This window comes from Pseudomonas sp. GW821-FHT10B02, assembly GCF_059415665.1.
The window spans coordinates 1-43,730 of record NZ_JBWKNR010000022.1; the positions used below are offsets into that span (position 1 = coordinate 1).

The following is a 43,730-nucleotide window of genomic DNA, read 5'->3' on the forward strand; positions in this document are numbered from 1 at the left end:
GGGAATAGCTCAGTTGGTAGAGCACGACCTTGCCAAGGTCGGGGTCGCGAGTTCGAGTCTCGTTTCCCGCTCCAAATAAAGAAACGCCGTTCAATCGAACGGCGTTTTTTTTCGTCCTGATTTTATTGGGGCTTCTTTGCGGCAGGGCATCTTTCAGCCCTGCACACCTTTACAACTCAGTGCTTGCTGTCGTCGTCCGACATGCTCAGCAGTTGTTTTTCCTGGTTCCAGTCAAACGGTTCGTCGTTCTGCTCCGCTTCGTAGCGGCGCTCTTCCAGGGTCTGGTACATCTGCTGCTCTTCGTCGGGCATGTAATGCAGGCAGTCGCCGCCGAAGAACCACAGCAGGTCACGTGGCACCAGGTGGGCGATTTGCGGGTAGCGCTGGATGACCTGGCACATCAGGTCTTGGCCGAGGTAGACGCTCTCGGGATCGACGGGCATCTGCAGCATCAGGTCGTCGAAGCGCTCCAGGAACAGTGCGTGGCTTTCTTCTGGCACCTGCTCGGCCTCACCCAGGGCAACCAGAATGGTGCGCAGGTGGGTAAGCAGGGCGAGATGGTATTCCAGGCGATCGGTAGCCATGCTGGCAGTCCTCATGAGCAAAAACGGGCGCGGGAGTATACGGCTCCCGGCGCCCGATGTCCCGGTCGTTAACGAATTTTGCCGGGGCTGGGCAGCAGTTCTTCTTTGCTGAAAGCATCGACATCAATGACGCGGCGCCGGGCTGATTCGGCAGCTTCCAGGCTTTGTGCTTCTGTGGCCTGAAGGACGCCAGCGCGCAGGGCGGCGTCGATTGTCGATTCACCGGGCATCGGGCTGATCTGCCCAGCCTTGAGGGCCTGACGCAGCTTCTCCTGCAGCGGTGCGCACTGGTCGAGCAAGGTGCAGGCCTGCTGCAGGGCGCCCACCGGGTCGTCGGCATCCTGCGGGCGATAGCAGCCGGTAAGCAATTCTTCCAGTGCCGGGTCGCCTTTGGCGCGGCCGATCAACGCGGCCACTTCGGCATCCAGTGCGTCGCTCGGGCCGGTGTGTCGACGGCCGAACGGGAACACCACCAGGCGCAGGGCGCAGCCAAGGAAGCGATTGGGGAAGTTGTCGAGCAGCCGGTCCAGTGCTTTCTCGGCCTGCCCGAGGCTTTCTTCCAGGGCCCAGCTCAACAGCGGTTGCAAGTGTTCCGGTGAGCCAAGGTCGTGATAACGCTTGAGCGCCGCCGAACTCAGGTAGAGGTGGCTCAATACATCGCCCAGGCGTGCGGACAGGCGTTCGCGCCGTTTGAGTTCGCCGCCGAGCAGCATCATGCATAAGTCGGCGAGCAGGGCGAAGGCCGCGGCCTGGCGGTTGAGCGCGCGGAAGTAGCCTTGGCTCAAGGCATCACCCGGGACCCTCTCGAAGTGACCCAGGCCCAGGCCGAGGATCAAGGTGCTGGCGGCGTTGCCGACGGCGAAGCCGATGTGCTGCATCAGTAGTTGGTCGAACTCGTTCAACGCCTGGTCGTGGTCTTCGCGCCCGGCCAGGGCCATTTCCCTGAGCACGAACGGATGGCAGCGGATGGCGCCCTGGCCGAAGATCATCAGGTTGCGCGAGAGGATGTTGGCACCCTCGACGGTGATGAAGATCGGTGCGCCCTGCCAGTTGCGTCCCAGGTAGTTGTTCGGGCCCATGATGATGGCCTTGCCGCCGTGCACATCCATGGCGTGCTGGATGCACTCGCGGCCACGCTCGGTCAGGTGGTACTTGAGAATCGCCGAGAGCACCGAGGGCTTTTCTCCCAGGTCCACCGCCTTGGCGGTGAGCAGGCGGGCGCTGTCCATCAGGAAGGCATTGCCGCCGATCCGTGCCAGGGATTCCTGGATGCCCTCGAAAGCGGCCAATGGCACGTTGAACTGTTCGCGTATCCGCGCATATTGGCCGGTGACCAGGCTGGTGTACTTGGCCGCGCCGGTGCCCACCGCCGGCAGCGAGATCGAGCGGCCGACCGACAGGCAGTTCATCAGCATCATCCAGCCTTTGCCGAGCATGTCCTGGCCGCCGATGAGGAAGTCCAGCGGCACGAACACATCCTTGCCGCTGTTGGGTCCGTTCATGAATGCGGCGCCCAGCGGCAAGTGGCGTTTGCCGATTTCGACACCGGGAGTGTCAGTCGGAACCAGCGCCAGACTGATGCCCAGCTCTTCTTCCTCGCCCAGCAGGTGCTCCGGGTCGTAGGCCTTGAATGCCAGGCCCAGCAAGGTCGCTACCGGGCCGAGGGTGATGTAGCGTTTTTCCCAGTTCAGGCGCAGGCCGATGACTTCTTCGCCCTGCCACTGGCCTTTACAGATGATCCCGGTGTCGGGCATGGCGCCGGCATCGGAACCTGCCAGCGGGCCGGTGAGGGCGAAGCAGGGGATTTCCTCGCCGCGTGCCAGGCGCGGCAGGTAATGCTGGCGTTGCTCGTCGGTGCCGTAATGCAGCAACAGTTCAGCCGGGCCGAGGGAGTTGGGGACCATGACCGTCGAGGCCAGGTCGCCACTGCGGGTCGCCAGCTTCATCGCCACCTGCGAGTGGGCATAGGCCGAGAAGCCTTTGCCGCCATATTCCTTGGGGATGATCAAGGCAAAGAAGCCGTGCGACTTGATGTGTTCCCAGGCTGCGGGTGGCAGGTCCAGGTCCTGGCCGATCTGCCAGTCACTGACCATGGCGCAGAGGGCTTCGGTGGGGCCGTCGATGAAGGCTTGTTCTTCTTCGCTCAGCTCGGCTTTGGAATAGCCGAGCAGGGTGTTCCAGTCCGGGCGGCCGCTGAACAGTTCGCCATCCCACCACACGGTACCGGCATCGATGGCCTCGCGTTCGGTTTGCGACATCGCTGGCAGGGTGCGCTTGAACCAGGCGAACAGCGGGCCGCTGAAGACTTTGCGGCGCAGCTCCGGCAGCAGTACCAGTGCAGCCTTGGCCGCCAGCACCAGCCAGAGGAGCGCCAGCAGCCAGCCGGGTGCGTGGCCGAAGATGCCCATCAGCACCACATACCCCGCCAGCACGGCCAGCGCCGGCACGGCGGCAATGCGCCGGTGGGCAAGATAGGCCGCACCGATCACCAGAACCACTAACCACAACAGCAACATAGTCTTTCCTCCGTGAAACCTAAGGGCCTTCTGCGATCCATCAGAGCTTAGACGGCATCCGGCAATCGTCTTGTCAGAACAGTGACAGGCTGTGGCCGCAGGAGTTCGCCTTGCGGCGTGGGCGATTGTCAGGGTGACCGCCTGGGGTAGACTGAGAGACCGCACATCCATCAGGACGACGTTATGCTCAAGATCTGGGGCCGGAAGAATTCGACCAATGTCAGGAAGGCGCTGTGGTGCGCGCAGGAGTTGGGGCTGGAGTATGAATCGATCGATGCCGGTGGTGCCTTTGGCCTGGTCAACGAGCCTCAGTACCGTGCGCTGAATCCCAACGGCCTGGTGCCGATGATCGAAGATGACGGCCTGGTGCTCTGGGAGTCCAATGCCATCGTGCGTTACCTGTCGGCGCAGTATGGCAGTGAATCGGGCTGGTACGAGCCTGATGCGCGCAAGCGTGCCGAGGCGGACAAGTGGATGGACTGGGTGACATCTTCCCTGGCCACGCCGTTTCGCCCGTTGTTTTGGGGCATCCTGCGTACGCCTGCAGATCAGCAGGACTGGGTCGCGATCAATGCCGCACACAAGACCTGCGCGCAGCTGCTGTCGATCGCTGACCAGGCCTTGGCGCACAAGCCTTACCTGTCTGGCGACGAACTGGGCATGGGCGATATTCCGCTGGGCTGCTTTGCCTATGCCTGGTTCGAGATGCCCATCGAACGTCCCGAAATGCGCCACCTGCGCGCCTGGTATGAGCGTTTGCAGGAGCGCCCGGCCTATCAGGCAGCGGTCATGACCGCGCTGACCTGATCACTACGGTTAACCTGATAGTTATTATCGATACACATGACTGTACTTGTATGGCCTGGGCAAGCACCATGGTCATATTCACTGCGGCCGGCCTGTCCGGTCGCGTCTTGAACCTTTCAAACTGGTACGCGACCCGCTATGAGTTCTGCTCTGTCCATAAGGCAGCTAACCAAAACCTACGGCAACGGTTTCCAGGCCCTCAAGGGCATCGACCTGGATGTCGCCGAAGGTGATTTCTTTGCCTTGCTCGGTCCTAATGGTGCTGGCAAGTCCACCACCATTGGCATTCTCTCGACCCTGGTCAACAAGACCAGCGGCACGGTGAGTATTTTTGGCAACGACCTCGATCGCCAGCCTGCTGCGCTCAAGCGCTGCATCGGCGTGGTGCCGCAGGAGTTCAACTTCAATCAGTTCGAAAAGACTTTCGATATCGTTGTGACCCAGGCCGGTTACTACGGCATTCCGGCCAAGGTGGCCAAGGAACGTGCCGAGAAGTACCTGACCCAGCTCGGCCTGTGGGACAAGCGCGATGTGCCGTCACGTTCGCTGTCGGGCGGCATGAAGCGTCGCCTGATGATCGCCCGGGCGCTGATCCATGAGCCGCGCTTGCTGATTCTCGATGAGCCGACCGCGGGTGTGGATATCGAACTGCGCCGCTCGATGTGGAGTTTTCTCACCGAGCTGAACCAGCAGGGCATTACCATCATCCTGACCACCCATTACCTGGAAGAGGCCGAGCAGCTGTGCCGGCACATCGGCATCATCGACCACGGCACGATTGTCGAGAACACCAGCATGCGTGAGCTGCTGGGCAAGCTGCATGTGGAGACCTTCCTGCTCGATCTCAAGGATGATCTGCTTCAGGCGCCGCAACTGATCGGCTACCCGTGCCGGTTGCTCACCCCGAACACCCTGGAAGTCCAGGTGGACAAGGGCGTGGACAACGAAGCGGGGATCACCGGTTTGTTCAGCCAGCTGGCGCTGCAGAACATCGAAGTACAGAGCTTGCGCAACAAGACCAACCGCCTTGAGGAGCTGTTCGTGTCACTGGTCGAGAAAAACCTGGCGAAGGTGGCGGTATGAGTTCGGAGCTGAGCGCCAATCTGGTCGCCCTCAACACCATCGTCTACCGCGAAGTACGTCGTTTCACCCGGATCTGGCCACAGACCCTGCTCCCCCCGGCAATCACCATGGTCCTGTACTTCGTGATCTTCGGTAACCTGATTGGCCGGCAGATTGGCGACATGGGTGGCTTCACCTACATGGAGTACATCGTGCCGGGGTTGATCATGATGTCGGTGATCACCAACTCCTACGGCAACGTGGTCTCGAGCTTTTTCGGCAGCAAATTCCAGCGCTCGATCGAAGAGCTGATGGTGTCGCCGGTTTCGCCGCACACCATCCTGATCGGCTACACCCTTGGCGGGGTATTGCGCGGTCTGGCGGTGGGGGTGATTGTCACAATGCTGTCGCTGTTTTTCACTGACCTGCAGGTGCATCACCTGGGCGTGACCATCCTGGTGGTGTTGCTGACCGCGACGATCTTTTCGTTGCTCGGCTTTATCAACGCGGTGTTTGCACGCAACTTCGACGATATCTCGATCATTCCGACCTTCGTCCTGACGCCATTGACCTACCTGGGCGGGGTGTTCTACTCGATCAACCTGCTGCCGCCATTCTGGCAGACGGTGTCGTTGGCCAACCCGGTGCTGCACATGGTCAACTCGTTCCGTTACGGCATTCTCGGTGTCTCGGACATTCGCATAGGCGTGGCCATCAGCTTCATGCTGATTGCCACGGCTGTGCTGTATTTCGGTTGCGTGCGCCTACTGGTCAGTGGGCGAGGAATGCGCAGCTGAGATTTTTTGCTTGCGCCGGTGCCACTGCCGGCCTACCCACCAGCGCCAATAGAGCATGGTCAGGCAGTAGGCCAGGGCACCGAGCAGCAGGCCGCAGACTACCGAACCGAGCAGAAACGGCTGCCACAGGGTCGACAGTTCGCCGGTGATCCATTCGAAGGTCAGTTCCTCCGGCAAGGTTCTGGCCGGGACCTGCATCAGCCAGGCGCCCATCTGGTAGGTGCAGTAGAACACCGGCGGCATGGTGAACGGGTTGGTCAGCCAGACCAGGCTCACGGCAATCGGCATGTTGCCGCGCACCAGGATCGCCAGGCTGGCGGCCAGGAGCATTTGCATCGGCACCGGAATGAAGGCTGCGAACAGGCCGACAGCCATTGCCCGCGCCACCGAATGACGATTCAGGTGCCAGAGGTTCGGGTCATGCAACAGCCGGCCGAGAAAGCGTAAGGATTTGTGTTCCCTGATGCTGGTCGGGTCGGGCATGTAGCGTTTGAAGAGACGACGCGGCATGTAGGCTCTCGACTGGGTGAAGGGGGCAAGTATGCACCGATTCTAAAAAGCCCCCATTACAGACTTTGTGACAATTATTGAGTGAGCTGTCGGCCTCACTGAACTAAGCCTCACAGGGTGGATTTGTTCTGGAGCTGTAAACCATGCGCACAGGGATGTTAGCGCTGGCACTGGGCCTGCTGAGCCTGCGTGTCTTACCGGTTTTGCCATCGGTCGGGATCATCGTTTTGATGGCCTTGGTTGGACTGGGCTGCCTGGCTTGGCGAGTTCGTCCGGTCGGTCTGTTCCTGCTCGGCCTGTGCTGGGCCTGTCTGTCGGCACAGCAGGCGCTGGAGGATCGTCTGGCGCCGGAGCTCGATGGTCGTACGTTGTGGCTGGAGGGCAGGGTGGTCGGTTTGCCCGCGCACAATGGCCGATCAGTTCGATTCGAACTCGATGCCGCTCAATCTCGCCGTGCGCAGTTGCCGCAGCGCATGCAACTGAGCTGGTTTGACGGACCGCAGGTGAACAGTGGCGAGCGCTGGCGGCTGGCGGTCACCCTCAAGCGTCCGCATGGCTTGCTCAATCCTCATGGCCCGGATCGCGAGGCTGCCTTGCTGGCCCGGCGTATCGGCGCCACCGGTAACGTCAAGGCCGGGGAACGGCTGACGCCTGCCGAGGGTGCCTGGCGCGACGGGTTGCGCCAGCGCTTGTCGGGTGTGGATGCCCAGGGTCGTGAGGCAGAGCTGGTTGCCCTGGTACTGGGCGATGGCGCGGGCCTGGCCCGGAACAGCTGGGAAACGCTGCAGGCGACCGGCACCGTGCACTTGCTGGTGATTTCCGGGCAGCATATCGGCCTGCTGGCCGGACTGGTCTATGGCCTGATTGCCGGTTTGGCGCGGCTTGGGCTTTGGCCGCAGGCCTTGCCTTGGCTGCCTTGGGCCTGCGGTGCAGCCTTTGCCGCCGCGCTGGGTTATGGCTTGCTGGCCGGTTTTCAGGTGCCAGTTCAACGCGCCTGCGTGATGCTGGCGGTGGTGCTGCTCTGGCGTTTGCGCTATCGCCACCTGGGGGTGGGCTTACCGTTGTTGCTGGCACTCAATGCCGTGTTGCTGTGGGAGCCATTGGCCAGTCTGCTGCCAGGGTTCTGGCTATCATTCGCCGCGGTTGCGGTGCTGCTCTTCACGTTCAGTGGCCGGCTCGGCGCCTGGAGCCCCTGGCGCGCGTGGGGTCGGGCGCAGTGGTTGATCGCCCTGGGATTGTTGCCAGTGTTGATCGCATTGGGGTTGCCGGTCAGTCTCAGTGCGCCGTTGGCCAACCTGTTCGCCGTGCCCTGGATCAGCCTGGCGGTGCTGCCACTGGCATTGCCGGGAACCCTGCTGCTGCCCGTGCCGTTTGTGGGGCAGGGGTTGCTCTGGCTGGCGGGTGGGCTGCTTGACGTGTTGTTCAGTCTGCTTGGGCAACTGGCCCAATGGCAGCCGGCCTGGACACCGGAGTCTTTGTCATGGCCACTCTGGGCCTTGCTCTGGTTGGGGACAGTGTTGCTGTTACTGCCCCGTGGCTTGCCAATGCGTGTGCTCGGCTGGCCATTGCTCCTGCTGGCTGCCTTTGCGCCGCGAGAGCGGGTACCGCACGGCCAGGTGGAGGTCTGGCAGCTGGATGTCGGCCAGGGCCTGGCGTTCGTGCTGCGCACCCGGCAGCACACGATGCTGTACGACGCCGGGCCTGCACTGGGTGAGCATGACCTGGGCGAGCGGATCGTGTTGCCGAGCTTGCGCAAGTTGGGGGTGCAAGCGCTGGACCTGATGTTGCTCAGTCATGCCGATGCCGATCATGCGGGCGGCGCCCTGGCGATCAAGCGCGGCTTGCCGGTGCATCAGGTGCGCGGAGGTGAAACCGCGCGGCTAGCCCCCGCCTTGCAGGCACAGCCCTGTGTCAGCGGCGAGCGCTGGCAGTGGGACGGCGTGAACTTTTCGGTGTGGCAATGGCAGGGCGGTCGCGACAGCAACCAGGAATCCTGCGTACTGCTGGTCGAGGCCGGTGGCGAGCGGTTGTTGCTTGCCGGCGATCTCGATGCCGCTGGCGAGCGGGCCTGGCTCGGTGACTGGCAAGCCACCCGGCTCGACTGGTTGCAGGCGCCGCACCATGGCAGTCGTACCTCGTCCAGCCAGGCGTTGCTGGCAGCCACGGCGCCGCGTGGCGTATTGATTTCCAGGGGGCGTTACAACGCATTCGGCCATCCCCATGCCGAGGTCATGGAACGCTACCGGATAAATGGCATCGAAGCCTTCGACAGTGCCGTGCACGGTGCGTTGCGCCTGCGTCTTGGGACTTTCGGCGAGCCTCTGGGGCTGCGCGGCCAGCGGCGCTTCTGGCGAGACCCGAGTTGACGACCTTCGGCAGATGAGCGTCCAAGGGTCCTATGGTAGAGTGGCGGACTTTTTCAAGGGGATGCTAACTGTGTGGGAATTGGTCAAGTCCGGTGGTTGGATGATGCTGCCGATCATTCTGAGTTCCATCGCCGCCATGGCTATCGTCGCCGAGCGTCTCTGGACCCTGCGCGCCAGCCGGGTCACTCCGCCGCACCTGCTGGGTCAGGTATGGCTGTGGATCAAAGACAAGCAGCTGACCAGTGACAAGCTCAAGGCCCTGCGCGCCGATTCGCCGTTGGGCGAGATCCTCGCCGCGGGCCTGGCTAACTCCCGGCATGGTCGCGAGATCATGAAGGAGTGCATCGAAGAAGCCGCAGCCCGGGTAATCCACGAGCTGGAGCGCTATATCAATGCCTTGGGCACCATTGCCGCGATGGCACCGTTGCTTGGTCTGCTCGGCACCGTACTGGGCATGATCGATATCTTCAGTGCATTCATGGGCACCGGCATGACCACCAATGCCGCGGTGTTGGCCGGCGGTATCTCGAAAGCATTGATCACCACTGCAGCCGGTCTGATGGTCGGTATTCCGTCGGTGTTCTTCCACCGCTTCCTGCAGCGCCGTATCGACGAACTGGTGGTCGGCATGGAGCAAGAGGCGATCAAGCTGGTCGAAGTGGTGCAGGGCGACCGTGATGTCGACCTGGCCGAGGGCAAGGCGTGAAATTCCGGCGCAAGGCACGGGAAACCGTGGACATCAACCTGGCGTCATTGATCGACGTCGTGTTCATCCTGCTGCTGTTTTTCGTGGTGACCACCACCTTTACCCGCGAAACCCAGCTGCGGGTCGAACTGCCGGAGTCGGTCAGCGGTGCGCCGGCACCCGACAGCGAGCTCAAGCAACTGGAAATCACCATCAGCGCCGATGGCGTCTATTCGCTGAACAACAACCTGTTGCCCAAGAGCGATCTGGCGACGCTGACCGAAGCCCTGCAGAAAGAATCTGCCGGTGACACCAAACTGCCGTTGTCGATCAGCGCCGACGGCAAGACCCCGCACCAGGCGGTGGTCACTGCCATGGATGCGGCCGGCAAGCTCGGTTTCAGCCAGTTGCGCATGACCACGGTCGAGGCTGCCCAAGGAACACCTTGATGGCCTTTGCTGATCGCCTGCTCAATGCCTGGTACGCCGGGCATCCGGCTCTGGGACTGCTGCGCCCGCTTGAAGCGCTCTATCGCCGGGTGGTGCTGCGCAAGCGCGCGCGCTTTCTCAGTGGCGAAAGTCAAAGTTACCGCGCTCCGGTGCCGGTAATCGTGGTGGGTAATATCACCGTTGGCGGCACCGGCAAGACTCCGATGATCCTCTGGCTGATCGAGCATTGCCGGCAGCAAGGTTTGCGCGTCGGTGTGGTCAGTCGTGGCTATGGCGCCAAACCGCCGCAGTTGCCCTGGCGGGTACGCGCTGAACAAAGCGCGGCCGAGGCTGGGGATGAGCCACTGCTGATCGTCCAGCGCAGCGGCGTACCGCTGATGATCGATCCGGACCGTTCGCGCGCCGTGCAGGCGTTGCTGGCCAGCGAACCACTGGACCTGATCCTGTGTGACGACGGCATGCAGCATTACCGCCTGGCCCGTGACCTGGAGCTGGTGCTGATCGATGCCGCCCGGGGCTTGGGTAACCGCCGCTGTTTGCCCGCAGGACCTCTGCGCGAGCCGGTGGAGCGTCTGCAGGAGGTGGATGCACTGCTCTACAACGGCGCCACAGCGGATCGTGACGATGGCTATGCGTTTGCCCTCAAGCCAATCGCGCTGGTCAACCTGCGCAGCGGCGAGCGCGTAAGTGTCGAACACTTCCCGGCGGGGCAGGCGGTCCATGCGGTTGCCGGCATTGGCAATCCGCAACGTTTCTTCAATACCCTGCAGGGGCTAAACTGGCGGCCTGTGCCGCACCCGTTTGCCGATCATGCCGAGTACAGCGCCCAGGCCCTGAGCTTCAGCCCAGCGCTGCCACTGGTCATGACCGAGAAAGACGCAGTCAAATGCCGTGCCTTTGCAGCGGACGACTGGTGGTACCTGGCGGTCGATGCTGTGCCTTCACCGGTCTTTGTGGCCTGGTTCGACGGCCAGCTTGAGCGATTGTTGCAGGCGCCATCGCAGCCCTGATTCTTTTCTTTTTCCGGCCACTGGCCTGAGGAATATCCATGGACACCAAATTGCTCGACATCCTGGCCTGCCCGATCACCAAAGGCCCGCTCAAACTCAGCGCCGACAAGACCGAGCTGATCAGCAAGGGCGCTGGCCTAGCCTATCCGATCCGCGACGGTATTCCGGTGATGCTTGAAAGTGAAGCCCGTACCCTGACCGATGACGAGCGTCTGGATAAATGAGCCTGACTTTCACTGTGGTGATTCCGGCACGCCTGGCTTCCACCCGCCTGCCGGGCAAGCCGTTGCTGCCGATTGCCGGCAAGCCGATGATCCAGCATGTCTGGGAGCAGGCACGCAAGAGCAGCGCCAGTCGCGTGGTGATTGCCACTGATGATGCCGGTATCTACCAGGTCTGCGAGTCCTTTGGCGCTGAAGTGCTGATGACCCGTGAAGATCATGATTCGGGCACTGACCGTCTGGCCGAAGTGGCCACCAAGCTCGGGCTGGCTGCGGACGCCATTGTCGTCAATGTCCAGGGCGACGAGCCGCTGATTCCACCGATCATCATTGATCAGGTGGCGGCCAACCTCGCGGCGCATCCTGAAGCAGGCATTGCGACCCTGGCCGAACCGATCAGCGACGTCACCGCCGTGTTCAATCCCAATGCCGTCAAAGTGGTCAGCGACTGCAACGGTCTGGCCTTGACCTTCAGCCGGGCGCCATTGCCCTGGGCGCGGGATGTGTTTGCCCAGAGCCGCGATACGCTGCCGGAAGGCGTGCCTTATCGTCGGCATATCGGCATGTACGCCTACCGTGCGGGTTTCCTGCAGGACTTCGTCGCCTGGGGACCTTGCTGGCTGGAGCGCACCGAATCGCTTGAGCAGCTGCGTGCGCTCTGGCATGGCGTGCGTATTCATGTTGCCGATGCCATCGAAGCGCCACCGGTTGGCGTCGATACCCCTGAAGACCTGGAGCGCGTACGGCGCATTCTGGAGGCCTGATGCGGGTTCTGTTTGTCTGCCTGGGCAATATCTGCCGCTCGCCTACCGCCGAAGGCGTGTTGCGCCATCAGCTTCAGGCCGAAGGCCTGGGTGAGCTGATCGAAGTGGCCTCGGCGGGTACCGGTGACTGGCATGTCGGCAAGCAGCCGGACAGCCGTACCCGCCGCGCCGCGCAATTGCGCGGCTATGACCTGTCGCAGCAGCGCGCACAGCAGGTCAAGGCCGGGCACTTCAATGACTACGACCTGATCCTGGCAATGGACAAGAGCAACCTTGGCCATCTGCGGGCCATGCAGCCGGCCGGGGCAAAAGCCGAGCTGGACCTGTTCCTGCGTCGCTATGAGGGGGCGCTGGATGAAGTGCCGGATCCTTACTACGGCGGTGAGCAAGGTTTCGAGCAGGTGCTTGACCTGATCGAGGCTGCCTGTCGCCAATTGGTCATCGAACTCAAGGGTCGTCTATGAGCGGTCAGTGGCAGGAGCAGGTATCGCTCAAGCCGTACAACACATTCGGTATTGATGTCAGGGCGCGGTATTTCACCGAAGTCCACAATGATGCCGAGGTTCGTCAGGCCCTGGCCGACGCCAGGCAGCATGACGTTCCGGTGCTGGTCATTGGCGGCGGCAGCAATCTGCTGTTGACTGCGGATGTGCAGGCCCTGGTGTTGCGTATGGCCAGTCGTGGCCTGCGTATTCTGGCCGATGATGGGCAGCGGGTAATTGTCGAAGCCGAGGCAGGGGAGCCCTGGCATCCTTTCGTGCAGTGGAGTCTGGCCCAGGGCTTGGCGGGGCTGGAGAACCTCAGTCTGATTCCCGGTACCGTCGGTGCTGCGCCGATGCAGAACATTGGTGCCTACGGGGTCGAGATCAAGGATGTCTTCCTCGGGCTGACCGCGCTGGACCGCCAGACCGGCGAGTTGCACGACTTTGATCTGGATGGGTGCCAGTTTTCCTACCGCGACAGCCTGTTCAAGCAGCATCCAGGGCGTTGGCTGATTCTGCGGGTACGTTTCGCCTTGAGTCGCGTCATGCATGCGCATCTGGACTACGGTCCGGTGCGTCAGCGCCTGAGCGAGCAGGGTATCGGCCAGCCGACCGCACAGAATGTCAGTGATGCAATTTGCAGCATTCGCCGGGAGAAGCTGCCAGATCCGCTAGAGCTCGGCAATGCCGGGAGCTTCTTCAAGAACCCGGTGGTCGCCGCTGTGCTGGCCGACAAGATTCGTCTGCAGTATCCGGGGCTGGTGGCTTATCCACAGGCCGACGGGCAGATGAAGCTGGCGGCGGGCTGGCTGATCGAGCAGGCGGGCTGGAAGGGGCACCGTGAAGGCGATGCCGGGGTGCACCGTCTGCAGTCGTTGGTACTGGTCAACTATGGCCAGGCCACTGGCCTGCAGCTGCATCAGTTGGCGCAGAAAATCCAGGCTGACATTCTTGAGCGCTTCGGCGTCAGGCTTGAGATGGAGCCGAATCTGTACTGAGGTGGTGTGGGAGCTGGCCTTGCCAGCGATGGAGCCTGCACCGGCCTCATCGCCGGCAAGGCCGGCTCCCACAGCATAAAAAAAGCCCCGCCAGTTACCTGGCGGGGCTTTTTATTACCTGGAAGGTCAGACGAGCGGTTTGTGCTCTTCTGCGGTTTCCAGGGCTTCAGCTGGTTGCTCTACCGGTGCGGCTTGGGCAGCGGCAGCAGCTGCTGCTTCGGCCTCACGCTTGCGGCGACGCACTTCGCGCGGGTCGTTTGGTGCGCGGCCGTTCGGCAGCATCACTACCGGGGCTTCGACCACTGCGGGCTCGGCAGCTGGTGCCTGTTCCGCGACAACTGGCGCTGGCTCGGTAACAGCCGGCTTGGCAGTTTCGGCTTCAGCTTCAACCACCGGGGCCTGAACAACTTCTGGCTCGCGTGGTGCCTCAGCAACTGGCTCGGCAGCGACAGCTACTTCAACCGGTGCTTCTACAACTGGCTGAGGCGCAACTTCGACAACTGGCTCAATGCTCGCTTCAACCGCAGCCACAGGCTCGCTGAACGGCTGCTCGACCACTGGGGCGATTGCCACTTCTTCAGCAACGACAGGCTGTTGCGCTTCAACCACCGCAGGCTCGATCGCAGTCGGCTCGGTTGCTTCAACGGTCTCTGCAGCGACAACCTCGGCAGCTACCGGGGCAGCTTCTTCAATGGCGGCAGTGGCGCGTTCAGCTTGAACGTTGGCTTGAGCTTCGGCTTCAGCACTGATGTTGCTGGTCGCAACGGCGGCGGTGACAGCCAGGCCGGCTGCCAGTTCGGCGCCCGACGGCTCGTTGCCTTCTTCGCTACCGTCTTCGCTGCCTTCAACGACGTTGCCGTTGGCATCACGCTGACGCTCGCGACGGTTGCTGCGGCGACGCTGGCCACGGGAGCGGCGACGTGGGCGTTCGCCTTCGGTGCCTTCCTGGTTGTCGTCCTGCAGCAGCTCTTCGTTTGGCAGTTGCTCTTCAGCGGCTTCCGCAGCCTGTTCGGCTGGACGAGGCTGACGCTCTTCGCGTGGAGGGCGTGGTTGACGCTCTTCACGTGGTGCGCGTTCTTCACGTGGCGCTCGCTCTTCGCGCGGTGCGCGTTCTTCACGTGGGCTGCGCTCTTCGCGCGGTGCACGCTCTTCACGAGGCTGGCGCTCTTCACGCGGGGCGCGCTCAGGGCGCTCTTCACGTACGGCCGGGGTGGCAGCATCCAGCGGCTCGCGCAGTTCGCGGACCGGACGGTCTTCGCGGGAGCGGCGCTCTTCACGCGGGGCGCGAGGTTGACGCTCTTCGCGTGGCTGACGTGGTGCGCGCTCTTCGCGGGCCTGGGTTTCGTCACGGGCTTCGCGTGGTTGACGCTCTTCACGCGGTGCGCGCTCTTCGCGAGGCTTGCGATCTTCATCGCGACGGCCATTGCGGTTGCGGCTCTGCTGACGACCGTTGCGGCGCTCTTCGTTACGCTGCGGGCGCTCGGTGGTCGGCTTTTCGGCGACCACCGGGGCGGCGGCAGGCTCTTCCTTGCCGGCGAACAGGCTGACCAGCGACTTCACCAGACCTTTGAACAGGCTTGGCTCTGGCGCGACGTGTACCGGCGCGGCTGCAGGTTGTTCCGGAGCGGTTGGAACCGGAGCGTTGGCGCGAGCCGGTGCGGTCTTGACCGCGGCTTCCTGGCGAACCAGGGTACGGGTGGCGGCAGTCGGCTGGACTTCTTCGGTCTCGGCTGCGGCGATTTCGTAGCTGGACTGGCTGCTCAGCGCTTCCGGGCTGTCGTCGCGCAGGCGCTGGACTTCGAAGTGCGGGGTTTCCAGGTGGTCGTTCGGCAGAATGACGATACGTGCCCGGGTGCGCAGTTCGATCTTGGTGATCGAGTTGCGTTTTTCATTGAGCAGGAAGGCTGCAACCGGAATCGGCACTTGTGCGCGAACTTCAGCGGTGCGGTCTTTCAGCGCTTCTTCTTCGATCAGGCGCAGGATTGCCAGCGACAGGGATTCGACGTCACGGATGATGCCGGTACCGCTGCAGCGCGGGCAGACGATGCCGCTGCTTTCGCCCAGGGATGGACGCAGGCGCTGACGGGACATTTCCAGCAGACCGAAGCGCGAGATGCGGCCGACCTGTACGCGGGCACGGTCGGCTTCCAGGCACTCGCGTACCTTTTCTTCGACGGCGCGCTGGTTCTTGGCCGGGGTCATGTCGATGAAGTCGATGACGATCAGGCCGCCGATGTCACGCAGGCGCAGCTGGCGGGCGATTTCTTCAGCCGCTTCCAGGTTGGTCTGCAGGGCGGTTTCCTCGATGTCGCTGCCTTTGGTGGCGCGCGCCGAGTTGATGTCGATGGACACCAGGGCTTCGGTCGGATCGATGACGATCGAGCCGCCGGACGGCAGGTCGACCACACGCTGGAAAGCGGTTTCGATCTGGCTTTCGATCTGGAAGCGGTTGAACAGCGGAACGCTGTCTTCATACAGCTTGATCTTGCTGGCGTACTGCGGCATTACCTGGCGGATGAAGGTCAGGGCTTCTTCCTGGGCATCGATGCTGTCGATCAGCACTTCGCCGATGTCCTGGCGCAGGTAGTCGCGGATGGCGCGGATGATGACGTTGCTTTCCTGGTAGATCAGGAAAGGCGCAGCGCGGTCCTGCGAGGCTTCTTTGATCGCGGTCCACAGCTGCAGCAGGTAATCCAGGTCCCACTGCATTTCTTCGCTGCTGCGGCCAAGGCCGGCAGTGCGCACGATCAGGCCCATGTCGGCAGGGGCAACCAGGCCGTTCAGGGCTTCGCGCAGTTCATTGCGCTCTTCGCCTTCGATGCGGCGGGAGATGCCACCGGCACGCGGGTTGTTCGGCATCAGCACCAGATAGCGGCCAGCCAGGCTGATAAAGGTGGTCAGGGCTGCGCCCTTGTTGCCGCGCTCTTCTTTCTCGACCTGGACGATGACTTCCTGGCCTTCGCTGAGCACTTCCTTGATGTTCACCCGGCCTTCCGGGGACTTCTTGAAGTATTCGCGGGAGATTTCTTTCAGCGGCAGAAAGCCGTGGCGTTCGGAGCCGAAGTCGACGAAAGCGGCTTCCAGGCTGGGTTCGATCCGGGTGATCCGGCCTTTGTAGATGTTGGCCTTCTTCTGCTCGCGCGCACCGGACTCGATGTCCAGGTCGTAGAGACGTTGGCCGTCTACCAGAGCTACACGCAACTCTTCGGGTTGAGTCGCGTTAATCAGCATTCTTTTCATGTAATACCGTCGGTTTCCGGGCTGCCGGAAACGGCGTTCGGCACACACGACTTCTCACGGTCGGTGTCAGGTGCGCAAGGGGTGGCGGGCCACCCCCGTGTCCAGCGACTGTCGAGCCAGACTGGTAACCCAGTACTGCCGAAGTCGCGACGACGCGTCCTGCTTGCTGTGGTGTCAAATGCACTCAGTCAGGAGGAGGAATCAGCCTTCGGCCGTGGACGCCCTGGGGGCATCTTGATCAAGACCGGGTCCGGTCGCCTGGCCAGAAGGCCTGTGGACTGGACGCGGTGCTACACGGTCCGACGGTTGTGCATCTCCACCCTACACGTATCCCTGATAATTCGGGTGCTGCCGCGCGCTGAATCCGCAACGGGTTGCATTTATCGCCAGCTCCAATACGGGAGCCCGCGCCTTTTATGTCCAAGGCTGGTATTTCCGAAGCTTTCACCATGACTGCGTGAAATTGACGGCACTGACAGAGTGGCTTCGAAAAAAAACATCGGGGGAGGGCAAAACACCGCTCTTGTCGTTTTTTATCGGTCTTCTCTGCACGGCGCTGGTGGCGATTCCAGGCAATTCTGTAAACTGGCAAAAGCCCCGTCGGACGGCCTCGCGTCCTCGAGATTTTGCGTCGGTCAGGGCCGGCTAGAAGCCGTGAGTCCGCTGCCCAGCCGCTTTTGGCGGCGTTCGCGACTATAGCAGCAATCATTAAGTGCTTCAAATCCATAAAAAATTGTTATGATTGGCAAATGACGACTAATGCCCCTCCGACCTCCGGCGTCCAGCTGATCGAGGTCGCGCCGGAACTTGCCGGCCAACGAATCGATAATTTCCTCATCACCGCGCTCAAGGGTGTTCCCAAGACCTTGATTTACCGCATTTTGCGCAAAGGCGAAGTGCGCGTGAACAAGGGTCGGATCAAGCCCGAGTACAAATTGCAGGCCGGTGACATCGTGCGCGTGCCGCCCGTTCGTCTGCCCGAACGCGACGAGCCTGTGCCGGTGGCCCAGGGTTTGCTTCAGCGCCTTGAGGCCGCCATCGTCTATGAAGACAAGGCCTTGATTGTGCTGAACAAACCAGCAGGTATCGCCGTGCACGGCGGTAGCGGCCTGAATTTCGGCGTGATCGAAGCCTTTCGTCAGATGCGTCCGGATGCCAAGGAGCTGGAGCTGGTCCACCGCCTGGATCGTGACACCTCCGGGCTGCTGATGATCGCCAAGAAGCGCAGCATGTTGCGTCACCTGCATGCCGCGCTGCGCGGTGATGGTGTCGACAAGCGCTACATGGCCCTGGTCCGTGGCCACTGGGCGACGGCGAAAAAGCAGGTCAATGCGCCGTTGCTCAAGAGCAATCTGCGTTCCGGTGAGCGCATGGTCGAAGTCAACGACGAAGGCAAGGAGGCGCTGACCATTTTCCGCGTCCTGCGTCGTTTTGGTGAATTTGCCACCATCGTCGAGGCGCGTCCGATTACCGGGCGTACCCACCAGATTCGCGTGCACGCCTTGCATGCCGGGCATTGCATTGCCGGTGACAGCAAGTACGGCGATGAAGATTTCACCCGCGAGATTCGTGACCTGGGCGGCAAGCGCCTGTTCCTGCATGCCTATGCCCTGACCGTGCCCCTGCCTGACGGTGGCGAGCTCAAGCTTGAGGCGCCAGTGGACGAGATGTGGGCGAAAACCGTGGAGCGTTTGAGTGCGGCGTGATTACGATCTGCTGATCTTCGATTGGGATGGCACGCTGGCCGACTCAATCGGGCGCATTGTCGAAGCCATGCATCAGGCCGCCGGTCGCGCCGGTCATGCCACCTGCGATGATGAGGCGGTCAAGGGTATAATTGGCCTGGCGCTGTCCGAGGCGATCGCCACGCTGTATCCGCACCTGGATGCCGAGCAGGTGGCGGTGTTTCGTCAGCACTACGCCGATGTGTACATGGCGCTGGATGAGCAGCCGTCACCCCTGTTCGAGGGGGTGGTAGAGTCGCTGGAAGCGTTTCGTGCGCAGGGCTATCGTCTGGCGGTGGCTACCGGCAAGGCGCGGCGCGGCCTGGATCGGGTGCTGCGGGCCAATGGCTGGCAGGATTACTTCGATATCACCCGGGCTGCCGACGAGAGTCGTGGCAAGCCTCATCCGCAAATGCTCGAAGAGATTCTGGCGCATTGCCAGGTCGAGCCGGGCAGGGCGTTGATGGTTGGAGATTCGTCGTTCGATCTGTTGATGGCCAGTAACGCCGGCATGCACTCGGTGGCTGTCGCTTACGGGGCTATGTCGCCGCAGGCATTGAGTGTTTTCGGGCCGCAGGTCTGTATCGAGCACTTTTCACATTTGCAGGCCTGGCTGAGCCGGTCGCCTGCCGCGGTAATTCCAGGGTAGGTGAGCATGGCTGACGAGTGGAAGGCGCCTAGCGCCGAAGGCAACGAAGAGCAGAAAAGCTGGAAACTTTTGGAGAAAACCCTCCTGGCAGGTGTGCAGGAGCAGCGTCGTGCGCGGCGCTGGGGGATCTTCTTCAAGTTGCTGACCTTCGCCTATCTGTTTGGCATTCTCGCGCTGTTCAGTCCCTTGATGAATGTCGACAAGGCCGCTTCTCGAAGCGTCAGTCACACTGCACTGGTTGAAGTGCGCGGGGTGATTGCCGATCAGGAGCCTGCCAGTGCCGATAACATCGTCGGTGGCTTGCGCGAAGCGTTCAAGGATTCGAAAACCAAGGCGGTGATCCTGCGTATCAACAGTCCGGGTGGTAGCCCGGTGCAGTCGGGTTACATCTACGACGAGATACGTCGCCTGCGCGCCGAGTACCCGCAAATCAAGTTGTACGCGGTGATCAGCGATCTGGGCGCCTCCGGCGCTTACTACATCGCCAGTGCTGCGGACCAGATCTACGCCGACAAGGCCAGTCTGGTCGGCTCCATCGGCGTTACGGCTGCCGGTTACGGCTTTGTCGGCACCATGGAGAAGCTTGGTGTCGAGCGCCGTACCTACACCGCAGGTGAGCACAAGGCCTTCCTTGATCCGTTCCAGCCACAGAAGCCTGAAGAGACGGCGTTCTGGCAGGGCGTGCTGGAAACGACCCACAAGCAGTTCATTGCCAGCGTCAAGCAGGGGCGTGGCGAGCGCTTGAAGGATAAGGAGCACCCGGAGCTGTTCAGTGGCCTGATCTGGTCGGGCGAACAAGCCCTCGCCCTGGGGTTGGTGGATGGCCTGGGCAGTGCTGGCTACGTAGCGCGTGAAGTGGTGGGGGAGAAGGAGCTGGTCGACTTTACCATCGAAGAGTCGCCGTTCGATCGCTTCTCCAAGCGCCTGGGTACCAGCATCGCCGAGCGTCTGGCGATGTGGATGGGCTTTCAGGGGCCGTCGTTGCGCTGAGTGTACTGTCTGATGAAATAGCCGGCCCTTCGAGGCCGGCTTTTTTGTTTCTGAAGGGGCTCAGGGCAGGTTGATGCCTTCGGCCAGGAGCATGTCCACCAATCGAATCAGCGGCAGGCCGACCAGGCTGGTGGCATCGACGCCATGTGTGCACTGGAACAGGCTTACGCCAAGACCTTCGGCCTTGAAGCTGCCGGCGCAGTCATAAGGCTCTTCAGCGCGCAGGTAGCGCTCGATGCGCGCCAGGTCCAGTTCACGCATGTTCACTGTGAACGGCACGCAGTCGACCTGGCAGTGGCCGGTAGCGCTATTGAGCAGGGCAAGGCCGGTAAGGAAGGTGACATGGTTGCCGCTGGCGGCGAGCAATTGCTCGCAAGCCCGTTCGAAGGTGTGCGGCTTGCCGAGAATCTGTTCGCCGAGCACGGCGACCTGGTCGGAGCCGATGATCAGGTGCTCGGGGTGGCTGGCGGCCAGGGCCTGGGCTTTCTCCCGGGCCAGGCGCTTGACCAGCTCAACGGCAGGCTCTTCGGGCAGGCGCTGTTCGTCAATATCAGGGGAGGCCCAGCTGAAGGGCAGGCGCAAGCGTTCAAGCAATTCGCGCCGGTAGGGCGAGCTGGAAGCCAGTAATAAAGGCAGCATGATAAACTCCAGGGCAGGTGAAACGATTCTAACATGCTGAACGGAGCCGAATTTCCTTTGACAGGGGCGGGGGTCATCCCTAGAATGCTGCGCCTATGTTGAATGACCCGATTCCACCTCACGTTGACCCGCGCAAATTGGCCGATCGTGGTGTTTCCCTCGAAGGAACACTGCAGCTCGCCGATTTGGAGAGACTCTGCGACCCGCTTTCCGACAATGTCGGTACGGTGCAGGCTAAATTCGATTTTGAGCGAGACGAGCAGAAGGCTGTGGTTATCCACACCGAGCTGAGCGTCGAAGTCAAAATGGTTTGCCAGCGTTGTCTTGAGCTGGTCACCCTGCCGATCCACAGCGAAACTACTTACGCTGTGGTGAAGGAGGGTGCGAATACCCAGTCGTTGCCGAAAGGTTATGACGTGCTGGAACTGGGCGAAGATCCTTTGGATCTGCAGGCTTTGGTCGAGGAGGAGCTTTTGCTCGCCCTGCCCATCGTGCCTGCTCATCATCCGGAAGAATGCCAGCAGCCGGCGGGCGCCGATGAGCCCGAACCGAGCAAGGACGAGGTAACACGGTCCAACCCGTTCAGTGTATTGGCGCAGTTAAAGCGTGACCCAAACGTTTAGGAGTTAATCAATTATGGCTGTTCAGCAGAACAAAAAATCCCGCTCTGCCCGTGACATGCGCCGTTCGCACGACGCTCTCTCGGAAAACGCTCTGTCCGTAGAGAAAACCACTGGTGAAGTACACCTGCGTCACCACGTATCGCCAGAAGGCGTATACCGTGGTCGTAAAGTGATCGACAAGGGCGCTGACGAGTAATCCTTGTCCGCTCAGATCATCGCGATTGACGCAATGGGCGGGGACTTCGGTCCCCGCAGCATTGTTCAGGCGAGTATTGCTTGCCTGTCGGCTACCCCCTCGCTGCACCTGACCCTTGTCGGTCAACCCTCCCTCCTAGAAGACCTTATCGCTGGCCAGTCGGCAGCGGATCGCGCGCGCCTGCAGATTGTTGCAGCCAGCGAAGTGATCGGCATGGATGAGCGGCCCTCGCAAGCGTTGCGTGGCAAGCCTGATTCGTCCATGCGCGTGGCCCTGGAATTATTGCGTGATGGCAAGGTTCAGGCCTGCGTGAGTGCCGGTAATACCGGCGCGCTGATGGCGCTGTCGCGCTATGTGCTGAAAACCCTGCCCGGCATCGACCGCCCGGCCATGGTGGCAGCCATTCCCACCCAGACCGGTTATTGCCAGCTGCTCGACCTGGGTGCCAATGTCGATTGCAGTGCCGACAATCTCTTCCAGTTTGCCGTGATGGGCTCTGTGGCTGCGCAAGCCCTGGGTATCTCGCGTCCGCGTGTGGCGTTGCTGAATGTCGGCACCGAAGACATCAAGGGCAACCAGCAGGTCAAGCTCGCAGCCAGCATGCTGCAGAATGCCCGTGGGCTTAACTACATCGGTTTCGTCGAAGGCGACGGGTTGTACCGTGGGGAAGCGGATGTGGTGGTCTGCGACGGCTTCGTCGGCAACATCCTGCTCAAGTCCAGCGAAGGCCTGGCGACCATGATCGGTTCACGTATCGAGGCGCTGTTCAAGGGCGGGCTCGGTGCACGCCTGGCCGGTGCGGTAGCCATGCCGCTGCTCAAGCGTCTGCAGGCCGATCTGGCGCCGGCGCGGCATAATGGCGCAAGCTTTCTGGGTTTGCAGGGGATCGTCATCAAGAGTCATGGTTCTGCCGGTGTGCAGGGCTTTCAGAGCGCCATCCAGCGCGCTTTGATCGAGATTCAGGAGAACCTGCCGCAGCGCCTGCACGGGCGTCTGGAAGATCTGTTGCTTTAGGCATATGCCTCAGGAAGTGGTTAAATGTGACCGCTTGGTCCTCATTACCATCCAAGTCTTCAGTTTCTTGTGCTCAGCCTGGCGCTGGGCGCTTCATTTCCGACGACAAGATCATTAGGGGCTTGTTCAATGTCTGCATCCCTCGCATTCGTCTTTCCCGGTCAAGGTTCGCAGTCCCTCGGCATGCTTGCCGAGCTGGGCGCCCAGTATCCGCTGGTCATTGATACCTTCCGCGAGGCCTCCGAGGCTCTGGGCTATGACCTCTGGGCGCTGACCCAGGAGGGTCCGGAAGAGCAACTCAATCAAACCGACAAAACCCAACCGGCCATTCTCACCGCCTCGATCGCCCTGTGGCGTCTGTGGCTGGCAGAGGGCGGTGCGCGTCCGGCTTTCGTTTCCGGCCACAGCCTGGGCGAGTACAGCGCGCTGGTTGCCGCTGGCAGCCTGAGCCTGGGCGACGCGGTGAAGCTGGTCAAGCGTCGTGGCGAGCTCATGCAGGAGGCTGTACCGGCCGGGCAGGGCGCCATGGCGGCAATCCTCGGTCTGGACGACGCTGTCGTCGTGGGGATCTGCGCTGAAGCAGCTCAGGGCGAAGTGGTCAGCGCGGTAAACTTCAACTCGCCAGGCCAGGTCGTGATCGCTGGCGCCAAGGCCGCTGTCGAGCGCGCCATGGAAGCCTGCAAGGCTGCCGGCGCCAAGCGCGCGCTGCCGCTGCCGGTCAGCGTGCCATCGCACTGCGAGCTGATGCGTCCTGCTGCCGAGCGTTTTGCCGAGTCGGTCAATGCCATCGACTGGCAAGCCCCACAGATTCCGCTGGTGCAAAACGTCAGCGCTGCCGTTGCCGCAGACCTCGACACCCTCAAGCGTGACCTGCTCGAGCAGCTGTACAAGCCGGTTCGCTGGGTCGAATGCGTACAGACCCTGGCCGCCAATGGCGCGGTACAGCTGGTCGAGTGCGGTCCGGGCAAGGTTCTGGCCGGCCTGAACAAGCGCTGCGCCGATGGCGTGAACACCTCTAACCTCAATACCCCGGATGCTTTCGCCGCCACCCGCGCGGCGCTGGCCTGATTTAGGAGAAGCTTGCATGAGCCTGCAAGGTAAAGTTGCACTGGTGACCGGCGCCAGCCGTGGTATCGGCCAGGCTATCGCCCTCGAGCTGGGCCGTCTGGGCGCTACCGTGATCGGTACCGCGACCTCCGCCTCGGGTGCCGAGCGAATCGCCGCTACCCTCAAGGAGCACGGCATCACCGGCACCGGTCTGGAGCTGAACGTGACCAGCGACGAGTCGGTCGCTGCCACCCTGGCCAAGATCCAGGAGCAGTTCGGTGCGCCGACCATTCTGGTCAACAACGCCGGCATCACCCGTGACAACCTGATGATGCGCATGAAAGACGACGAGTGGTTCGACGTCATCGACACCAACCTGAACAGCCTCTACCGTCTGTCCAAGGGCGTGCTGCGCGGCATGACCAAGGCGCGCTGGGGTCGTATCATCAGCATCGGTTCGGTAGTCGGCGCCATGGGTAATGCCGGGCAGGTCAACTACGCTGCAGCCAAGGCCGGCCTGGAAGGTTTCAGTCGTGCATTGGCCCGTGAAGTCGGCTCGCGTGCGATCACCGTCAACTCGGTAACCCCGGGCTTCATCGACACCGACATGACTCGCGAATTGCCTGAAGCCCAGCGTGAAGCGCTGCAGACCCAGATCCCGCTGGGGCGTCTGGGCCAGGCTCAGGAAATCGCCAATGTGGTCGCTTTCCTGGCCTCTGAAGGCGCAGGTTACGTGACTGGCGCGACCATTCCGGTCAACGGCGGCATGTACATGTAAATCTAATGTGACGGATTGCTTCAAAAAAATGTCATACGAGCTGTCTAAAATCCGTTATAAAGCTGCAACCAGATTCTAGTCGGTTGGCAGGTGTGGTCTGGCGAGGCGTGTTGCGCTTGAAAAGCGGACGTCTTTCTATACACTTACACACCGGCCAGCTGCCTGACATATGTCCATTAGGAGTGAAAACAAGGTATGAGCACCATCGAAGAACGCGTCAAGAAAATCGTCGCCGAGCAACTGGGCGTTAAAGAAGAAGAAGTAGTGAACACTGCTTCCTTCGTCGAAGATCTGGGTGCCGATTCCCTTGACACCGTTGAGCTGGTGATGGCTCTGGAAGAGGAATTCGAGACCGAAATCCCTGACGAAGAAGCCGAGAAGATCACTACTGTTCAAGCTGCTATCGACTACGTCACCAGCCACCAGGCCTAAGACGTTGTAGTCGTCGCTTCTTGTCATGGAAAAACCGCACTGCCTTCGCCGGCGTGCGGTTTTTTCTTTACAAGAGATGTAGTCAATTGAATAAGGAGAGTGCTGTGTCGCGTAGACGCGTCGTGGTCACCGGTATGGGTATGCTGTCGCCACTGGGTACGGATGTGCCGAGCAGTTGGCAGGGCATTCTGGCTGGCCGCAGTGGCATAGGTCTGATTGAACATACGGACCTGTCTGCCTACTCCACCCGTTTTGGCGGCTCGGTAAAGGGCTTCGAGGTTGAGCAGTACCTGTCGGTCAAGGAAGCCCGCAAGCTCGATCTGTTCATTCAGTACGGCCTGGCAGCCGGTTTTCAGGCAGTGCGTAACGCCGGCCTGGAAGTGACCGATGCCAACCGCGAGCGCATTGGCGTGGCCATGGGCTCGGGTATCGGTGGCCTGACCAATATCGAAGAAACCAGCCGGACTTTGCATGAGCAGGGCCCGCGGCGCATTTCGCCGTTCTTCGTACCGGGTTCGATCATCAACATGATTTCCGGTTTCCTGTCGATCCACCTGGGTGTACAGGGACCTAACTACGCCATTGCCACGGCCTGCACGACCGGTACCCACTGTATCGGCATGGCGGCGCGCAACATCGCCTTCGGTGAAGCCGACGTGATGATTGCCGGCGGTGCGGAAATGGCCGCCTGCGGTCTGGGCATGGGCGGCTTCGGTGCCTCGCGGGCGCTGTCGACCCGCAATGACGACCCGACCCGTGCCAGCCGTCCGTGGGACAAGGGCCGTGATGGCTTCGTGCTTGCCGATGGTGCCGGTGCGCTGGTGCTCGAAGAGCTCGAACACGCCAAGGCCCGTGGTGCGACCATCTATGCCGAGCTGGTTGGTTTTGGCATGAGTGGCGACGCCTACCACATGACCTCGCCGCCAGAAGATGGCAGCGGCGCAGCGCGCTGCATGGTCAACGCCTTGCGCGATGCCGGCCTGAACGCTGAGCAGGTGAACTATATCAACGCCCATGGCACCTCGACCCCGGCCGGTGACCTGGCTGAAGCGTCGGCGATCAAGTCGGTGTTCGGCGACCACGCCTACAAGCTGGCGGTCAGCTCGACCAAGTCGATGACCGGTCACCTGCTGGGCGCCGCCGGTGCAGTGGAAGCGATCTTCAGCGTGCTGTCGATCAACAGCCAGGTAGCCCCGCCGACCATCAACCTCGATGAGCCAAGCGAAGGTTGCGATCTGGATTTCGTGCCGCATGAGGCGCGCAACATGCCGATCGATGTCGTGCTGTCCAACTCCTTCGGGTTTGGCGGTACCAACGGCTCGCTGGTGTTCCGCCGGTTCGCCGAGTAATGCACAGCTGGATCGATGGCCAGCCGGCGCAGGCAATCAACCTGCAAAGCCGTGCGCTGGCCTACGGCGATGGTCTGTTCGAGACCATTGCGGTCAGGGCCGGTCGGCCATCATTGCTCGAGTATCATCTCGAGCGCCTGGCGCTGGGTTGCCAGCGCCTGGCGATCAGCGCCGATCATGGCCTGATTCGCGACGAGCTATGCCGTTACGCCAGTTTGCTGGGTGACGGCGTACTCAAACTGATTCTCGTCCGTGGTGACAGCCAGCGTGGCTATGCGCCTGCTGCTGGCGCGGCACCACGGCGTATCCTGCAGGGCAGTCCCTTGCCCGTTTATCCTGCCCAGCATGCCGAGCATGGGGTTCGTCTTTTTCCCTGTAGCACTCGCCTGGCGGAACAACCGCTGCTGGCCGGGCTCAAACACCTCAATCGACTTGAACAGGTGCTGGCGCGTGCCGAATGGCAGGATGCCGAGCATGCCGAAGGATTGATGCGCGATGTTTCCGGTCGCATCATCGAAGGGGTCTATAGCAATCTGTTCCTGGTGCGCGGCGCCGAGCTGCTGACGGCTGATCTGAGCCGCTGTGGCGTGGCCGGAGTGATGCGTGCGGCCCTGATCGAGCACGCGGCAAAGGTCGGGATTGCGCTGCACATTACCGATCTGTCCCTGCAGGACCTGGAGCAGGCAGACGAAGTCTTCGTCTGCAACAGCGTCTACGGTGTCTGGCCAGTGCGTGCTTTTGCATCGCTGAACTGGTCGCCGGGTCCGCTCACCCGTAAACTGCAGGCCATTGCCCGTACGTTACTGGATACCTGATTTGTGAGACGTAAATTCTTGGTGCTGCTGGAAACCGGATTGATTCTGGCGGGCCTGATCCTGGGTTTTTCAGCCTGGAAAGTGAATTCGGCGCTGGAGCAGACCCTGCACGTTAGCCAGGAGCAATTGCTCGACGTGCCCACGGGTACCAACCCCAATCGCATGTTCTATCGCATGGAGAGTCAGGGCCTGCTGGACGATGCCTTCTGGTTGCGTCTGTACTGGCGCTTCAACATGGCGGGGGTGCCGCTGCACACCGGCGAGTACCGCATGACCCCGGGTATGACCGTTCGCGACCTGTTCGAGGTTTGGCGTCGTGGCGATGTCGTGCAGTACAGCCTGACCCTGGTCGAAGGCTGGAACTTCCGCCAGGTGCGCTCGGCGTTGGCCAAGCATGAAAAAATCAAGCAGACCCTTGATGGCCTCAGTGATGCCGAGGTGATGGACAAGCTCGGTCACCCCGGGGTGTTCCCTGAAGGGCGCTTCTTCCCCGATACCTATCGCTTCGTGCGCGGCATGACCGATGTCGAGTTCCTTCAGCAAGCCTATGCGCGCCTGGACGAAGTGTTGGCCAAGGAATGGGCGGAGCGTCCGGCCGACCTGCCGTATCGTGACCCGTACCAGGCGCTGATCATGGCGTCGCTGGTGGAGAAGGAGACCGGTGTGCCGCAGGAGCGCGGTCAGATCGCCGGGGTGTTCGTGCGTCGCATGCGCATCGGCATGTTGCTGCAGACCGACCCGACCGTGATCTACGGCATGGGAGAGCGTTACAACGGCAAGATCACCCGCGCCGACCTGCGCGAACCGACGCCGTACAACACTTATACCAATGCTGGCCTGCCACCGACGCCGATCGCCATGGTCGGACGTGAAGCCATTCACGCGGCCTTGAACCCGACGCCGGGCAGCAGTCTGTACTTCGTCGCCCGTGGCGATGGTAGTCATATCTTCTCTGACGACCTGGATGCGCACAATTCGGCGGTCCGCGAGTACCAGATCAAGCGCCGTGCCGATTACCGTTCGAGCCCGGCGCCGGTGACTGAATCCGAGCCTGAGCCCGAGGCCGAGCCGCAGTCATCGGAACCCACTGAGGCTAGCCCGGAGCCGTTGCCTGAAGCGTCGGCGCCAGCCACTGAAACCTCTTCGCAATGATCAACTGTAAGGACTGCCTGTGAGCGGCTTGTTTATCACCCTGGAAGGTCCCGAAGGCGCGGGCAAGAGCACCAATCGCGAGTACCTGGCCGAGCACCTGCGTGCCCAGGGTGTGGATGTGGTGCTGACCCGTGAGCCAGGCGGTACGCCGCTGGCCGAGCGGATCCGCGAACTGCTGCTGGCCCCCAGCGACGAAAAAATGGATGCCGACACCGAACTGTTGCTGGTGTTCGCTGCCCGTGCCCAGCACCTGGCCGAAGTGATTCGCCCGGCCCTGGCCCGTGGTGCAGTGGTGCTCTGTGACCGTTTCACCGATGCCACCTACGCCTACCAGGGTGGTGGCCGTGGCCTGTCGCTGGAGCGCATTGCCACACTGGAAAATTTTGTTCAGGGCACGCTGCGCCCGGACCTGACCCTGGTCTTCGATCTGCCGGTGGAAATCGGCCTGTCCCGCGCCGCGGCCCGTGGTCGCCTGGACCGTTTCGAGCAGGAAGGCCAGGCCTTTTTCGAGGCCGTGCGTCAAGCCTACCTGGCACGCGCTAAGGCAGCTCCGCAGCAGTACAAACTAATCGATGCTTCGCAATCGCTGGCACAAGTGCAGCAAGCACTGGATGCCTTGCTGCCGCAGATCCTGGAGCGCTGCCGTGGCTGAGGCCTTCCCCTGGCAGCAGGCGTTGTGGCAACAACTGGCTGGACGCCCCCAGCACGCTCACGCCTATCTGCTGCATGGACCGCAAGGCATCGGCAAGCGCGCGCTGGCCGAGCGGCTGATGGCCTTGCTGCTGTGTCAGCGCCCGGCCAATCTGCAAGCGTGCGGGCAGTGCAAATCGTGCCTGTTGCTGGCCGCCGGCAGTCATCCGGACAACTATGTGCTGGAGCCGGAGGAGGCCGACAAGCCGATCAAGGTCGACCAGGTGCGTGACCTGGTGTCCTTTGTGGTTCAGACCGCACAGTTGGGCGGGCGCAAGGTGGTGCTGATCGAGCCGGTCGAGGCGATGAACATCAATGCGGCCAACGCCTTGCTCAAAAGCCTGGAAGAGCCGTCCGGCAATACCGTGTTGCTGCTGGTCAGCCATCAGCCCAGCCGTTTGTTGCCGACCATCAAGAGTCGTTGTGTGCAGCAGGCGTGTCCTTTGCCCAGCGCCACGCAAAGCCTGGCCTGGTTGAGTACAGCCTTGCCGGAGTGCGATGAGCTGGAACGTCTGGAGCTGCTCAGCCTTGCTGCCGGTTCGCCACTGGCTGCGGTCAGCCTGCAGGCGCAAGGTGTGCGCGAGCAGCGCGCACTGGTGGTCGACGGGGTGAAAAAGCTGCTCAAACAGCAGCAATCCCCGAGCCAGCTGGCCGAAGCCTGGAATGCCATTCCCTTGCTGTTGCTGTTCGACTGGTTCTGTGACTGGTCGAATCTCGTCCTGCGCTACCAGTTGACCGAGGATGAGGAAGGTTTAGGCTTGAACGATATGCGCAAGGTCGTGCAGTACCTGGCGCAGAAGAGCGGCCAGGGCAAGGTTCTGCAGATCCAGGACTGGATTCTCGCCCAGCGCCAGAAAGTCCTGGCCAAGGCCAATCTCAATCGCGTGCTGTTGCTCGAAGCGCTGCTGGCCTCCTGGGCCATGTTGCCCGGCCAGCGTTGAGCCGGGCTGCCCCTTTATTTCTTTTCAGTGTTGTCATCTGCCCATGCTTGTAGATTCCCATTGCCATCTCGATCGTCTCGACCTCACCGCTCACCAGGGTTCTCTGGATGCGGCCCTTGAGGCTGCCCGCGCCCGTGGTGTCGGCCATTTCCTGTGCATCGGCGTCAGTGCCGACAACGCCAAGGCGGTCAAAGACCTGAGTGAGCGTTACAGCGACGTTGACTGCTCGGTAGGCATCCATCCGCTGGACCTGACTCCCGACGGTGCGCCGCCGCTGGAGTGGCTGCTCAGGGAGCTTGAGCACCCGCATGTGGTGGCCATCGGTGAAACCGGGCTGGATTATCACTACGAGCCAGAAGCGGCCGAGGTGCAGCAGGAGTCCTTCCGCCTGCACCTGCAGGCTGCGCAGACTACCGGCAAGCCGGTGATCATTCACACCCGTGCGGCGCGTGCCGACACCCTGAACCTGTTGCGCGAAGCGGATCTGAGTCAGGCCGGTGTGCTGCATTGCTTCACCGAAGATTGGGACATGGCCAAGGCAGCGCTGGACCTTGGCTACTACATCTCGTTGTCCGGCATCGTCACCTTCCGCAATGCCGATGCCTTGCGCGACGTCGCCAGGCAAGTGCCGGCCGATCGCCTGCTGGTGGAAACCGACTCGCCTTACCTGGCGCCGATTCCGTATCGCGGTAAACCGAACCTGCCGCAGTATGTACGGGAAGTGGCGGAGTTCGTGGCGATGGTGCGAGGTGAAAAGTACGAGCAATTGGCGGAACAGACCACCGCGAACTTCAAGCGTCTGTTCCCATTGGCGCGTCTGTAAGGTCGGGCTTCGGTGGGAGCGGGCTTGCCCCGCGATGACGTTGGTGCAGTCAGCATCGCATCGCGGGGCAAGCCCGCTCCCACCGAAATCGCAGGCAAAAAAAACCCGGGTTCTGGGGGGTGAATCCGGGTTAAGACCATTAGGAGTAAAACAAAGGTACGCGGTCCCTGAGCACCTTTATCGGCGCGCCACTTGGGGGGATGCGCCACGCCAACACCTGAAGTATTGGTCAGGATTGGCGGGCTGCCAGCGGCTATTGCTCGTTTTTTAAACAGATTTGGAATACGGCCACGGCTGCTGAGCACTCATCGCTCTGCAATCTGCCGCACAATTGCCAGAGTTTCGTCGATTACCTGTCTGGGCGTGTAGAAATGCGGGGAAAAGCGCACGCCAGGCCCGCGGGTGATGCAAATCACCTGCTGCTCTTTCAGTAGGTTGTAGGCCTGGGCATTGTCCACTCCGGCAATGCTGAACGAAACGATGCCGGAGCGGCGCTGCGGATCTTCCGGGCTGTGCAGTTGAACACCGGGAATAGCCGCCAGCCCCTCATAGAGCCACTGCACCCGTTCTGCCAGCAGCGCCGATACCTGTTCCATCCCCACTTCTTCCAGCAGCGACAGGCTGGCGTCCAGCGCCGCTGCGCCGAGCATGTTCGGGCTGCCGCATTCAAAGCGCCGGGCGCTGCGGGCCGGCTCCCACTCGGTGCGGGTGTAGTCGCCCATGTGTTCGAGCATGTGCCAACCGTATTCGCTGAGCTTCAGTTGTGGGCGAACCTCGGCGCGGCAATAGAAAACGCCGAGGCCTTCCGGGCCAAGCATCCACTTGTGGCCATCGGCCATGGCGAAGTCGCACTGATAGGCTTGCACGTCGAAGGGCAGGGCGCCCAGTTGCTGAATGGCATCGATGCAGAACAGTACGTTGCGCTCACGGCAACCCAGGCCGAGCCGCACCAAGTCGAGGCGCAGGCCGCTGGCGAACTGTACGGCGCTGATCGCCAGCAGGCGCACGCGCGGACCACAGGCGCCCAGCAGATCGGCTTCCGGATCCTGCCCCTTGAGGCTCACCTGAATCACTTCCACGCCCCGGTCGGCCAAGGCTTCCCAGACGATGCGGTTGGAGGGGAACTCTTCATCGCTGATGACGATCCGGTCACCGGCCTGCCAATCAATACCGAAAGCAACGAACGAAAGGGCCTCTGAGGTGTTCTTGACCAGAGCGATGTCATCGGTCGAGGGTGCGTTGGTCAGGCGCATCAGGCGTTCGCGCAGGCGCTGCTCCATCGCCATCCAGTGCGGATAGTCCCTGGCACCGAGCCAAACGTTTTCGTTGGCAAAGCGCGCAACGGCCTGGCTGGCCCTTCTTGGCCAGGGAGCGACGGCCGCGTGGTTCAGGTAGCGAAGGCCCGGAGCCTGTTCAAACTCATCAAGAAACATAGACATGGTCGGATGATCCGTGCATTTTGGCGCAAGTTAGGCATAATAACCGGCTTCGATTTTGATCCAGTCCTTCTTATGCAGAAAGAACCTCGTAAGGTCCGTGAGTTTCGTCGCCGTGAGCAAGAAATTCTCGATACCGCGCTCAAGCTGTTTCTCGAACAGGGTGAAGACAGTGTCACCGTCGAGATGATCGCTGATGCAGTCGGTATCGGCAAAGGCACGATCTACAAGCATTTCAAATCCAAGGCGGAGATCTACCTGCGCCTGATGCTCGACTACGAGCGCGATTTGAACGAACTGTTGCACTCTGCCGATGTTGATCGCGACAAGGAAGCCCTGTCGCGTGCCTACTTCGAATTCCGCATGCGCGATCCGCAGCGTTACCGCTTGTTCGACCGCCTCGAAGAGAAGGTGGTCAAGGGCAACCAGGTACCGGAGATGGTCGAGGAGCTGCACAAGATCCGTGCCTCCAATTTCGACCGTCTGACCTTGCTGATCAAAGGTCGCATCAGCGAAGGCAAGCTCGAAGACGTGCCGCCGTACTTCCACTACTGCGCTGCCTGGGCGCTGGTGCATGGCGCGGTGGCGCTGTATCACTCGCCGTTCTGGAGCAACGTGCTGGAAGACCAGGAAGGCTTTTTCCAGTTCCTGATGGATATCGGCGTGCGCATGGGCAACAAGCGCAAGCGTGACCCGGACGCCACCGGCAGCTGACCTGTTCAGCAGTCGAACGAAACTACTGGCGTGGCCCCTGCAGGAATATACTCAGGTATGAGGCTTGCAAAAACCTGATTTTTGAGTCAGGTTTTGCAGGCCCGATTCACCCATGCCGGAGTCATCCATGATCGTCGACCGCCAAGGCAGGCGTTTTCGCAATTTGCGTGTCAGCCTGACCGCTGCCTGCAACTATGCCTGCACCTATTGCGTACCGGACGGCAAGCGTCTGGTGGCGGCCCAGGATGAGCTGTCTGCCGAGGCCATGGCCCGCGCTGTGGCCTACCTGATCGAAGCAGCCGGCATCGAGCGTTTGCGCATTACCGGTGGCGAGCCGCTGGTCAGTCCCAAGCTTGAAACCTTTCTGACTTCGGTCGCAGGCCTTGGCCTGGATGAAATCAGCCTGACCACCAATGGCCAGTTATTGTCGCGCAAACTGCCATTGCTGCGTGCGGCGGGTATCCGCCGCCTCAACGTTTCCCTCGATACCCTTGATCCTGATGCTTTCCGGCGTATTGCCCGTGGTGGCGACCTGGCCACTGTGCTCGATGGCATGGAGCAGGCCAGCGCGGCCGGGATGAAAATCAAGGTCAACATGGTGCCGTTGCGCGGACAGAACTTCGATCAGGTGGTGCCGCTGCTCGAGTACTGCCTGGCCCGTGGCTACGAGCTGCGTTTTATCGAATTGATGCGCATGGGCCACCTGGCCCGTGACAGCAATGCCTTCCTGCAGCAGTTCGTCAGCCTCGAGCACTTGCTGCAGTTGATCGGCGAGCGTTACGAATACCTGCAGGCCAATGCGCCGGTGGATGCCACCGCGCTGCGCTATCAGATCCCCGGCCAGGGCTACTTTGGCGTGATCGCCAACGAAAGCGTACCGTTTTGCCGGACCTGTTCACGCTTGCGCCTGTCGTCCACCGGCTGGCTACATGGCTGTCTGTCGTCGAGCAACCGTCACTATATCGGCGACTTGCTCGACAAGCCGCGCCACCAGGCCTTGCCGGCGCTGCAGGGGTTGCTGGTCAAGGCCCTTGGCGACAAGCAGCCGGTGGCATTTTCCGGTGGCGCAACGGTGATGAAAATCATCGGTGGCTAAGACTGGCGCAAAAGCTGCATCTGTCAGCTGTTCGCCGGTTTTCCGTCACCGGCCACTGGAGGATAGATGCGTAGCCTGGTTTTGCTGCTGGCGCTGATGGCGCTGGGCGGCTGTATGAATGTCAGCGATATGGGCGAGGGTGTCCGTTATCACATGAGTGATGCCGGTCTGCTCGATCACAGTGATACCCGCCGTTCGCTGTCGGTGCGCCTGCAGCCTGATTCATTCATTTACATTGGTCAGGGTGCCTTCGTCCCTCCTGGCAAGGGTCCTTATCCACGGCCCAACGTGGTGGCCGAAGAAGCCTTCAAGGGCTTTGTCGAATACTTCCCCATGGTCCGTCGCGCTCAGGGGCCGTTGGGGCTGGAGCAGGCCCTGGTCGAAGCGCGTGGAGTGGGTGCGCATTACTTGCTCTATGCGCGCTTTGCCCGTACCGATGACCGTATCGGCAATGGCGATGAATGGTATGACGAGCAGGCCGTCGACCGTCTGGGTATCGATACCGGTGTGATCCAGTTGATGCTCATCGAAACCAATACCCGCTACCTGATCGATACCACACGGATCAACAGCCGTGGCGGATTGCTGACGTTTCACGACAACACGCCGGAAGATTTGCTAGGGCCGCCGCTTGAGGATTACGCTCGTAGCCTTTTGGGCATGAGTCGTTGAGGAGAGGGTGATGACCGATACCGGCAAGGCCATTGATCTGCTGGCGCAGATTCCCAAGCCCGAAAAGGGGCTGCCACCGGTGCATCTGTGGAACCCGGACTTCTGTGGCGATATCGACATGCGTATCGCCCGTGACGGTACCTGGTACTACCTGGGCACGCCGATCGGGCGCAAGCCGATGGTGCGGTTGTTCTCCACCATCATTCGCCGCGACGGCGACGATTACTTCCTGGTGACGCCGGTGGAGAAGGTCGGCATCAAGGTCGATGATGCGCCATTTGTTGCCGTCAGCCTTGATGTCGAGGGCGAGGGGGAGCAGCAGGTACTGCGCTTCACCAGCAATGTCGAGGATCAGGTCGAAGCAGGCCCCGAGCACCCTTTGCGTTTCGAAATCGATGCGCAGACCCAGGAGCCTTCGCCCTATGTGCACATGCGCAGCAACCTTGAGGCGCTGATCCATCGCAATGTGTTTTATCAGCTGGTGGAGCTGGCCGTACCGCAGCAGATTGCCGGGGAGCAATGGCTGGGGGTCTGGAGCAGCGGCACCTTCTATCCTATTGGTCGCAGCTGATTAGCCTCCGCGTTTTTCCCCGAATTGGCGCTTTTTACCTCGTGGTGGCCGGCATAACCTGCCGCTATTCCCCATCACGAGGCCGTGCCAATGAAACCGCGTCTGTTACCTGTCAGCACCCTGATCGTCGCTAGCCTGTTTACCCTGCCGGGCGCTTGGGCCCATGGTCCGGAGCCGGGCCAGGAGGCGGTCAAGATCCTGCAAGAGCAATTGCCGAGCAATGCCGCTGGCAAGAAAGCCATCATGCTCACGGTCAGTTATGCACCAGGGCAGAAGTCCGTGGCGCATCAGCATCCGGGAGCAGTCATGGCTTATGTGCTCGAAGGCACGGTGGTGTCCCAGCTCAAGGGCGAGCCCAGGCCGGTGACTTACAAGGCGGGTGAGTTCTGGTACGAAGCGCCGGGGTCGGTGCACCTGGTGTCTTACAATGCCAGTGAGACAAAACCGGCAAAATTGCTGGTGTGGTCGCTGGTGGATGAGCAGCGGCCAGTGACCGAGCCTTATCAGCCGTAGGGCTGGGTAAATGCCGAGAGGCTGAAACGAAAAAACCTCCAGTGCTCAACGCAACTGGAGGTTTTTCAAGTGTTTGGCTCCGCGACCAGGACTCGAACCTGGGACCCAATGATTAACAGTCATTTGCTCTACCGACTGAGCTATCGCGGAATCTGTGGCGTATCTTACTGATTGCTAAGGGGAAGTCAAGCCTCCCCCTGGCAAAAAGTCAGTTACAGGACCTCGACGATAGCCTTGGTCACCACATCGATGTTGCTCTGATTCAGGGTGGCCACGCAGATACGACCGGTATCCAGCGCGTAGATGCCGAACTCGTTCTTCAGGCGTGCGACCTGATCGACGCTCAGGCCCGAGTACGAGAACATGCCGCGCTGACGGGCGACGAAGCTGAAGTCGTGCTCAGGTGCCTGGGCCGCCAGCAGCTCAACCATCTGCTTGCGCATGCCGTGGATGCGCTGGCGCATCTCACCCAGTTCCTCTTCCCACATCGCACGCAGTTCCGGGCTGTTGAGCACGGTGGCGACGATGGTGGCGCCGTGGGTCGGCGGGTTGGAGTAGTTGGTGCGGATCACGCGCTTGACCTGCGACAGCACGCGCGCGCTCTCTTCCTTGGACTCGGTGATGATCGACAGCGCACCCACGCGCTCGCCGTACAGCGAGAAGGATTTGGAGAACGAGCTGGAGACGAAGAAGTTCAGGCCCGACTCGGCGAACAGGCGCACGGCGAAGGCGTCTTCGTAGATGCCGTCGCCAAAGCCCTGGTAGGCCATGTCGAGGAATGGCACATGGCCCTTGGCCTTGACCACTTCCAGAACATTTTTCCAGTCGTCCAGGCTCAGGTCGACGCCGGTCGGGTTATGGCAGCAGGCGTGTAGCACGATGATCGAGCCGGACGGCAGGGCGTTGAGGTCTTCGAGCATGCCGCTGCGGTTGACGTCGTGAGTAGCGGCGTCGTAGTAGCGGTAGTTCTGCACCGGGAAACCGGCGGTTTCAAACAGGGCACGGTGGTTTTCCCAGCTCGGGTCGCTGATGGCCACTACGGCGTTTGGCGAAACCTGCTTGAGGAAGTCGGCACCGATCTTCAGCGCGCCGGTACCGCCAACGGCCTGAGTGGTGATAACCCGGCCAGCAGCCAGCAGCGGCGACTCGGCACCGAACAGCAGCTTCTGTACGGCCTGGTCGTAGGCGGCGATGCCGTCGATCGGCAGGTAACCGCGGGAAGCGTGCTGGGCAGCGCGCTGGGTTTCGGCTTCGATCACTGCACGCAGCAGTGGGATACGCCCTTCTTCGTTGCAGTAAACACCTACACCCAGGTTGACCTTGTTGCTACGGGTATCGGCGTTGAAAGCTTCGTTGAGGCCCAGAATGGGGTCGCGTGGTGCCAGCTCGACAGCGGAAAACAGGCTCATTATTACCTTGGCTCTGAATGGAGAGTGGAAGAGGTCCGCACGCTCCAGTCGAATGCACTAGAGCGGTGCACAAACGGGGAGTCAGTATAGTGATACCCATCGGTCACGGCGACAGTCTGACGCAGCTTTTCCTGTTGTTTCGCCGATTATTTTTCGACCGTTAGTCGAATTGACCGGTCCATACTCACATCATTGCGTTGAAACTGGCGTTCGAGAGCCCTAATTCGGTATAAGTACTGTCTATAAATACAGTTGCCAGCGTCTGCGATAAAACGTCGCGATTACACAGAGGTTTGTCATGTCCGAGTTTCAGCTCGTCACCCGTTTCCAGCCGGCCGGCGACCAGCCCGAAGCCATTCGCCTGATGGTCGAAGGCATCGAAGCGGGCCTGGCGCATCAGACCCTGCTCGGGGTGACTGGCTCGGGCAAGACCTTCAGCATCGCCAACGTGATCGCCCAGGTGCAGCGGCCGACCTTGGTGCTGGCGCCGAACAAGACCCTGGCAGCGCAGCTGTACGGCGAGTTCAAGGCATTTTTCCCCAACAATGCCGTGGAGTACTTCGTTTCCTACTACGACTACTACCAGCCCGAAGCCTATGTGCCGTCGTCCGATACCTTCATCGAGAAGGATGCCTCGATCAACGACCATATCGAGCAGATGCGCCTGTCGGCAACCAAGGCGCTGCTGGAGCGTCGCGATGCGATCATCGTTACCACGGTGTCCTGCATCTACGGTCTGGGCAGTCCGGAAACCTACCTGAAGATGGTCCTGCACGTGGACCGTGGCGACAAGCTTGACCAGCGCGCCTTGCTGCGCCGCTTGGCAGACTTGCAGTACACCCGCAACGAAATGGACTTTGCCCGCGCCACCTTCCGTGTGCGTGGTGATGTGATTGATATCTTCCCGGCCGAATCGGACCTCGAAGCCATCCGCATCGAGCTGTTCGATGACGAAGTGGAGAACATTGCCGCCTTCGATCCGCTGACCGGCGAAGTGATCCGCAAGTTGCCGCGTTTCACCTTCTACCCCAAGAGCCACTACGTGACCCCGCGCGAAACCCTGCTTGAGGCGGTGGAGGGCATCAAGGAGGAGTTGCAGCAACGGCTGGAGTACCTGCACAAGGCCAACAAGCTGGTCGAGGCCCAGCGCCTGGAGCAACGCACCCGATTCGATCTGGAAATGATCCTCGAGCTGGGTTACTGCAACGGCATCGAGAACTACTCGCGCTACCTCTCCGGCCGTCCGGCCGGAGCGCCGCCACCGACCCTCTACGATTATCTGCCGGCTGATTCATTGCTGGTGATCGACGAGTCGCATGTCAGCGTTCCGCAGGTCGGGGCGATGTACAAGGGCGACCGCTCGCGCAAGGAAACCCTGGTCGAGTACGGCTTCCGCCTGCCTTCGGCGCTGGACAACCGGCCGATGCGTTTCGATGAGTGGGAAAGCGTCAGTCCGCAGACCATCTTCGTTTCCGCCACGCCCGGGAACTATGAGGCCGAGCATGCCGGCCGGGTTGTGGAGCAGGTGGTGCGGCCGACCGGTCTGGTCGATCCTCAGGTTGAAGTGCGTCCGGCCACCACCCAGGTCGACGACCTGCTCTCGGAAATCCGCAAGCGTGTTGCCGTGGAAGAGCGTGTGCTGGTCACTACCCTGACCAAACGCATGGCCGAAGACCTCACTGATTACCTCGCCGATCACGACGTGCGGGTGCGCTACCTGCATTCGGACATCGACACCGTGGAGCGCGTCGAGATCATCCGCGACCTGCGCCTGGGGACCTTCGATGTGCTGGTGGGGATCAACCTGTTGCGCGAAGGTCTGGACATGCCCGAGGTGTCGCTGGTGGCGATCCTCGATGCCGACAAGGAAGGTTTCCTGCGTTCCGAGCGTTCATTGATCCAGACCATCGGCCGGGCAGCGCGCAACCTCAATGGCCGGGCGATCCTCTATGCCGACAGAATTACCGGCTCGATGGAGCGGGCTATCGGTGAAACCGAGCGTCGTCGTGACAAGCAGATTGCCTTCAACGAAGCCAACGGCATCGTCCCCAAAGGTGTGGTCAAGGACATCACCGACATCATGGAAGGCGCCAACGTGCCCGGCTCGCGCAGCAAGAAGCGCAAGGGCATGGCCAAAGCCGCCGAAGAAAGCGCGCGCTACGAAGCCGAGTTGCGCTCACCTGGCGAGATTGCCAAGCGGATCAAGCTGCTGGAAGAGAAGATGTACCAGTTGGCGCGGGACCTGGAGTTCGAGGCGGCGGCGCAGATGCGCGACGAAATTACTGCTTTGCGCGAGCGTTTACTTACGGTTTGAGGTCCTCATCGCGGGGCAAGCCCGCTCCCACAGTGGGAGCGGGCTTGCCCCGCGATGCGATCAATGAGCTTCCCCTGCCTTCAACCCCAGCGGCAACTTGCGCGTCATCATCACCGCCAGCATGCTGATCGCCAGACCGATACCGACAAAATGGAAGGCATCGTTGTAAGCCATGATCATCGCCTGCTGATGGGTGATTTCACTCAGCTTGCCCAGCGCCGCGCCATCGCTTCCCAGGCGTTCCGAAAGCTGCGCCAGGCGCTCTGCCACCTGAGGGTTGCTCGGCACGACGGACTCACGCAAGTAATCGAAGTACACCTTGGTTCGTGCATCCAGCAGCGTCGCCAGCAAGGCAATGCCAATGGCACCGCCAAGGTTGCGCAGGATGTTGAACAGGCTCGACGCCGAGCCTGCATCCTGAGGCAGGATGTAGCTGGTGGCGATCAACGAGATGGTCACCATGATCATCGGCTGGCCAAGGGCGCGGATGATCTGGATATGGTTGAACTGTTCGCCGGCGAAGTCCGGATTGAGTACCCCGGAACCGAAGCTGGCCAGGCCGAACAGGCCGAAACCCAGGGTGCAGAGAATCTTTGGTGAAATCACCTTCATCAGCTGCGGCACCAGCGGAATCAGAAACAGCTGCGGAATACCCATCCACATGATCACTTCGCCGATCTGCAAAGCGTTGTAGTTCTGGATTTGTGCCAGGTACAGCGGCAGCAGGTAGATCGAGCCATACAAACCCACCCCCATCCCCAGGCTGGCGATACTCGACAGACCGAAATTGCGATTACCGAGAATGCGCAGGTTGATCAGTGGATTGGGTTTGGAAAACTGCAGGATCACAAAGGTGATCAGGCTCACCAGGGCGATGCTGCCGAGGCTGACGATCAGGCTCGACTCCAGCCAGTCCTTGCGATGACCTTCTTCCAGGAACACTTGCAGGCAGCCCAGGCCGACGCCAAGCGTAACAATGCCGGCGTAATCGGTGCTTTTCAGCAGTTCCCAGTGCGATTCTTTCTTTTCCAGGCCATACAGCAGGCCGCCGATCATGATCAGGCCGGGCGGGATGTTGATGTAGAAAATGTACTCCCAGCCCCAGTTTTCGGTCAGCCAGCCACCCAGGGTAGGGCCGATGGAGGGGGCAAAGGTGGCGGTCATGGCAAACATCGCCATGCCTTTGGCGCGATGGTGTTCGGGCAGCTTGATCAGGGTCAGGGTGAACGCCAGGGGAATCAGCGCGCCACCGGTAAAGCCCTGCATGGCGCGGAAGATGATCATGCTCTCCAGGTTCCAGGCCATCGAGCACAGCAACGACGACACCAGAAAGCCCAGCGACACCCACACTGCCAGGCGCCGTGCCGACAGCAACTGCACCAGCCAGGCGGTCAGCGGAATCATGATGATCTCGGCCACCAGGTACGAGGTGGAGATCCACGAGCCTTCCTCGAGGGTGGCCGAGAGGGCGCCCTGGATGTCCTTGAGCGAGGAGTTGGTGATCTGGATGTCGAGCACCGCCATGAAGGCGCCGAGCATCACGCTCATCACCGCGATCCAGTCGCGTCGGCTGGGTTCGCCGACAGGACGGATCAGCGAATCACCGGCCATTGTCGGTAGTGTCCCGGATGTCCACAGTGGCGGTGACCGACATGCCCGGGCGGATCCTGCCGCTCAGCGGGTTGTCGGCGGCGAAGGTCAGCTTCACCGGAATACGCTGTACCACCTTGGTGAAGTTGCCGGTGGCGTTGTCGGGTGGCAGCAGGCTGAACTGGGCGCCGGAGGCGGCGAACAGGCTGTCGACCCGGGCTGCGATCGGCGTGTCGGGATAGCTGTCGAACACCAGTTCGGCGGCCTGGCCAGGCAGCATGCGGCCGATCTGGGTTTCCTTGAAGTTGGCCTGGATCCAGATGTCCTGGTCCGGAACGATCGACAACAGGTAGGCGCCAGCCTGCACCACCTGACCGTTACGGGCGGCACGCTGGCCGATCATGCCGCTGATCGGCGCGTGGATTTCGCTACGGGTCAGGTTCAGCTCGGCCTGGGCCAGTTCGGCACGGGCATTGACGATCTGCGCGTCCAGGCGCTTGATTTCAGCGCTCAGGGCGTTGATCTGCTGACGCTGGCCTTGCAGGTCGGCCTGCGCCTTGCTCACCTGGGAGCGGGCGACGTGGTTCTCTGCCGACAGGGTGGTTACCCGCTCTTCAGAGACAAAGCCCGGTTTGCGCAGGGCCTGAGCACGGTTGAGGTCCAGCTCGGCGCGCCCCAGGGTGGCCTGGTTGGCGGCGACCTGGGCCTGGCCGGCGGCAATCAGGCTGGATTGTTGGGTCAGACGGCTTTCGGCTTGCAGGCGCTCGGCTTCACGGGTGGCGAGGGCGGCGCGGGCGCGTTCCACGGCCAGGCGGAAATCGTCCGGCTCAAGGCGTACCAGCAGATCGCCCTTGGCCACATGCTGGTTGTCCTGAACCAGGACTTCATCGATGCGCGCGCTGAGCTGGCTGGAAACCCGGGTGATTTCACCCTGTACATAAGCGTTGTCGGTGCTCTCGTAGAAGCGTCCTTTGACATACCAGTGGGCGAAAAAGGCGAGGGCGATGAACAGAACCAGGGTCAGGAAAACCAGCAGGCGGCGTTTGAGTTGAGCGGGCATGGGGTACTATCGTTCCAAAAATGTAAGCAAATTTAACCGTGTTTGGATCCACCACCACAAGTGCTGATCGCGCCCATTGCTGGAGCCCGGTGCCTGCTCCCTGTTAACATCCAGCCTTTGATTCATCTCTAGTTCGAGACTCTCATGACCACCGTTCGCACGCGTATCGCGCCTTCGCCTACTGGCGATCCCCACGTCGGCACCGCCTACATCGCCCTGTTCAACTACTGCTTTGCCAAGCAGCACGGCGGCGAGTTCATCCTGCGTATTGAAGATACCGACCAGCTGCGTTCGACCCGCGAGTCCGAACAGCAGATCTTCGACGCCCTGCGCTGGCTCGGCATCGAGTGGAGCGAAGGTCCGGACGTCGGCGGCCCGCATGGCCCGTACCGGCAGAGCGAGCGCGGCGACATCTACAAGCAGTACGCCCAGCAACTGGTCGACATGGGCCACGCCTTCCCGTGCTTCTGCACCGCCGAAGAGCTGGACCAGATGCGTGCCGAGCAGATGGCCCGTGGCGAAACCCCGCGCTACGACGGTCGCGCCTTGCTGCTGTCGGCCGAAGAAGTGCAGCGCCGCCTGGCCGCTGGCGAGCCGCATGTGATCCGCATGAAGGTGCCGAGCGAAGGCGTCTGCGTGGTGCCGGACATGCTCCGTGGCGATGTCGAGATCCCGTGGGACCGCATGGACATGCAGGTACTGATGAAGACCGACGGCCTGCCGACCTACTTCCTGGCCAACGTCGTCGACGACCACCTGATGGGCATCACCCACGTGCTGCGCGGTGAAGAATGGCTGCCGTCGGCGCCCAAGCTGATCAAGCTGTACGAGTACTTCGGTTGGGAACAGCCGACCCTGTGCTACATGCCGCTGCTGCGTAACCCGGACAAGAGCAAGCTGTCCAAGCGCAAGAACCCGACCTCGGTGACCTTCTACGAGCGCATGGGCTTCATGCCGGAAGCGATGCTCAACTACCTGGGGCGCATGGGCTGGTCGATGCCGGACGAGCGTGAAAAGTTCTCCCTGGCCGAGATGGTCGAGCACTTCGACCTGTCGCGGGTTTCCCTGGGCGGGCCGATTTTCGACATCGAGAAGCTGTCCTGGCTCAACGGCCAGTGGCTGCGCGACCTGCCGGTGGAAGAGTTCGCCGCGCGGGTGCAGAAGTGGGCGTTCAACAGCGACTACATGATGAAGATCGCGCCACATGTGCAGGGCAGGGTAGAGACCTTCAGTCAGATCGCACCGCTGGGCGGCTTCTTCTTTGAAGGCGCGCTCAAGCTCGATGCCAAGCTGTTCGAGCACAAAAAACTGTCGGCCGACCAGGTGCGTCAGGTTATCCAGTTGATCCTGTGGAAGCTGGAAAGCCTGCGTCAGTGGGAAAAAGACCGCATTACCGGTTGCATCCAGGCCGTGGTCGAGGCCCTGGAGCTGAAGCTGCGTGATGCCATGCCGCTGATGTTCGCCGCGATCAGCGGCCAGGCCAGCTCGGTGTCGGTACTCGACGCCATGGAAATCCTCGGCCCGGACCTGACCCGCTATCGCCTGCGTCAGGCTCTGGACCTGCTCGGTGGTGTGTCGAAGAAAGAAAACAAAGAGTGGGAGAAGCTGTTGGGCACCATTGCCTGATAACGCTTCTCCAGTGTGGGAGCCGGCCTTGCCGGCGATGGGATCCGCGCAGTGCCAGCTATTGCGCGGTGTCTGGATCGCCGGCAAGGCCGGCTCCCACAGGGTCTCACCCCAGTAAAACCGGGGTGTTTGCCGCAGTGGTACGGTAAGTGTTTGTTATCTCGGAAATTTTTTTTGGATTTTGTTGAAAATTTATTTGACAGGTCTGCAATCCGATCTTAATATGCGCCCCGTCCACAGCGATGAACGAAACGAAACGCGAAGCACCCAGCCAAGCGATTCAGTTCAAAGCGACATTGTGGGGCTATAGCTCAGCTGGGAGAGCGCCTGCATGGCATGCAGGAGGTCAGCGGTTCGATCCCGCTTAGCTCCACCA

Annotated in this window: 42 protein-coding genes and 2 tRNA genes; 34 read left to right on the top strand and 10 right to left on the bottom strand. The window is 61.4% G+C overall.

From position 1 onward, the window contains the following. Positions 1-176: 176 nt before the first annotated feature. A complete protein-coding gene (locus tag AC07OF_RS24625; protein ID WP_038608535.1) occupies positions 177-584 on the bottom strand; it encodes a PA2817 family protein in 408 nt (135 codons plus the stop codon). A gap of 68 nt (positions 585-652) precedes the next feature. Beyond that, positions 653-3,100, bottom strand: coding sequence for an acyl-CoA dehydrogenase (locus AC07OF_RS24630; protein ID WP_495073603.1), 2,448 nt, complete (start codon positions 3,098-3,100; stop codon positions 653-655). Between the two features lie 183 nt (positions 3,101-3,283). Between AC07OF_RS24630 and AC07OF_RS24635 the strand changes: the two genes are divergently transcribed. The 3 genes from AC07OF_RS24635 to AC07OF_RS24645 all read left to right on the top strand — a co-directional run bounded on the left by AC07OF_RS24635 (position 3,284) and on the right by AC07OF_RS24645 (position 5,766). Next, a complete protein-coding gene (locus tag AC07OF_RS24635; RefSeq protein ID WP_476445646.1) occupies positions 3,284-3,907 on the top strand; it encodes a glutathione S-transferase family protein in 624 nt (207 codons plus the stop codon). Positions 3,908-4,045: 138 nt separating this feature from the next. Beyond that, a complete protein-coding gene (locus AC07OF_RS24640; RefSeq protein ID WP_157191719.1) occupies positions 4,046-4,990 on the top strand; it encodes an ABC transporter ATP-binding protein in 945 nt (314 codons plus the stop codon). Next, complete coding sequence (locus AC07OF_RS24645; RefSeq protein WP_157191720.1) at positions 4,987-5,766, top strand: ABC transporter permease; 780 nt, start codon at positions 4,987-4,989, stop codon at positions 5,764-5,766. Before AC07OF_RS24640 ends, AC07OF_RS24645 begins: the two co-directional genes overlap by 4 nt. Here the strand turns inward: AC07OF_RS24645 and AC07OF_RS24650 are convergent. After that, complete coding sequence (locus tag AC07OF_RS24650) at positions 5,734-6,276, bottom strand: DUF2062 domain-containing protein (RefSeq protein ID WP_157191721.1); 543 nt, start codon at positions 6,274-6,276, stop codon at positions 5,734-5,736. The two genes, AC07OF_RS24645 and AC07OF_RS24650, sit on opposite strands and share 33 nt — an antisense overlap. 143 nt (positions 6,277-6,419) lie before the next feature. Between AC07OF_RS24650 and AC07OF_RS24655 the strand changes: the two genes are divergently transcribed. The 8 genes from AC07OF_RS24655 to murB all read left to right on the top strand — a co-directional run bounded on the left by AC07OF_RS24655 (position 6,420) and on the right by murB (position 13,251). Then, positions 6,420-8,642, top strand: coding sequence for a DNA internalization-related competence protein ComEC/Rec2 (locus AC07OF_RS24655; protein WP_157191722.1), 2,223 nt, complete (start codon positions 6,420-6,422; stop codon positions 8,640-8,642). A 70-nt stretch (positions 8,643-8,712) separates the two neighbouring features. Then, complete coding sequence (locus AC07OF_RS24660; protein ID WP_038608555.1) at positions 8,713-9,348, top strand: MotA/TolQ/ExbB proton channel family protein; 636 nt, start codon at positions 8,713-8,715, stop codon at positions 9,346-9,348. Beyond that, positions 9,345-9,776, top strand: a complete 432-nt coding sequence (locus AC07OF_RS24665; protein ID WP_157191723.1) for an ExbD/TolR family protein — start codon at positions 9,345-9,347, stop codon at positions 9,774-9,776. Before AC07OF_RS24660 ends, AC07OF_RS24665 begins: the two co-directional genes overlap by 4 nt. Beyond that, positions 9,776-10,786, top strand: a complete 1,011-nt coding sequence (gene lpxK / locus AC07OF_RS24670; RefSeq protein WP_495073604.1) for a tetraacyldisaccharide 4'-kinase — start codon at positions 9,776-9,778, stop codon at positions 10,784-10,786. Before AC07OF_RS24665 ends, lpxK begins: the two co-directional genes overlap by 1 nt. 38 nt (positions 10,787-10,824) lie before the next feature. Further along, positions 10,825-11,010, top strand: coding sequence for a Trm112 family protein (locus AC07OF_RS24675; RefSeq protein WP_003247142.1), 186 nt, complete (start codon positions 10,825-10,827; stop codon positions 11,008-11,010). Continuing rightward, on the top strand, positions 11,007-11,771 hold the full coding sequence (kdsB, locus tag AC07OF_RS24680) for a 3-deoxy-manno-octulosonate cytidylyltransferase (RefSeq protein ID WP_157191725.1): 765 nt from the start codon (positions 11,007-11,009) through the stop codon (positions 11,769-11,771). Before AC07OF_RS24675 ends, kdsB begins: the two co-directional genes overlap by 4 nt. Further along, positions 11,771-12,235: a low molecular weight protein-tyrosine-phosphatase gene (locus tag AC07OF_RS24685; protein ID WP_038608570.1), complete on the top strand. Its 465-nt coding sequence runs from the start codon at positions 11,771-11,773 to the stop codon at positions 12,233-12,235. Before kdsB ends, AC07OF_RS24685 begins: the two co-directional genes overlap by 1 nt. Continuing rightward, entirely contained in the window at positions 12,232-13,251 is a 1,020-nt protein-coding gene (gene murB / locus AC07OF_RS24690) for a UDP-N-acetylmuramate dehydrogenase (RefSeq protein WP_157191726.1), read from the top strand. Before AC07OF_RS24685 ends, murB begins: the two co-directional genes overlap by 4 nt. 126 nt (positions 13,252-13,377) lie before the next feature. On the opposite strand, the gene rne is transcribed toward murB, so the two are convergent. After that, positions 13,378-16,491, bottom strand: coding sequence for a ribonuclease E (rne, locus tag AC07OF_RS24695; RefSeq protein ID WP_495073605.1), 3,114 nt, complete (start codon positions 16,489-16,491; stop codon positions 13,378-13,380). 749 nt (positions 16,492-17,240) lie between these two features. Here rne and rluC point away from each other — a divergent pair. The 3 genes from rluC to AC07OF_RS24710 are packed head-to-tail and all read left to right on the top strand — an operon-like array spanning position 17,241 to position 19,854. Further along, a complete protein-coding gene (gene rluC, locus AC07OF_RS24700) occupies positions 17,241-18,197 on the top strand; it encodes a 23S rRNA pseudouridine(955/2504/2580) synthase RluC (RefSeq protein WP_010223216.1) in 957 nt (318 codons plus the stop codon). Continuing rightward, positions 18,187-18,864, top strand: a complete 678-nt coding sequence (locus AC07OF_RS24705) for an HAD family hydrolase (RefSeq protein WP_157191728.1) — start codon at positions 18,187-18,189, stop codon at positions 18,862-18,864. The genes rluC and AC07OF_RS24705 overlap by 11 nt, the downstream gene beginning before the upstream one ends. A gap of 6 nt (positions 18,865-18,870) precedes the next feature. Then, complete coding sequence (locus AC07OF_RS24710; RefSeq protein ID WP_157191729.1) at positions 18,871-19,854, top strand: S49 family peptidase; 984 nt, start codon at positions 18,871-18,873, stop codon at positions 19,852-19,854. A 60-nt stretch (positions 19,855-19,914) separates the two neighbouring features. On the opposite strand, the gene AC07OF_RS24715 is transcribed toward AC07OF_RS24710, so the two are convergent. Continuing rightward, on the bottom strand, positions 19,915-20,493 hold the full coding sequence (locus AC07OF_RS24715; protein ID WP_157191730.1) for a Maf family protein: 579 nt from the start codon (positions 20,491-20,493) through the stop codon (positions 19,915-19,917). Positions 20,494-20,588: 95 nt separating this feature from the next. Between AC07OF_RS24715 and AC07OF_RS24720 the strand changes: the two genes are divergently transcribed. The 12 genes from AC07OF_RS24720 (at position 20,589) to AC07OF_RS24775 (ending at position 30,353) form a co-directional block, all read left to right on the top strand. Next, entirely contained in the window at positions 20,589-21,116 is a 528-nt protein-coding gene (locus AC07OF_RS24720; RefSeq protein WP_191833376.1) for a YceD family protein, read from the top strand. 13 nt (positions 21,117-21,129) lie between these two features. After that, complete coding sequence (gene rpmF / locus AC07OF_RS24725) at positions 21,130-21,312, top strand: 50S ribosomal protein L32 (RefSeq protein WP_010223221.1); 183 nt, start codon at positions 21,130-21,132, stop codon at positions 21,310-21,312. Positions 21,313-21,315: 3 nt separating this feature from the next. After that, on the top strand, positions 21,316-22,326 hold the full coding sequence (gene plsX, locus AC07OF_RS24730; RefSeq protein WP_075226459.1) for a phosphate acyltransferase PlsX: 1,011 nt from the start codon (positions 21,316-21,318) through the stop codon (positions 22,324-22,326). 129 nt (positions 22,327-22,455) lie between these two features. Continuing rightward, positions 22,456-23,394, top strand: coding sequence for an ACP S-malonyltransferase (gene fabD, locus AC07OF_RS24735; RefSeq protein ID WP_157191732.1), 939 nt, complete (start codon positions 22,456-22,458; stop codon positions 23,392-23,394). A gap of 16 nt (positions 23,395-23,410) precedes the next feature. After that, the gene (gene fabG / locus AC07OF_RS24740; RefSeq protein WP_038608595.1) at positions 23,411-24,151 is read left to right on the top strand and encodes a 3-oxoacyl-ACP reductase FabG; all 741 of its coding nucleotides are present in this window, start codon (positions 23,411-23,413) and stop codon (positions 24,149-24,151) included. 195 nt (positions 24,152-24,346) lie between these two features. Next, positions 24,347-24,583 carry an acyl carrier protein gene (gene acpP / locus AC07OF_RS24745; RefSeq protein ID WP_003175607.1) on the top strand — a complete coding sequence of 79 codons (237 nt, stop codon included), beginning with the start codon at positions 24,347-24,349 and terminating at the stop codon, positions 24,581-24,583. 104 nt (positions 24,584-24,687) lie between these two features. Beyond that, positions 24,688-25,932: a beta-ketoacyl-ACP synthase II gene (gene fabF / locus AC07OF_RS24750; RefSeq protein WP_476445639.1), complete on the top strand. Its 1,245-nt coding sequence runs from the start codon at positions 24,688-24,690 to the stop codon at positions 25,930-25,932. Continuing rightward, positions 25,932-26,747 carry an aminodeoxychorismate lyase gene (gene pabC / locus AC07OF_RS24755; protein WP_495073606.1) on the top strand — a complete coding sequence of 272 codons (816 nt, stop codon included), beginning with the start codon at positions 25,932-25,934 and terminating at the stop codon, positions 26,745-26,747. The genes fabF and pabC overlap by 1 nt, the downstream gene beginning before the upstream one ends. Positions 26,748-26,750: 3 nt before the next feature. Next, the gene (gene mltG, locus AC07OF_RS24760; RefSeq protein ID WP_495073607.1) at positions 26,751-27,899 is read left to right on the top strand and encodes an endolytic transglycosylase MltG; all 1,149 of its coding nucleotides are present in this window, start codon (positions 26,751-26,753) and stop codon (positions 27,897-27,899) included. Between the two features lie 19 nt (positions 27,900-27,918). Beyond that, complete coding sequence (tmk, locus tag AC07OF_RS24765) at positions 27,919-28,551, top strand: dTMP kinase (protein ID WP_157191735.1); 633 nt, start codon at positions 27,919-27,921, stop codon at positions 28,549-28,551. Further along, positions 28,544-29,530, top strand: a complete 987-nt coding sequence (locus AC07OF_RS24770) for a DNA polymerase III subunit delta' (protein WP_495073608.1) — start codon at positions 28,544-28,546, stop codon at positions 29,528-29,530. Before tmk ends, AC07OF_RS24770 begins: the two co-directional genes overlap by 8 nt. Before the next feature lie 43 nt (positions 29,531-29,573). Beyond that, the gene (locus AC07OF_RS24775; protein WP_495073609.1) at positions 29,574-30,353 is read left to right on the top strand and encodes a TatD family hydrolase; all 780 of its coding nucleotides are present in this window, start codon (positions 29,574-29,576) and stop codon (positions 30,351-30,353) included. Positions 30,354-30,658: 305 nt separating this feature from the next. On the opposite strand, the gene AC07OF_RS24780 is transcribed toward AC07OF_RS24775, so the two are convergent. Further along, positions 30,659-31,792, bottom strand: a complete 1,134-nt coding sequence (locus AC07OF_RS24780) for an aminotransferase class V-fold PLP-dependent enzyme (RefSeq protein WP_495073610.1) — start codon at positions 31,790-31,792, stop codon at positions 30,659-30,661. 72 nt (positions 31,793-31,864) lie between these two features. Here AC07OF_RS24780 and AC07OF_RS24785 point away from each other — a divergent pair, with 72 nt between their 5' ends. The 5 genes from AC07OF_RS24785 to AC07OF_RS24805 all read left to right on the top strand — a co-directional run bounded on the left by AC07OF_RS24785 (position 31,865) and on the right by AC07OF_RS24805 (position 35,355). Further along, on the top strand, positions 31,865-32,503 hold the full coding sequence (locus AC07OF_RS24785) for a TetR/AcrR family transcriptional regulator (RefSeq protein WP_038608617.1): 639 nt from the start codon (positions 31,865-31,867) through the stop codon (positions 32,501-32,503). Between the two features lie 127 nt (positions 32,504-32,630). Continuing rightward, positions 32,631-33,599: a GTP 3',8-cyclase MoaA gene (locus AC07OF_RS24790; protein WP_495073611.1), complete on the top strand. Its 969-nt coding sequence runs from the start codon at positions 32,631-32,633 to the stop codon at positions 33,597-33,599. Positions 33,600-33,665: 66 nt separating this feature from the next. Continuing rightward, entirely contained in the window at positions 33,666-34,271 is a 606-nt protein-coding gene (locus AC07OF_RS24795; RefSeq protein WP_157191740.1) for a DUF4823 domain-containing protein, read from the top strand. Between the two features lie 10 nt (positions 34,272-34,281). Next, complete coding sequence (locus AC07OF_RS24800; RefSeq protein ID WP_157191741.1) at positions 34,282-34,842, top strand: DUF1285 domain-containing protein; 561 nt, start codon at positions 34,282-34,284, stop codon at positions 34,840-34,842. Positions 34,843-34,932: 90 nt separating this feature from the next. Then, positions 34,933-35,355: a cupin domain-containing protein gene (locus tag AC07OF_RS24805; protein ID WP_157191742.1), complete on the top strand. Its 423-nt coding sequence runs from the start codon at positions 34,933-34,935 to the stop codon at positions 35,353-35,355. 74 nt (positions 35,356-35,429) lie between these two features. Here the strand turns inward: AC07OF_RS24805 and AC07OF_RS24810 are convergent. Both AC07OF_RS24810 and AC07OF_RS24815 read right to left on the bottom strand, forming a co-directional pair. Beyond that, a tRNA-Asn gene (locus AC07OF_RS24810) sits at positions 35,430-35,505 on the bottom strand. A 62-nt stretch (positions 35,506-35,567) separates the two neighbouring features. Next, entirely contained in the window at positions 35,568-36,764 is a 1,197-nt protein-coding gene (locus AC07OF_RS24815) for an amino acid aminotransferase (protein ID WP_191833386.1), read from the bottom strand. 298 nt (positions 36,765-37,062) lie between these two features. Between AC07OF_RS24815 and uvrB the strand changes: the two genes are divergently transcribed. Continuing rightward, entirely contained in the window at positions 37,063-39,078 is a 2,016-nt protein-coding gene (gene uvrB, locus AC07OF_RS24820; RefSeq protein ID WP_157191744.1) for an excinuclease ABC subunit UvrB, read from the top strand. Positions 39,079-39,138: 60 nt separating this feature from the next. Here uvrB and AC07OF_RS24825 read toward each other — a convergent pair whose 3' ends face one another. Beyond that, positions 39,139-40,689, bottom strand: coding sequence for an MDR family MFS transporter (locus AC07OF_RS24825; RefSeq protein ID WP_157191745.1), 1,551 nt, complete (start codon positions 40,687-40,689; stop codon positions 39,139-39,141). Beyond that, a complete protein-coding gene (locus AC07OF_RS24830) occupies positions 40,679-41,728 on the bottom strand; it encodes an HlyD family secretion protein (RefSeq protein WP_157191746.1) in 1,050 nt (349 codons plus the stop codon). The genes AC07OF_RS24825 and AC07OF_RS24830 overlap by 11 nt, the downstream gene beginning before the upstream one ends. Before the next feature lie 144 nt (positions 41,729-41,872). Between AC07OF_RS24830 and gltX the strand changes: the two genes are divergently transcribed. Next, a complete protein-coding gene (gltX, locus tag AC07OF_RS24835; RefSeq protein WP_038608639.1) occupies positions 41,873-43,354 on the top strand; it encodes a glutamate--tRNA ligase in 1,482 nt (493 codons plus the stop codon). 300 nt (positions 43,355-43,654) lie between these two features. After that, positions 43,655-43,730 (top strand) — tRNA-Ala (locus tag AC07OF_RS24840).

Excerpts from the sequence above, each read along its gene's own strand:
- AC07OF_RS24625 (WP_038608535.1), bottom strand. The coding sequence starts at position 584 with ATGGCTACCGATCGCCTGGAATACCATCTCGCCCTGCTTACCCACCTG.
- AC07OF_RS24630 (WP_495073603.1), bottom strand. The coding sequence starts at position 3,100 with ATGTTGCTGTTGTGGTTAGTGGTTCTGGTGATCGGTGCGGCCTATCTT.
- AC07OF_RS24635 (WP_476445646.1), top strand. The coding sequence starts at position 3,284 with ATGCTCAAGATCTGGGGCCGGAAGAATTCGACCAATGTCAGGAAGGCG.
- AC07OF_RS24640 (WP_157191719.1), top strand. The coding sequence starts at position 4,046 with ATGAGTTCTGCTCTGTCCATAAGGCAGCTAACCAAAACCTACGGCAAC.
- AC07OF_RS24645 (WP_157191720.1), top strand. The coding sequence starts at position 4,987 with ATGAGTTCGGAGCTGAGCGCCAATCTGGTCGCCCTCAACACCATCGTC.
- AC07OF_RS24650 (WP_157191721.1), bottom strand. The coding sequence starts at position 6,276 with ATGCCGCGTCGTCTCTTCAAACGCTACATGCCCGACCCGACCAGCATC.
- AC07OF_RS24655 (WP_157191722.1), top strand. The coding sequence starts at position 6,420 with ATGCGCACAGGGATGTTAGCGCTGGCACTGGGCCTGCTGAGCCTGCGT.
- lpxK (WP_495073604.1), top strand. The coding sequence starts at position 9,776 with ATGGCCTTTGCTGATCGCCTGCTCAATGCCTGGTACGCCGGGCATCCG.
- AC07OF_RS24675 (WP_003247142.1), top strand. The coding sequence starts at position 10,825 with ATGGACACCAAATTGCTCGACATCCTGGCCTGCCCGATCACCAAAGGC.
- kdsB (WP_157191725.1), top strand. The coding sequence starts at position 11,007 with ATGAGCCTGACTTTCACTGTGGTGATTCCGGCACGCCTGGCTTCCACC.
- AC07OF_RS24685 (WP_038608570.1), top strand. The coding sequence starts at position 11,771 with ATGCGGGTTCTGTTTGTCTGCCTGGGCAATATCTGCCGCTCGCCTACC.
- murB (WP_157191726.1), top strand. The coding sequence starts at position 12,232 with ATGAGCGGTCAGTGGCAGGAGCAGGTATCGCTCAAGCCGTACAACACA.
- rne (WP_495073605.1), bottom strand. The coding sequence starts at position 16,491 with ATGAAAAGAATGCTGATTAACGCGACTCAACCCGAAGAGTTGCGTGTA.
- rluC (WP_010223216.1), top strand. The coding sequence starts at position 17,241 with ATGACGACTAATGCCCCTCCGACCTCCGGCGTCCAGCTGATCGAGGTC.
- AC07OF_RS24710 (WP_157191729.1), top strand. The coding sequence starts at position 18,871 with ATGGCTGACGAGTGGAAGGCGCCTAGCGCCGAAGGCAACGAAGAGCAG.
- AC07OF_RS24715 (WP_157191730.1), bottom strand. The coding sequence starts at position 20,493 with ATGCTGCCTTTATTACTGGCTTCCAGCTCGCCCTACCGGCGCGAATTG.
- AC07OF_RS24720 (WP_191833376.1), top strand. The coding sequence starts at position 20,589 with ATGTTGAATGACCCGATTCCACCTCACGTTGACCCGCGCAAATTGGCC.
- rpmF (WP_010223221.1), top strand. The coding sequence starts at position 21,130 with ATGGCTGTTCAGCAGAACAAAAAATCCCGCTCTGCCCGTGACATGCGC.
- fabD (WP_157191732.1), top strand. The coding sequence starts at position 22,456 with ATGTCTGCATCCCTCGCATTCGTCTTTCCCGGTCAAGGTTCGCAGTCC.
- fabG (WP_038608595.1), top strand. The coding sequence starts at position 23,411 with ATGAGCCTGCAAGGTAAAGTTGCACTGGTGACCGGCGCCAGCCGTGGT.
- acpP (WP_003175607.1), top strand. The coding sequence starts at position 24,347 with ATGAGCACCATCGAAGAACGCGTCAAGAAAATCGTCGCCGAGCAACTG.
- pabC (WP_495073606.1), top strand. The coding sequence starts at position 25,932 with ATGCACAGCTGGATCGATGGCCAGCCGGCGCAGGCAATCAACCTGCAA.
- AC07OF_RS24775 (WP_495073609.1), top strand. The coding sequence starts at position 29,574 with ATGCTTGTAGATTCCCATTGCCATCTCGATCGTCTCGACCTCACCGCT.
- AC07OF_RS24780 (WP_495073610.1), bottom strand. The coding sequence starts at position 31,792 with ATGTCTATGTTTCTTGATGAGTTTGAACAGGCTCCGGGCCTTCGCTAC.
- AC07OF_RS24785 (WP_038608617.1), top strand. The coding sequence starts at position 31,865 with ATGCAGAAAGAACCTCGTAAGGTCCGTGAGTTTCGTCGCCGTGAGCAA.
- AC07OF_RS24790 (WP_495073611.1), top strand. The coding sequence starts at position 32,631 with ATGATCGTCGACCGCCAAGGCAGGCGTTTTCGCAATTTGCGTGTCAGC.
- AC07OF_RS24795 (WP_157191740.1), top strand. The coding sequence starts at position 33,666 with ATGCGTAGCCTGGTTTTGCTGCTGGCGCTGATGGCGCTGGGCGGCTGT.
- AC07OF_RS24800 (WP_157191741.1), top strand. The coding sequence starts at position 34,282 with ATGACCGATACCGGCAAGGCCATTGATCTGCTGGCGCAGATTCCCAAG.
- AC07OF_RS24805 (WP_157191742.1), top strand. The coding sequence starts at position 34,933 with ATGAAACCGCGTCTGTTACCTGTCAGCACCCTGATCGTCGCTAGCCTG.
- AC07OF_RS24815 (WP_191833386.1), bottom strand. The coding sequence starts at position 36,764 with ATGAGCCTGTTTTCCGCTGTCGAGCTGGCACCACGCGACCCCATTCTG.
- uvrB (WP_157191744.1), top strand. The coding sequence starts at position 37,063 with ATGTCCGAGTTTCAGCTCGTCACCCGTTTCCAGCCGGCCGGCGACCAG.
- AC07OF_RS24825 (WP_157191745.1), bottom strand. The coding sequence starts at position 40,689 with ATGGCCGGTGATTCGCTGATCCGTCCTGTCGGCGAACCCAGCCGACGC.
- AC07OF_RS24830 (WP_157191746.1), bottom strand. The coding sequence starts at position 41,728 with ATGCCCGCTCAACTCAAACGCCGCCTGCTGGTTTTCCTGACCCTGGTT.
- gltX (WP_038608639.1), top strand. The coding sequence starts at position 41,873 with ATGACCACCGTTCGCACGCGTATCGCGCCTTCGCCTACTGGCGATCCC.